Source organism: Faecalicatena orotica (genome assembly GCF_905197545.1).
Lineage (GTDB): Bacteria > Bacillota > Clostridia > Lachnospirales > Lachnospiraceae > Faecalicatena_A > Faecalicatena_A orotica.
This window is the reverse complement of the sequence record NZ_CAJJZH010000008.1, coordinates 115,344-173,014: the sequence shown is the minus strand read 5'-3', so window position 1 is coordinate 173,014 and position 57,671 is coordinate 115,344. Positions and strand designations below refer to the sequence as shown.

Here is a 57,671-nt window from a genome sequence, read left to right as displayed (position 1 = left end):
TGATGAAGCGGCTAAAATAGACGGCTGTAATGTATTTCAGTCCTTTGCAAAAATAGTGGTTCCGCTTTCCAGCTCAGGAATTGCATCTATTATTATTTTTACATTCATCAACTGCTGGAATGAATATATGCTGGCAAATGTTATCCTGAAGAGTCAGGATTTGAGAACACTGCCGTTGGGCCTGCAGACATTTATTATGCAGTTTGACACAGATTGGAGCTCCCTGATGGCGGCCTCCACAATGACAATTATTCCGGTACTGTTTTTCCTGATATTTATGCAGAAGCATATTGTATCCGGGCTGACGGCCGGGGCGGTAAAGGGCTAGAATCTGATAGTGGGATGCACTATTAAGATAGAAGAAAAGTAGAAAAAGGAGAATGTAAGATGAAAAAGAGAACGAAAAAAATTATGAGCCTCCTTCTTGCAGGAGCAATGGTAGTATCTCTCGCTGGATGTGGAAAATCAGGCGGAAGTGACAGTTCAAAAGACAGTGATTCAAAGGGATCAGGGGTTGCCGAGATTACATTTTGGGATATGCCGTGGGGACCGGCGGAATACCAGAATGTAGCAGAAAAACTGGTGGATCAGTTTAATGAGGAACATAAGGATACGATTAAAGTAAAATATCAGTCGATTCCTTGGGACGGATGCTTTAATGCATTCAATGTTGCTATTGAATCGGGTGCAGATCTTGATGTTAGTACCGGTTCTGCATATCAGCCTCATCAGTTCGCGGAGATGGACGAAATCCTGCCGATGGATGATGTGGTGAAGGCGTTTGAAGAGGAAGGAAAGCTGGATGACTTTGTAGACGGAAGCCTGGATCAGTTCCAGATGGATGGCCAGCAGGTTGCAATGCCCTGGAATATTGACCCGAAGGGAATCTACTATAATAAAGAAATGCTGGATGCGGCAGGTCTTACTGCACCGACTACATGGGATGAATTTTACGACTGCTGTAAGGCGCTGACAAAAGACGGCGTATACGGGCTTGCTCTTGCAGGAAATAACCCGTGGCAGTTAGAAGCCCTGATGTTCGATAACGGCGGAAGCTATATTGATGAAGACAAACAGGCGAACTTTGATACTCCGCAGACAAAAGAAGCGCTGGAATTCCTCAGAAAGCTGAAAGATGTATGCGCACCGGGAAGTGCAGGCTATAAGCGTGATGAGGCGGTAAAGCTTTTTATGCAGGAAAAGGCAGCGTTTATAGTAATGAGCGCGGACTTTAGTGTTGAGATTAAGAACCAGAGTGAAGAATTTTATGATAAATGTGAAGTTTTAGAGCCTCTTACCAGCCCGGAAGGAATCCAGAGAGGCATGATGGGAATGAACGGTATTATGGGATACAAGCAGACAAAGCATCCGGAAGAAGTTAAGACATTCATTAAATGGTGGATTGAAAATTCAGATGTGCTTTGGGAAGAAGGACAGATGGGGCCATTCCCGTCCAGAAAATCCCAGATGGAACTTTCCAGTATCGCTGACAACAAATTCAAACAGGTATTTGCAGAATCCATCATTCCTGTAGGTGTTCCGCTGAACTTCCCACATAAGGGAGCATTCCCGGCAGTCAATGTCATTGAGGGAGAGGAACTCGGAGCAGAGGCAAGCAGTACAGTACTGGGAACCGATACACCGATTGACGAAATTACTTCTACAATCAACGATAAGATTCAGACGATTCTGGAGGCAAACGAGTAAATAAATTCGAAGCATATTTAAGACTGGGGGAGTTTCTGATGACCGATTCTTCCCTGGTTTTAAAATAGGAGGATGAAATGAAAGAATTTAAAAATTTTAAGGTGGCAGCATATGTTCATGCGGAATTTCTTCATTTTGCAGATTTGGAACAGATAGAAGCGGGAATCAAGTTTTTTAAGAAATACATTTCCCTGCACAAAGTGTACCTGGAAACACACAGAGGGCTGTATGATATTCCGAATGAGAAAATGGCTCAAATTAAGAAGTTGTTTTTGGAGAATGGAATTGAAGCTTCCGGAGGGATCACCTCAACAATTAAAATAGACGGGCATGAGAAAAACAGTATTTTTGATGTGTTCTGTTTTTCTGATCCAGTATACCGTGAGAAGTATATGGAAATTGTGAAAAATACCGCAGCCCAGTTCGACGAAGTGATTCTGGATGACTTTTTCTTTACGGCATGCCGCTGTGAGATGTGTATCAGGGAAAAAGGAGACAGAACCTGGGCGCAGTTCCGCCTGGATCAGATGGAAGAGATGGCACAGGAGATTGTAAAGCTGGCACATGAGGTCAATCCGAAGTGTAACTTTATCATTAAGTATCCAAACTGGTATGAATCCTATCAGGAATGTGGATACAACCCTGGGAAACAGAGATTTATTTTTGACCATATTTATACAGGAACAGAGAGCAGAAATCCGAAATATGACCAGCAGCATTTGCAGAGATATTTAAGCTACAGCTTAATCCGGCTTCTGGAAAATGCGGCGCCCGGGCGTAATGGGGGCGGCTGGATCGATCAGGGTGCTTCCTGGGATAACCTGAATGTCTGGCTGGAACAGGCTGCACTTACCGTATTTGCAGGCGCAAGAGAACTGATGCTGTTTAACTTCAGCGAACTGCTTGAGACGGCAGCACTGCCGCCTTTGGGCCTTTGCATGGAGCGGGTGGACGCTATCCTGGATAAGACCGGAAATCCGACAGGAACAAGCGTATATGAGCCCTTCGATGCGGACGGCGAGGATCAGCTGATGAACTACATAGGAATGCTGGGAGGCGCTCTGGAGCCGACCCCGGAATTCAAGAAGGAAGAGCCTGTTATCCTGCTGACAGAGAGTGCAGCGTGTGACTCGGAAATCGTGCAGAAGCTGGAGCGGTATATCGCAGAAGGCGGAAATGCGGTTGTGACGACGGGATTTCTCAGGAAGACATATGACAGAGGAATTAAGGAATTGACATCCGTGCGTCTGACTGGCAGAAGAGTCAAGGGGAGAGAATACTGGATTGATTCTTATTATACGAATCACAAATCCTTCTGCAGTGCGAAGGACGATATCAGCATAGAGGCACTGGATTATAAGACGAATGCAACCTGGTGTGAGATTGCAATGATTTCAGGGGACTGTAATTTCCCGTTAGTTTTAGATGATTTTTATGGGAACGGACATCTGTTCGTCTTGAATATCCCGGACAATTTCTCTGATCTGTATCATTTGCCGAAGGATATCATCGGAAGTATCCATAAGATGATGGCAAAGAACCATCCTGTATATCTGGAGGCTGAGGCGAAGTATAATCTCTTCTTATATGATAACGCAACCTTTGGTGTTCAGTCATACCGCCCATATCCGGAGGATTTGGAGATTATCTTAAAGGGTGAGGAATATTGCGGAATACGGGATCTGGAAAGTGGCGAAGAGTTTTATCCATGCGGCGAAAAGATACGCCCGGTTAAACGGTTCGATTCTGCCAAGACAGAAGAAGAACCAGTGGAACATATCATACGCGTACCATTTATGAATGGATTTTTCCGATTCTATGAGCTGATTAAGAAATAAAAGCAGTATCGGCGGTTCTTTGAAAGTGAATAAATTTTTTGCGGCTTCGGGTACAGTGCCTCCTTAACGGTGGCAGCATATCCGAAGCCGCAGTTATTTCTGTGAATCAGGGAAATGTGCAGACTTTCTTCATCTGGACAGCTCAAAATGTGAATAATTTAAATAAAATAGTTCTGGCAGGAAAGTTGTCAACAAATGTGGATGGCTTATGAACAAAAAACACATTGAAATGCCTGCAGGCGCTCACTATAATGGCAGTTACAGAAGATAGTATTCCTGGATAAATAAATGTTTATATGAAAGGAGGAGTAAAGTATTTGGTTTTCTTCTATCAGGATATGAAGGAAATCCTGTCTTTTATGTTAATCAATTCAAATTCAGTTGTCTGTTTCAAAGACAAGATCATCAGAAATTCTTAAGAGGAGTTAACTGCAGATTCATGCTATCTTCCATATTGCGCTTTTATCCGGTGGTACGTCACAATGCCTTCGAGAGGTCATACATAAAAAGCGCCTGTAATATTTATCCGAATCGGCAGGGAAAGGAGCAAGCCATGGAGAACGCTGATACAGCTTACAGCTACAAAGAGTTATACACAGAATTGGAGAATTATGAGAAAAATGGAGTATGTATGTTGATGGACGGCAGCAAGGCCAGCCCGATGCAGATAGTGACCGCGCACATGGTCCGTGAGGAAGGCAGCTATATGCGGGACTATATCCTCGATCCCGAAGGATACATAAAATCACTTATCTTTGTAAATATTAATGAAAATAATGAAAATCATTTTGAGAACTAGGCAGAGAATCCCCCCTGCTGCCGGATAGCCGGCACTTACATGAACGAGAATCATACAAAAAATGAACAGTGGGTAAAAAATATGTTATTCAGGTTGAACTACTCCTGTTTCATAAGGTATAATAGGGTCTAATAGGAGGTGCGGCATGGACGAAAGAGAAAGAAGAGCTGCGAATGCCCAGAGGGCGAGACAGCAGAATGCACAGAGAAGACGCCCAGGCAGCAGCGATGCAAGGACGGGGAATCCCCGGCCGGCAGGCGCAGGCCCGAATGGCCCTAGACCAGGCAGCTCAAGAAGCAGCGGACAGAATCCAAGAAAAAGAAGCAGCCGTGCAAGGAGAAGGAGACGCAATCTGATTATAAGGATATTACTTCTTATTGTACTGATTATCATAGTAATAGGTGGATTAATTGTCTGGAAGAAATACGGCTCATCAAAAGAGAAGGCCGATCTGAAACAATATTATGGAATACAAAGTGATGACGATCTGGCTACAGTTGTGAATAATCAGGTAATCGGCGCGCTGGAAGGCGGAACAGCCGGAGGAAAGGTATTTGACGGTGTGCCTTATATTGAATATTCTGTAGTACGCGATTATATCAATGAGCGTTTCTACTGGGATTCCAATGAAAATGTATTGTTATATACATTACCGAGCGGCAGTGTTTCTGTAAGTGTGGGCAGCAAAGAGTACACAGATATTAAAGAAAAGAAAAGTGAAGATTATGTAATACTGAAGGCAGAAGGAAAGACTGCATATATAGCGCTTGCGTTTATCCAGGAATATACGAACATGGACTATCAGATCTATGAGAGTAAGGATAAAGCAGTGCCTGAGAGAGCGGTTATTGAGTGTGACTGGGGTGAACATTCCTATGCTGTGTTAAAGAGAGATACAGAAGTCAGGTATCAGGGCGGAGTTAAGAGTCCGATTCTGACAGAAGTAAAGAAGTCTGACAAGGTAAGGGTACTGGAAGACGAGAATGACTGGATGAAGGTCCGTACTGATGACGGGTTTATTGGATATGTTAAGACAAGCTCGCTAAAGACCTCTGAAAAGGAAGTAACATCCAGAAAGTTTGATGAACCGGAGTACACGAATATCTCAACAGGCAGTACGATCAACATGGCATGGCATAATGTGGAGAATGACACCGCCAACGGCTATGTACTTGAGACAATCGCAGGTACAAAGGGGCTGACTACAATCGCACCGACATGGTTCAGTATTTCTGACACAGAAGGCAACATATCATCGATTGCCAACTCTGATTATGTAAACTATGCACATCAGTCCAATCTGGATGTATGGGCTGTACTGCGTGATTTTCATGGAGGAATCAACTCCTATGATGAGACATACGAAGTATTGAGTTATACTTCAAAAAGGGAGAATCTGATCAACCAGGTTATTGCGGCGGCGCTGCAGTCACAGGTTGACGGGATCAATCTCGATTTCGAACTGATCTCGGAAGAGTGTGGAGAGCATTATATACAGTTTGTAAGAGAGCTGTCTGTAAAGTGCAGACAGAATGACCTCGTATTTTCTGTGAATGATTATGTTCCAATGCCGTATAATGAGCATTACCATTTGAAGGAACAGGGAATTGTAGCGGATTATGTGATCATCATGGGATATGATGAGCACACAGACGGCTCTTATGAGGCAGGTTCCGTGGCGTCTTATAATTATGTAAAAGATGGCATTGAGAACGCTCTGAAACTGGTTCCGAATACAAAACTCGTGAATGCAATCCCGTTCTATACAAGACTCTGGCTGGAGACACCAAAGACAGCCTCAGAACTGGAGGAAGAAGCGGGAACCGAGGCCGCAGACTATCCGAATAAGGTGAGCAGCACGGCGTTGGGAATGGAAGAGGCAGAGGATATGGTTAAATCTGCCGGTGCAGAGACCACATGGGATGACAAGGCAAAGCAGAATTACGCTGAATGGGAGACTGACGGCGGAACCTACAAGATCTGGCTGGAGGACAGCAAGTCCATTGAGGAAAAGCTGAAGCTCATCAAAGAGAATAATCTTGCCGGAGTTGCCGAATGGCGTCTTGGCTGGGAAAAATCAAATATCTGGGATTTGATTCTTCAATATGTAAATTAGGAAAGAAACATCTCTTTTCCGCATATATTTAGAAATAATATATGGGAAAGGGGATGTTTTTTTGCGCCGGAAATTAGGATTACTGGCACTTATACTGCTGCTCGGGTGTGCAGTGGCAGGCAGCCAGAAGGCGGGGGAATATCTGTATCAGAATTACATGGCGGATGAAAGTGTGCAGACAGCAGCCCAGGCGAAGGCAGAAGGAAAGCAGGTTATCGCTATTGATGCCGGCCATGGTGGAAAAGATCCGGGGAAAGTGGGGATAAATCAGGCATTAGAAAAAGATTTGAACCTGGAGATTGCGAAAAAGGTAAAATCAAATCTGGAGAAACAGGGGTTTGCGGTAGTCATGACCCGTGAAGATGCAGAAGGGCTTGCAGATTCAAAGGCAGAGGACATGAAAGCACGTGTCTCAATTATTAACAAAGCGAAGCCGTCACTGGCTGTCAGTATCCACCAGAACAGTTATCCCGAAGAAAGTATACATGGAGCGCAGGTGTTTTATTATACCCACTCTAAGGAAGGGGAAAACGCTGCGAAGATTATGCAGCAGGCACTGCTAACGGCAGATCCGGACAATAAGAGACAGGCGAAAGCAAATGATACATACTATATGCTGAAGAAAACGGAGGTACCGGTTATCATTGTAGAATGCGGATTTCTGAGTAATTCACAGGAAGCGGAAAAACTTGGAAGTGATGAATACCAGAATGCACTGGCAGAGGCTATTTCTGAGGGGATAAAGGATTGCCTGCCCAAATAAGTGAACAGTAATGTGGATAAGTCTGTAGAAAGCCTGTTCATAAATTTCTGTTTTTTTTTACTATGAATGATGGTATAATGGACCCTATGAAAACAATAATAAAAAAAGTAGATCCTAATCAGATAGACGAAAAAGTGATATTAGAAGCAGGTAACATTCTGAAACAGGGCGGTCTTGTTGCATTTCCTACGGAAACGGTCTATGGACTGGGAGCGAATGCCTTGGATGAGGAGGCGGCAAAGAAGACTTATGCAGCAAAGGGACGTCCTTCAGATAATCCATTGATTGTACACATTGCAGATATGCAGGCTCTGGAAGAGATTGCGGTCAATATACCTCCGGAGACGGAAGAACTGGCCTTTCATTTTTGGCCGGGGCCGCTTACGATGATATTTGAAAAGAGTGGGCAGGTTCCCTATGGCACCACTGGCGGACTGGATACGGTCGCGGTCAGGATGCCGAGCGATGTGATTGCCCGGGAGCTGATTCTGGCAGCAGGTGGTTTTGTTTCTGCGCCCAGCGCTAACACATCGGGACGGCCGAGCCCTACAACTGCGCAGCACGTGCAGGAAGATCTGGACGGCAAGATTGAGATGATTCTGGACGGGGGAAGCGTGGATATCGGTCTGGAATCTACGATTCTGGATATGACAGTCACACCTCCTATGATTCTGCGCCCGGGTGCCGTTACTGTGGATATGCTGGAGAAAGTGATCGGCCCGGTCAGCGTGGATGAGACCATCCTTGGAAGTGAGAGCGATCAGGCCCCAAAAGCGCCGGGAATGAAATACCGCCACTATGCTCCAAAAGCAAAGCTTACGATTGTGGAGGGTACACTCAGGGAAGAAGTGCTCGCTATCCGCCAGCTGGCCTACGCGGCTTTCCGTGAAGGGAAGAAGATTGGAATCATCGCAACGAATGAGACTGAAATTTTTTATACACATGGGCTTGTGAAAAACATAGGTTCCAGAGAGAATGATAAGACGATTGCGAGGAATCTTTATGCCGTTCTACGCGAGTTTGATGAAGAAGATGTCTCAGAGATTTACAGCGAGTCTTTTGCTGTTCAGGGGATTGGCAATGCCATCATGAACAGGCTGGAAAAGGCAGCAGGGCATGTCAGGATTTTTGCTGCGCCGATTGTAAAGCAGCAGAAATACAGGAGAATTATTTTTTTAAGCAATACAGATACAAGCAGGGGGCCTATGGCGGCCGGGCTGTTAAAGCATCAGGATTTAAATCAGGAGTATACGATTGATTCCCGTGGCCTTGTCGTGCTCTTTCCCGAGCCTGCAAATCAAAAGGCGGAGGCAATTATGAAGAGCGGCCAGATGACTCTGGAGGGACATTCTTCCATTGCACTTTCGGCGGATGACCTACAGGAAGATACACTGATCCTTACGATGGAAGACAGCCAGAAGTGGAAAGTAGTTTCAGAGTATGAAAATATTAAAAATGTCTATACTCTAAATGAGTTCACAGAGGACAATACAGAAATACCGAACCCGTATGGGCAGCCATTGACTGCATACGGGGAATGTTATGAGATTATCACGAAGCTGATAGAAAAGTTAACAAATAAATTAAATACATTTACACAAGGAGGAGAATGATGTCAAAAGTACACATTATGGATCATCCATTGATTCAGCACAAAATCAGCTACATCCGCAGAGAAGAGGTAGGGACAAAGGAATTCCGCGAGGTTGTCGGTGAGATTGCCTGCCTGATGTGCTATGAGGCAACACGTGACCTGAAGCTTGGGGATGTAAAGATTAAGACACCAATCTGCGAGACAATCGGAAAAGAACTTGCCGGGAAGAAACTGGCCGTTGTGCCGATTTTAAGGGCCGGACTGGGAATGGTGGACGGAATGCTGACTCTGATACCCGCTGCAAAAGTGGGACATATCGGGCTTTACCGTGATCCGGAGACATTTGAGCCTGTGGAGTATTACTGCAAGCTGCCGGCAGACTGTGATGAAAGACAGGTATTCGTTGTAGATCCTATGCTGGCTACAGGAGGATCAAGCACCGCAGCGATCCAGATGCTGAAGGACAAGGGTGTAAAAAGAATCCGCTTTATGTGTATAATTGCTGCTCCGGAAGGGGTTAAGCGCATGCAGGAGGCACATCCGGATGTTGATATCTATATAGGTGCACTGGATGAACGCCTGAACGAACATAAATATATAGTACCCGGTCTTGGAGATGCAGGAGACCGCATTTTCGGAACGAAATAAATTGAAAGGAGCGATTGGACATGTCAGACAAAAGAGAGGACTATTTGTCCTGGGATGAATATTTCATGGGAGTGGCAATGCTCTCCGGCATGCGTTCCAAAGATCCGAATACTCAGGTAGGATGCTGTATCGTCAGTCAGGACAACAAGATATTATCAATGGGATATAACGGTTTTCCGATCGGCTGTTCAGACGATGAGTTTCCTTGGGCAAGAGAAGGGGATGACCCGCTTGAGACGAAGTATGTTTACTCCACGCACAGCGAGCTGAACGCAATCCTAAACTATAACGGCGGCAGCCTGTCCGGGGCGAAGCTGTATGTTTCCCTGTTCCCCTGCAATGAGTGTGCAAAGGCGATCATTCAGTCTGGGATCAAGGAAGTTATATATGACTGCGACAAATATGCAGACACTGCGGGGGTTATGGCCTCGAAAAGAATGATGGATGCAGCAGGGGTCCGCTATCATCAGTACCACAGGACAAACCGCGAAGTGACAATCAAATTATAAGTAAACGAAACAAGAACTAAAGTGGCAGGTTCCGGAGGCGGAGCCTGCCTTTTTTTGACTTCAAAGGGGTCAGACCCCTTTGAAGCTGGTTGTTAAGAAATTAACGGAATAAATGGAGAACATCCGGAATAAGATATCATATATGCAAGTGGCGGAGGATTTGTGATTATGGAAAATAAACTGGCATCTGCGGTGGTTAATTTTATTGTCAGGGCGATTCTTGGTATGGGACTGATTTTCTTCATCAATCAGTATCTTCTGCCGGGAGATAACACATTAAATGTCGGTTTGAATGCAGTGTCCTTTTTGACAACCGGAAGCCTTGGTATTCCGGGCGTCTGCCTTCTTTACGGAATTTTATTCTATCAAAATTTGTAAGGTTTTCACAAAAACAAACTAATTTAGAAATGGGTCTGGACTTTTAGAAAAACTGTGTTTATAATACGATTCACACAGCAGTTATTCGAGCTGCTGTCACATTCGAACACGGAATCTCCGTGACGAATATATCTTTGGTTAGATTAGCAGGGAAATCTGACCATCACGATCGAGTCAGGCTGCATGAATCGCAGCAGTAAATTCAATTAATTGATGAACAGAGATAACACATTGAAAACAGAACAGGAGGGATACGTTGCATCCGAAGAATTTTGTGATTTGTGATGTGGAGAAAGAGTATGCCAGAAACCTTATGCAGGCAATCAGTGCACGTAAGGAACTGGGATTTCAGATGCATCTGTTTCAGAATCTGGAACATCTTGAGGCATTTTCGAAGAAAAAGGAAATCCACATCCTGCTGCTGGGGGAAGACTACCCGGCCGGTAAAAGGAAAGAGATCTCTGCAAATGTACGCTATGTACTTGTGAAAGGGGAAGAGAAAGGGCTCCTGCCTGATGAAAAAGGGATATACAAGTATCAGTCCGTGGACATGATACTGACCAGAATTCTGGAAGATTCGATGGACGGCGGGGAACTGCTGCGGCACAAGGAAGGACGGGGCGGGCAGCTGATTGGAATTTATTCGCCTGTACACAGGATAGGCAAGACCAGGTTTGCACTGGAACTGGGAAAGGAACTTTCAAAAGAAGGGCCTGTACTGTATCTGAATCTGGAGGAATATTCCGGAATGGATTATTATTTCCCGCAGAATACGGGACAGAATCTGGGGGACCTGCTTTATTATATCCGTCAGGATAAAGGAAATCTGGGACTGAGGATTAGTGCAATGGCAGGGCAGACAGGCGGGCTGGACTATGTGGCGCCCATACCTGTCATTCAGGATTTAAGGGCAGTCGGGGAAGAGGAGTGGCTGCGGCTGTTTGAAGAGATATTCTCAAACTGTATGTATAAACATGTGATTCTGGACCTTGGTGACGGAATCAGAGGGCTGTACCCGATATTGAGGGCATGCAGGACGGTATATACGCTATATACAGATGATCCCGTATCGCAGGCAAAGCTCAGACAGTATTCTGAAAACCTGCGGGTAACCGGATTTGAAGATGTACTGGAGCATACCGTACAGAAAAAAGTGCAGGTAAAGGCAGGTGATCTTTAATGGACCGGCTGGAGCAGATGTACGACAGGGTCCTTCAGAAGATGGACATGGGGCATGAGATGGAAGACGGAGAACTGCTGGAACTCATACATACTGTGCTGAATGAGTCTGGGGAGGAAGAATATATTCCCCTTCAGGAGAAAATCCATTTAAGCAGGGAGTTATTCAATGCGTTTCGAAAGCTCGATATCCTGCAGGAACTAATAGAGGATGAGGAAATCACGGAAATTATGATCAATGGAACAGATAATATATTTCTGGAGAAGAACGGCCGTCTGTTCCAATCGGACAAGCGTTTTGTATCCGGTAATAAACTGGAAGATGTTATCCAGCAGATTGTTGCAGGGACGAACCGGTATGTGAATGAGGCATCGCCGATTGCAGATGCCAGGCTGGAAGACGGGTCCCGTGTAAATGTGGTTCTTAAGCCGGTAGCATTGAATGGCCCTATCATGACGATACGTAAATTCCCGAAGGAAAAGGTAACATTTGATCAGTTGATTTCATGGGGAAGCATCACGGATGAAGTGGTGGAATTTTTGAAAATGCTTGTGGGTGCCAGATATAACATTTTTGTGAGTGGAGGAACCGGGTCAGGAAAAACGACATTCCTGAATGCTATGTCAGACTACCTTCCTAAGGACGAAAGAATTATAACGATTGAGGACAATGCCGAACTGCAGATAAAGGGGGTTCCTAATCTGGTAAGGCTGGAGGCGAGGAATGCAAATCTGGAGGGGGAGGGATCTGTTACGATCCGTGACCTGATCAGGTCGGCACTGCGCATGAGGCCGGACCGGATTATCGTAGGGGAGGTCCGCGGGGACGAGACGGTGGATATGATTTCATCCATGCTCAACGGACACAGCGGCTCAATGTCGACCGGACATGCCAACAACCCGACCGATATGCTGCACCGTCTTGAGACAATGATGATGATGGGGATTGATATGCCCCTGACGGCCATACAAAGGCAGGTAGCATCCGCTATTGATATTATCATCCATTTAGGCAGGCTGAGGGATAAGAGCAGAAAAGTTTTGGAGATTGCCGAGGTTCTCGGTTTTGAAGATGGCATGATACGAATCCACACATTGTATGAATTCAGGGAGGAGGGTATGGAAAATGGGAAAATTAAAGGCAGGCTTATGAAGGTGGAAGAACTCGTTCATTCTGAAAAGCTTCTGGCAGCAGGATATCAGCGGGAAGGAATACCTGCTGGCACTGATGAGGGGGATCCTGCTAACGGGAATAGCGGGATATCTGTTTTATAACTCGTGGCTTTCAGTCATTCTTATGATTCCCGGGACTGCCCTGTATCTTAAGAACTGGCAGAGGGAGCAGTTCCATAAGAAGGAGCAGGAGTTTCGGGAACAGTTCAGGACCGGGATTCAGACGATGGCATCGGCAATGAATGTGGGGTATTCTGTAGAGAATGCAATCAGGGAGGCTTCAAGGGATATGAAAGCGCTGTTCCACAAGAGATGCAGGATACAGAAGGAATTTGACCGCATGATATACCAGATGGACATGAACAGGACCGCCGAACAGGTGATGACGGAATTCGCGGAGAGGGTAAATCAGGAAGACGTTACCAGCTTTACAACGGTATTTGTGACAGCAAAAAGAACGGGCGGGGATAGTATTACGATTATGAGGGATACGGTACGGGATATCAGTGGGAAGATCGAGGTAGAGAAGGAGATACAGACCCTTCTGGCAGCCAGAAAGCTGGAATTTAAAGTAATGTGTATCATACCGGCCGGAATCATCCTGTATATGAGGATTGCTTTTCCTGAATTCATGAATGTTTTGTATGGGAATGTGCTGGGGGTGGTTCTGATGAGCATTTGCATGGGGATATATATTGCGGCTTACCGTATTGGCCAGAAAATAGTGGATATTGAGGTTTAGGAAAAAGACAGGAGAGCAGGAGGAATGGCATGGCAAGGGTAAAATGGAATTCGGTATATGGAAGAATGGGAATGGTATTCCTGTCAGCGAGTGTTCTTTCACTTCTTGTATATGTGGCCGACCATAGCCGGGCCCCGGAAAAAAACAAGTCCGGAAAAAGTATTCTGGAACGGGAAGACCCGGGGGAGGGGAAGCAGGATATTGATCTGGAAGTCAGGATTGGCGGGGATAAGGAATCTCTGACTGTGACTGTGGGGGAACAGCAATATAGCAAAGACAAGCTTCCGGAAGTGTTTGATCAAGCCGGTAAGAAGCTGGAGGAACTGGTGCTTGGAGAGAATACCACTCTGGATGAGGTCAGGGGAGACCTGAACCTGATTGAGCGCATTCCCGATACGGGAATAGAGGTCTCATGGGAACTTGATAATTATGAAGTTATGAATCTCATGGGAGAATTGAATGAGGACAATCTGCGTGAGGAGGGGACTCTGGTGGGGCTGAGGGCCCTGCTGTCCTATGAAGGGGAGGAAGCCGTACATTCCTTCTGTGCAAAAGTATTTCCTCTTGCTATCAGTGCAGAAGAAAAACGGGTCAGGGAATTAGCACAACAGATTCAGAAAGAGGAGGCTGATAGCAGAGAGAAGGCATATCTGACTCTGCCTGATGAGTTGGACGGGAAAAGGCTTTCGTGGAAATACGCGGGTGATTCCCGCGCGGCAGGACTTTTTGTATTAGGGATTGCCGCATCCGGGGCTGTATTTGCCCTTGATAAAGAGAAAAAGAAGCAGCAGATGGAGGCACGGAACCGACAGCTGACAGTCGATTATCCGCAGCTGATCAGTCAGTTTACACTGTTTCTGGCAGCTGGCATGACAGCAAGGAAAGCATGGTTCCAGATTGCACGGGAATATGAAAGAATAAAGCCACACAAAGGAACCAGGCCGGCTTATGAGGAAATGGTATATGCTATGCATGAAATTCAGGGAGGAATACCGGAGGGGGAGTGCTATGAAAGATTCGGCGGCAGATGCGGCCTGCCGGCCTATCGCAAGTTTGGGGCAATGCTTTCCCAGAATTTGAGGAAGGGAACGAAGGGCCTGACAGATCTGCTGAAAAAAGAGGCCAGGGAAGCATTTGAGGACCGTAAAAATGAGGCAAGAAGGCTGGGGGAAGAGGCAGGAACAAAATTGCTGGGCCCCATGTTTATGATGCTGGCAGTTGTCCTGCTGATCATCGTGGTACCGGCATTTCTGACTGTACAGATTTAGAGAAGTAAGATGATAAATGACTGGAGGATTATGTATGAAGGAATTTATGAATAAAGTAACTGGTAAAATCAGGCGGAAATGGCTGCATATTAGAATGGTTATAGAAGATAACTCGGGATTGTCAGTTGTGGAAATGATTCTGATTCTGGTCGTAATCATAGCACTCGTGCTGATATTTAAAAACCAGCTGATCAGCCTGGTGAATTCTATCTTCGATAAGATTACAAGTGAAAGCGCGGGGATTTAAATTGAAAAAAGGAGAAGTAACGGCATTTCTGAGCCTGATCTTTATTCTTATAATTTCGTTTATATCAGCTATGATTGAGAGTACTGTGATACAGACGGAAAAGAATCAGAAACGGCTCGATGTGGACCGGGCTGTATTTTCTATATTTGGTGAGTATCAGAAGCAGCTTCTGGAGGAGTATGAAGTACTGGCGATTGACATAAGTTACGGAACTGCATCGTATCGTGAAGAAAATCTTCTGGACCGCATGAGATATTACGGTTCGGTGGGAATCGAGCATGATATTCAGGGGATTCAGTATCTGTCAGATAAAAACGGAAATGCGTTTCGTGAACAAGTGCTTGATTATATGGAGGATACATACGGAATCTCTATCATACGAGACTTAGCGGGTATGACAGGGCAGTGGCAGGAACAGGAACTGAATGGTGAAGAACTGGGGCGTCAGGATTCAGAATGGAATACACAGCTGGAAGAAACCCTTGAGGAAAACGAGAGTATGCTGCCGGCCGAAGAAAACCCTCTGCCCAATGTAGAGAGCCTGAAGCAGTCCAGCCTCCTTCAGCTTATCCTTCCACGGGAATACCAGCTTTCGGGCAGGCAGATCAACCTGTCAGAGCAGCCGGGAGCCAGAACGTTAAGGAAGGGAAAAGGTAGTTTTTATATGAGACAGGACTTGAATGGGATTGAGGAACGTCTCCTGTTTCACGAATATCTGCTGAAAAAATTCAGTAATGCCGTGGAGACAAAAGGGGAGAATCGTAGTTTGTCTTATGAGATTGAATACATGATAGGGGGTAAGGGCTCCGATTCAGAAAATCTGGAAGCAGTAGCAAAGAAACTGCTTGCGATACGCTTCGGTATGAATTACCTGTACCTGCAGACAGATACAGAGAAGCAGGCAGAAGTGGAGGCACTGGCGCTCACCTTGTCTACGCTGGCAGCCCTGCCGGCCGTAGCAGGAATCGTGAAACAGGTGCTGCTGGCGGCCTGGGCATTCGGTGAAAGTGTCATGGATTTAAGGTCACTGATGTCCGGCAGGAAGGCTGCACTTGTTAAAAACAGCGGAAACTGGCAGCTTTCCCTTTCTTCCCTGATGACACTCGGGACAGGAGAAGATACACAGGAAGGAATGGACGCAGAAGATGGACTTTCCTATACGGATTATCTCAGGATTCTTTTATTTTTACAAAATGAAGATACATTAACAATGAAAGCGCTGGACAGAGTAGAGCAGAATATAAGGTTGGAAAAGAATATAACAAATTTTTGTATTGATTCCTGTGTTGTTAAGCTTAAGCTCCAGAATAAAGCAATCATACGCGAAGGTCTGGAATATCAGTTCCCGGTATATTTTGGTTACGAGACAGCCTGAGACGCTGTTTGAACCCAATGCAGATGCCCTTTCTTCTTAAGCCTGCTGGCCCATCCCTGCCATAAGGAATAAAGATAAAAAATAAAAAAATAAAGAAAGGAAAAGACTGCGATGACACAATCATTCTATAGCCCGACAAGATCAATCAAAGAAAGGGCATCTGTATTGGGTTCAAAAGCAAGCGTGACAGTGGAGGCGGCGTTAGCCATCCCTATTTTTCTATTTGCTGTCCTGTGTTTTATTTATCTGTTTGAGATACAGTCCATCAGGACAAGCATCCGTTTCGCCGCCCAAAGCGCGGCGAAAACCGTGGCTGAGGATGTCGTGACACTGCCGGCTGTCAATGTCATGAAATTAAAAAGTGATATTGTGAAGAATATAGGTTCAGAAAGAATCGAGAGGAGTATTCTGGATGGAGGGAGCTCCGGTATCCGGTGCAGTAAAACATATATGTCCATACTAACGGGCGAGATTTATGTAACGGTTGAATATGCTGTACGGCTCCCTGTTCCGAGATTTACAAATCTGACGGCAAAGTTCAAAGAGAGCATGAGGGTCAAGGGCTGGAATGGCTATACATCACGAAATGGGGACTCCGATGGGAACCAGATTGTCTATATCACAGACACCGGACTGGTGTACCACGAGGATTATAGCTGTACCTATCTTCAATTGTCGGTCCGGTTTGTTTCTTTCTCTGAGCTTTCAGGAATTCGCAATGAGGACGGGGGACGATACCACAAATGTGAGAAGTGTGTTCACGGAGATACGATGGCAGGTGTATATATCACAAAGTCAGGTGGGAAATACCATAATTCACTAAACTGCAGCGGACTAAAGAGAACAGTCCGTGCAGTCAAAAAATCAGAGGCAGGAGTGTTAGGAGGATGCAGCAGATGTTCGAAATAGGTCAGGCATGGTGCGGTATATATTTATGTTTATTATCTGTAATTGATATCTGGATAAAAAGGGTTCCGGTCTGTCTGCTTGCAGCAGGCGGCATTGCAGCGGGAATGTATCAGTCATACCAGCGGGACATGCCGCTGCTTATCGTTCTTGGAGGCGCGGCAGCAGGTGTGGTGTTCCTTGCAGTCAGCAGAGTGACAGAAGAGGGATTCGGGTATGGCGACAGCCTGCTGATTTTGGTGTTGGGAATTTATCTTGGCTTCTGGAACCTGCTGGGAGTCTTGTTTGGTGCGTTTCTATTATCTGCCCTGTTTGCAGTATTCGCGCTGGTTCTTCATAAGTTTGACAGGAGTACAGGATATCCGTTTGTACCGTTTCTTCTAATATCCTATACGATATGGATCTGTACAGGAGGAATCTGATGTGAATGAAAAGATGAGAAGGATAAGAATTAAGGCGCCGGCTACAAATGGGTTAAGAGGAAGTGTTACGGTTGAAATGGCCTATATACTTCCAACCGTCATCATGATATTTCTGCTCATTGTTTATACAGTATTTTATTACCATGATAAAAACATATTAAATGCGGCAGCAGGAGAAACGGCCGTGTTGGGCGCCCAGCTCGAGAGGCAGCGGGGAAAAGAGGGAACAGACCTCCAAAACTTTTACAGGGAGAGGACTGACAGTAAGTTAATTCTATTACATCTGACAGGTGTAAACATAACGAAGAGCAAAAAACAGGTAGAGGTTCAGGCATATGCCCAAAAGGGCCGGATGCGGGTTTCGGTTGTTCAAAGGGCGGTCATCACCAAGGCGGAAGAGAAAATAAGGCTAAAAAGAAAACTGGAAGCCTTAGGCGGAAAGGGAGTGGATAAATGAAGGTAAAATATGAAAAGGAATTAAACAAAGTCTGTCTGCACATTGATCTGCCGCAGGTTTATGAAGAAGATTATCAGATACACATGCTGAAGGAAAACAATATTCCGTGCCTGTTGGATATTACGGGATGTGGGATAGACGGCAGGAGCAGATACAGCTATACAGTGACAGGGATGATATCTATGAAAACCATGTTTGAGGAGTCTCCCATAAAGCGGGATGACATGTTTTTGTTTGTAAATAACCTCATGGAAGCAGTGAAGTCGCTTAGACGGTACATGCTGAATCCGGACGGGCTCCTGCTTTATCCTGAATTTATGTTTTACAGCGCAGACACATGGCATTTCTGTTACCTGCCGGCAAGAAAAAGACCTCTTTGTGAGGCGTTTCATGTGATTACAGAGTATTTTGTTAAAAAACTGGACTATGAGGAAACTGAAGGGATTCTTCTGGCATATGAACTTCATAAAGCTTCCCTGCAGGAAAATTATGATCTTGAAAAAATAATGGATGGATACAGGGAACACGAAGAAAAAAGGAGGGCTAGTATGGAGACAGAAATGAAAGCAAAAACCACATATATACCTGATGAGCCTCTTTTTACAGTAGATGAGGAGGAATATGTACAGACTCCGGACGTAGAGACAATACGGGAGATGGGCGGGCACTTAAGCCCGTGGAAAAAAGCCGCAGATAAAGTGAAAAAAGGACGCTGGGGGAAATGGAAGGATTTGATTCTGGAAACTGATGGACATCAGGAAGAGGAACCTTTATAATATGTATTAAATGAGTAACTGTTCCGAATCATGAACAGTTACTTAAACATTATATAAAGGGGAATCATTTTGGAAAAAAATAAAAACGCCGTGTGTACAACGGCTCTGATTGTTATAAATGTAGGGGTTTTTTTCATTCTTTCACTGATAGGAATGACAGAAGACAGCATGTTTATGCTGGATCACGGAGCAATGTTTGTACCGTATATTGTCAGCGGCCATGAATATTACAGGCTGTTTACCAGTTTGTTCCTGCATTTTGGGATCAGCCACCTGCTAAACAATATGGTTATGCTGGGTGCATTGGGATGGAATCTGGAATTAGAGACAGGCAGGATAAAGTTTCTAATCATCTATTTTGTCTCAGGATTAGGCGGGAATCTGCTGTCTTTGTATTTGGATATAAAGGCAAATGAGATGGTGGTATCAGCTGGGGCATCCGGGGCTGTATTCGGCCTGATGGGAGCCCTGCTGTGTGTTGTTTTGAAAAATCATGGAAGAGTAGGGCGTTTGACGAACCGCGGACTTCTCTTTATGGTTGCCCTGAGCCTGTATTTTGGTCTTACAAGCTCAGGTGTGGACAATGCCGCCCACATAGGAGGCCTTGTCTGTGGATTCATAGCTGCGGCGGTGCTGTACAGGAGACCACGCGTAGTAAGCAGGCATTCAGAATTCTGATCCGGGGACGCCATCAATTAACATCTGTATTTTACTACAGTATAATTAGATAGGCAGTTTGATGGTAAACATTGATCCTTCATCGATTTTAGACTCAACAGAAATCGTACCCCCGTGAGATTCGATAATTCTTTTTGACAGTGACAGCCCAAGCCCTGTACCGCCCTCCTTATAAGTTTTAAAAGGCTCAAAGATATAGTCGATGATTTCTTCAGAAATACCGCATCCTGTATCTTTACATTTGATGGTAAGAGTGTCTTTGGTGCGGCTTGCAAAGAGATTAATACTGCCTTCACCGGAGATAGACTCCTTGGCATTTTTCAGAAGGTTAAGAAAAACTTCTTCTAACTTCACTTTATCGCCTGTGAAGTCGCCCAGGCCGGAGGGAATATCTGAAGTAAATTCTACATCAGAGTCTTCACTGTCTAAAGAGATTGCGAAAGAGACTGCAATGTTTTTTAGAAGCCGTTCAATGGAAAATACCGAGTAATGCAGTGTATCGCCATTGTTGAAGGTTGACAGTTCGCTTAAAAGCTGGCATACGAAGTCCACATCTTCCATTGTCTGTTTCCAGTGCGGGAATTCCTGAACCTCAGGATGCTGTATTTCCATAACCTGAAGCGAAGATGAAATTAATGTCAGCGGGTTCCGGATTTCGTGAGCTATAGTAGATACTGTCTCATGGTGGTTGTCGAGTAACTGTGTGATTATCTGTTTTGCGTCATGATTTTCCTCCATAAGCGCATTCATCTTATTAATGTCAATATTATGTAGCATTATCTTAAGTCCCTCCTTTTTTGGTTATCCTCATTTTTAAGTCTAGCACGATGATTTCCTTGGTTCAACAAAATCCGCCATACAAATTTCGACAGTATCCGGGCGACAAGCGGGTGTGAACAGTAATCAAAAGGGTCTTCTCATTTCGGACAAAATGGGATATACTACTATTAAACAATTATAAAAAGAGAAATGGGGATAAATTATGAAAGATGAAAACTGCATATTTTGTAAGCTGGCATCAGGTGAGATTCCTTCTGCAACGCTTTATGAAGATGAAGACTTCCGCGTGATTTTAGATGCGAGCCCGGCTTCAAAAGGGCATGCGCTTATTATTCCGAAAGATCATTACAGGAATCTGTATGATTTGGATGACAATCTGGCAGCTAAAGCTATGGTACTTGCTAAATCAATGGTACTAAAGCTTAGAGACATGCTTGGATGCGATGGATATAACATTGTACAGAATAATGAAGAGGCAGCAGGGCAGACTGTCTTTCATTTCCACATGCACCTGATACCAAGATATAATGGTGATGGTGTGGGCCTGGGCTGGAAGATGGGCGAACTTTCAGAAACTGATAAAGAAGAAATCTTAAACAAATTACAGTAATAACCGGAGAAGAAATGTTGACTGAAAATCGTGAGTTTGATGAGATTTATGGAAAATATAAGAATCTTGTCTTAAAAGCAGCATATACATATTCAGGCAATTATGATGTAGCAGAAGATATTACTCAAAGTACGTTTCTCCAATTATATATTTATTATCATGATATGAACCACAGCAATATTAAATCGTGGCTGTATACAACTGCAAAAAACAGTGCCTTGAATTACAGGAAGAGAGCCAGACGTGAGATTCTTGAAGAGATGACTGCAGAGGAATCTGTTATTCAGGATACTGTTGAAAGTGCTGAAGATGAATTTTTGCAGGAAATCAGGGATATAGACCGCTCTGATTTGCATGAACGTATATTTGAAGCTTTAATGAATAAGAACCGCAGATGGTACGATGCGATTACGCTGGCATATTACATGGAGATCCCTCAGGCAAAAGTTGCCGCAGAAATGGGAGTACGTATTGAGGTGCTGCATAGTTTATTGCACAGAGCCAAGGACTGGATTAAAAAAGAGTTTGGTGTGGAGTATGACGAATTGAACCGGTTATAATAAAACAGGTGTCTATTCGGCACCTGTTTTTTAAACCATGTGATAGATTGGCACTTATTTAATACTGATTTCTTCGATTAGCCCAATGATTGTATCAATTGAATCTTGCTGCCTGGAATCGCGCATAGCATCCATATATTTACTGCGGTTCTCATAAAGATTCTTTACTGATTCAAGAAGAGACTCCTTAGTGAGGTCTTCTTCCTCGAGTACCATGCTGAAGCCCTGACGTTCAAAAGAACGTGCATTTAATATCTGGTCACCACGGCTGGCATTAGCTGAAAGCGGAATCAGAAGATTTGGCTTTCTCAATGCAAGAAGCTCGCAGATAGCATTAGCGCCTGCACGGGAGATAACAATATCCGCAAGGGAGAAGATGTCGCGGAGTTCATTTTTGATATATTCGAACTGAGCATATCCTTTCAGGCTGTTCAGAGAATCATCAACCTTCCCTTTTCCGCAGAGGTGCACAATCTGGAAACGGTCCAGAAGATCAGGCAGGGCAAGGCGGACAGCGTTATTAACTGCCACAGAGCCAAGACTCCCTCCGATGACGAGGATGACAGGCTTATCAGCGGAAAAACCGCATAGGTCCATAGCAGCAATCTTGTTGCCGGACAACAGCTCCTGACGGATTGGTGAACCTGTCAGTACAGCTTTTTCTTTAGGAAGACTATCCAGGGTCTCAGGAAAATTACAGCAGACCCTGCTGGCGGAAGGAATGGCAATCTTATTAGCCAGACCCGGTGTCATATCTGATTCATGGATAATAGAAGGCACTTTACAGCGCTTTCCAGCCAGGACAACCGGTACAGAAACAAATCCTCCTTTAGAAAAAATAATATCAGGCTTTAATTCTTTAATAATAGAATGGGCCTCGCCAAAACCTTTCATAACACGGAATGGATCTGTAAAATTCTGGACGCTGAAATAACGTCTCAGTTTACCGGAAGAAATTCCATGATAAGGAATCCCAAAAGGTTCGATAAGTTCCTTTTCGATACCATTATAAGATCCTATATATTGGATGTCATAGCCTAGTTCCCTTAACCGGGGAATCAGGGCAATATTGGGGGTGACATGCCCGGCCGTTCCACCGCCGGTAAGTATAATTCGTTTCATAAATGTAAAACCTCCAAATTTGAATTGTTCATATTATATCACTTCAGGTACTATGTGATACAGGCCCTTTTGGGCAGTGGCGGATATAACCTCCACTGACATGAAGTTAATAATATCCGAGTGGCCGGATAAAGCAGCATTATTTATGTGACACACTGAGTTTAGGTTATAGTTCCCGCCCTTCGGGTACACGGTGTAACAAATTAATCTCAGCCGTAAACAAAAATAAAATACTTGCATATAACCGGAAAAACACATATAATTTCATATTAAACTTATTTAATAAAAAGTCAAGAAAAAGTAGTAGCCAAAATAAGGGGAACATGTATGGAACAAAATAAAAAACTATCACTGAAGGAAGAAGTGGAAAGGGAAGCCAGAGAGATAGAGGAAGAAATTGAGAATAACCCTGATCTTGACGATATCAAAGTATCGGACAAGATGGAGGAATCACTTCTGGCAAAAATCCGGGCATATGAAAAGAAATGTGCCTCAGAGCATGAAAACAAAAATGTCAGAATGGAAGGTGCAGCAGAAGAACTTTCGGAGGAACTTGCGCCAAATTTTGCCGCGCGTACAAATGAAGACAATGTAGTGCATCTGTCTGCGGAAGACATGGAGGCACTGCGTCTCGGTAGAGAACTAATGAAAAAGAAAAGCAAGGAGGAAGAGCTATTCGAGGTTCATACCGAGTATCATAAGCACCTTAACAGTGATAATAAAGGAAAGGAGGGAAAAACGGACAAAGGGGAGAAGGCGAAAAGAATCCACATGCCGCGGAGAAGGAAATTTGTTGTTGCATTGGCAGCGGTTATGGTTCTTGTGCTAGCAGTTGGTATGACGAGTGTAGGGAGTAAGTCATATTTGAAAGTGCTGTGGGAAAAGATGCATGGAAGGCAAACAATAGAGTTCACGGATGTGGATGATATGATAACTCAAAATTCAGAGGATGGAGATGAGGTAACTGCTTATAGAGAAATAAGAGAACAATTAAAAATAATGCCAATTAGGTTGGGATATAAACCAGAAAGCATGAAATTGGAAAAAATAAGTATTGATAATGAACAAAGAAGAGCATTTTTATTTTATGATTATAATGGAGAAGTTATAAGATATGGATTATATGAAAATAATTCCGATTCTTCATTAGGACAAAAGGAAGAAGATACTTTAACGGATACCATAGAGATTGAAGCTTTGGATCAGACAATGGTCATAGAAGAATACGCTAAGAAGAATTCAAAACGATATTCAGTGAATTTTACAAAAGAGGGCGTTCATTATCAATTAAAAGGTGTAATGGAAAAGGCGGAATTTATAAAAATAGTAAAAAATTTAATTTATTTAAATTAAATGCATAAGTTTTATAATGTTGAGTTGTTTAATTAAAGAAGGGTGTAAAAGGGAGGATACTAATGATAAAAAGAATTATGTCTATATTTTGTGCACTGTTAGTAATTTGCGGTATGTTTGTAGTATCACTGACAGATGTAAATGCTAAAGAGAGCGATAGTATTCAAATAGATGGTTCTTATCTTACTTTACAGGATACATCCACAGGTTATACGAACGGCGGTGTGGTTACCAGAGGAGAACATTTAATGGATGGTGAATGTTCAATAACAAAAGCTGGTAGGGGCCGGATTTATGTGTATGCTTCAACTACAGCAGATCATACAGTAGATTATATAGCAACAGTTATATATGTAGATCGGTATAATCAAGAAACAGAAACATGGGGACAGATTGATTATTGGCAGGTTGAAGATCATAATACATATTTTGTAAGTACAAGTAAGTCATTTGCAGTAGACAGAGGGTATTTTTATAGAGTACATGCAGATCATGTTGCAGGTATGGAAGGAGAATATCCTTATGAAGAAGCTACATCCTTAACCAACGGAATCTGGATAGACTAACACCTCTCCATCCGCAGCCTCACCCCTCTTTGAGGAATTGAAGCAGTTGTCAGGTTTTTTACATAACAGGAGAAACTATTAACAAAAATTTTGATTATAGAAAAGACCTGTACCGAGAAAACACCACAAATTTTTTTATATGTATTTCACCTGACAACTGCTTCAATTTCTCAAAGAGGGGCACTCAAGAATGAGTAGGCACATGGAGATTGATATTACAAAAAGAAAGCAATCGGATTATTTTCCGGTTGCTTTTTTTAATGCTTTTGCTAACTGGTCGGGGCAGGATGTTTTTTTGAAACCGCACTGAATCCCTTCTATCTTTGAAATTGCTTCGTCTACGTCCATGCCTTCGATGAGACGTGAGATTCCTTGAAGATTTCCATTGCACCCTCCGGTGAAGGCTACGTTTTTGACTTTGTTGTCTTCTATATCGAAGTTTATCATCTGTGAACAGACGCCCTGTGTTTTGTACTGCATTGTAATTACCTCCTTTTTCGGAATATTTCAGCTGATTAATCTGGTGTCAGCGCACTGGCAGATTCATTTCCCGTCTGTGAGACAGTGCAATCATAAGCCAGAAACACCTATAGTAATAAGCTATTGGTATTATAGCAAAATGAAAATAAAAATACCAGACCTATTTCGTGTGTCAATTTTCGAGCCATTTTCCGATAAAATGACAGGAGTTTTCTTAAGGGGAAAAGGAAGATGTGATTTGAATTATTTTGTTAAATTGAAGGATCGATGCTATTATTTTATTCTATGTTTCTTAAGTCTGAGATATTCCTGTTTTAAGCTGAAATTATGCTGCTGTGGCGAATTATGTAGAACGCTTTTTAAGGCAAGTCCCGAAAAGTTGAGATATAATAGGCTCACACCAAACAAATGGTAGTTGTGTCACAACCATATAAAACAGGAGGTCTTATTATGTTTAAAAACGTAGCAGCCGACACAAACATTATTTTCTATTTAATGATTGCGGTAGGCATCATCGGGGTACTGGCAAAAATAGTGAACCAGCTAACCCTTCGCCGAATGGTAAAAGCGGCAGGCAATATGCAGAAGAGCACACACAAACTGATGAAACTGGTGCGCGCCAAGTATGAGCACGCATGCATGATACACGATGCAGTAGATAATGTAGGGGCATTTGTGGAGAAGTACATATATGAATACAGAGGATTTATTTTACGGGTACATACATGGAGGCAGATAGAGGCACAGGCGATCTGGTTTTCAGGAATTTTAGCTATATTAGGAGCAGGAGGACATTATCTGGCACACGGGTTCTGCGAGGGAATGTTCCAGTATCTGGCTGCAGGGGCAGCGGAAATGATCGCATTGTTTGTGATAAGACAGTTATCAGACGAACCTTATAAAATTAGTGCAGCAAAGAATTATATGGTAGATTACCTTGAAAATGTCTGTGCACACCGCTACAAGAAGGTGAAACAGACGGAAAAGGAAAACATAGATGTAATCAGTCCGGAGAGCGTTGGGGCAACAAGGGCAGCCGTCCAGCGTGAGGAACAGGAATTGCCCATTAATATAGAGGGTGAGCCGCGCAGGGCAGAAAAAGGCGAGGCCGCAAGACAGGTGATCAGACGTACAGTAAAGGAAAAAATGGAGGAGGATGAGCAGCCTGCACTAAAAGAGGAGGCAATTCGTCAAATATTAGAGGAGTTTTTAGCTTGATAAAGCATAGCATATTTGATAGAATTAGCTTGTAAAAACGATTAGAGAGGAAGGATGAACAATGGCTAATAAAGTTACATTTGATTATTCGAAAGCAAGTAGTTTTATTCAGGAACATGAGATGGAATATATGAGCGAACTGGTTGCACAGGCGAAGGACAAGCTGGTTGCAAAGACAGGAGCGGGAAATGATTTCCTTGGATGGATCGACCTTCCGGTTGATTATGATAAAGAAGAATTCGCGCGTATCCAGAAGGCAGCAGAGCAGATCCGCGAGGATTCGGAAGTATTGTTGGTTATCGGAATCGGCGGCTCTTATCTGGGAGCAAGAGCTGCAATTGAATTCCTTGGACATTCATTTGCCAATGTCGTTTCCAAAGATGTCAGAAAGTCCCCAGAAGTTTATTATGTGGGGAACAGCATCAGCAGCAAGTACATAAAAGACCTGATGGATGTAGTAGGCGACAGAGATTTTTCCATTAACATGATTTCCAAATCTGGTACGACAACAGAGCCAGCCATTGCCTTCCGTGTATTTAAAGAAATCTTGGAAAAGAAATATGGAAAAGAGGGAGCAGCAAAGAGAATCTATGCTACGACCGATAAATCCAGAGGAGCTTTGAAGAACCTTGCCACAGAAGAAGGATACGAGACTTTCGTAGTACCGGATGATGTTGGCGGACGTTTTTCCGTACTTACGGCAGTAGGGCTTCTTCCGATTGCAGTCGGCGGTGCAGACATCACGAAGCTGATGGAAGGTGCAGCGGCAGGAAGAAAAGAAGCGCTGGAGAATGATTTTGCAGAGAACGGAGCACTGCAATATGCGGCAGCCCGCAATATCCTGCTTAGAAAAGGCAAGGCGGTTGAGATTGTAGCCAATTATGAGCCAAGCCTGCATTATGTATCTGAATGGTGGAAACAGTTGTATGGAGAGAGCGAAGGTAAAGACCAGCGGGGTATCCTCCCGGCATCAGTAGATTTGACGACCGATCTGCACTCTATGGGACAGTTCATTCAGGACGGGAGCAGAATTATGTTTGAGACGGTTCTGAATGTAGAGGAATCGCCGGCAGAGATTATGATCAATGAAGAACCGGTTGACCTTGACGGATTGAATTACCTGAAAGGCAAGACCGTAGATTTTATAAATAAGAGTGCAATGAACGGAACAATTCTTGCCCATACAGACGGTAATGTACCGAACCTGATGGTGACGATTCCGGAGCAGAATGAATTCTATCTGGGACAGTTGTTCTACTTCTTTGAGTTCGCATGCGGCGTTAGTGGATATTTACTCGGCGTGAATCCATTTAATCAGCCAGGCGTGGAGAGCTATAAGAAGAACATGTTTGCACTTCTGGGTAAACCAGGATTTGAAGAAGAAAGAGAAAAGTTATTAAAGAGATTATAATTGAATAAAAGTGTAGAATAAATGTTAACTGGAAAAAATAAATGTAGGAAGTTCTAGCAGGACAGAGGCCTTAGAATCAGAGGTCTCTGTTCTTTTTTGCACCGTTTATATTTCAGTCAGTCCCCCGGCGGCATTTTCCATGTTAATATGTTGAAAAGTATGCTACAATGTGGATAAATAATTAATAGGAGGCGCAAGGGGATGAAAAAACCGAGGAACAACAGGAATCTGAAGATTGTAATTATTGTGATTATCTGCCTGACCTTTATTGTGGGTATCGGAGCCGGAATAGGGGCCGGCACTTATATTTCAAATAAAAAGGCGCAGACGACGGAAGAGACGAAATTGAAAGATACGGCTTTGAATGACAGCAGTCAGGTCAAGGGGGACGGTGCAGAGAAAGAGGATGATAAGAAGCCGGAAGCGGATAAGCCGGAAACGAATGATTCCAAGGATGATAAGGATTCCGGCAACGGGGATAACAGTCAGGACTCCTCCCAGAATAAAGACAATGCAGATAACAGCAGTCAGTCCCAAAATCAGGGAAGTACATACGACGCTTCTGTACCGGCAGACGACACAGGCATACACAGATATGAGTATATTATCAGTGACTGTACATGGCAGGAGGCGTTTCAGGACTGCCTGAACAGGGGCGGCTACCTTGTCCGTATCAACAGTTCGAAAGAGTATGAGACGATCAGAAAGGAAATCAGCCGGCAGAAGATGACGGATATTTATTTTAAACTCGGCGGAAGGCGTGATAACCAGTCTCAGGACTACTACTGGGTGAATCAGGATAATAAGCTGTTTGGTGAAAAATTAAATTCAGACGACAGCTGGTGCTCTGATGAATGGATGGGCGGCGAACCAAGTTTTCAGGACGGAAATCTGGAAGAGAAGTATATGGACCTGTTTTTCTATGACGGAGAGAAACGGTTTGTCTGGAATGACGTCCCGGATGATATGCTTGCGGCAGAGCCGGCGTATTCAGGGAAACTGGGATATATATGTGAGTATGAGGATTAAAAAAGTCTAGATTTACTTGCCTGAACAGCAAAAATATAGTACTATAAACTCTTGAAGGAGTTGATTGACAAATGATGTACTGGATTATTCTGATAGTCCTGGCAGTTTTAATTTTAGTCACCATCATTGCCACGATTGTGACGATTGTTAAGGAACGAAAAGTATATAAGAGTTATGAGCTTGATGAAGAGATAGATGATGAAGATGAGGATGAAGAGGATTACGACGAGCGCCCTGCAAAGAAACGCAGGAAGAAGGCTGTGGAAGAGGAACCGGCTCCTGCTCCTAAGAAGAAACGCTGGAAACTCATCCTTGAGAACGTAGATACACAGGAACGCTACGATTTCATTTTCTATGACAGCTTTGGAATCGGAAGAACTACGAAGGAAGTGGCGTTCGAGGAGTTCCTTCCGCTGCCTGATGACAAGAAGATTTCCAAGGTCCACTGTTCTATCGTGAGAAGTAAAGACAAGCTGTACTTAAGGGATGAGGGATCAAAGAACCACACATATCTGAACGGTAAGAAGATTCAGAAGCCGATCCTGATCCAGAAGGAAGATATCATATCCATCGGTGAGACAGATCTGGAAGTAGTTAGAATTTTAAGAGAAGCATAGTCAGGTACGGAATGTATCTGGCGGGGCCCGGAACTTTTTGTTTCCGGGCTTTTCTGCTGTTTCCAGTACTTTTTACCTCACCTTTTTGCACAGTCGCTTATTTACATCCCTCCTTTATCATGCTAAAATGATAAACAGTAACGATTTAACACAGAAAAGTTTTAGGAGGGTATTTCATGATAAAACTATATGAGAATGGTGTCTATCTGTTAAACGGAGCCGAGATCGTTGAAGATACCGGCAATGTACAGGTTCCTTCCACGAAGGAAGAGGCAGCGAAACATACAATTGCGTACGGAATCCTTAATGCTCACAACACATCACCGGATATGGAGCATCTTCAGATTAAATTTGACAAGCTGACATCCCACGATATTACATTTGTCGGGATCATCCAGACGGCAAGGGCTTCAGGACTCGAGAAGTTCCCAGTTCCTTACGTGCTGACGAACTGCCACAATAGTTTATGCGCGGTAGGTGGTACGATCAATGAGGATGACCATATGTTTGGACTGACCTGTGCGAAAAAGTACGGCGGCGTCTATGTTCCGCCTCATCAGGCAGTTATCCACCAGTTTGCACGCGAGATGCTTGCAGGCGGCGGAAAGATGATCCTTGGTTCAGACAGCCACACACGTTATGGTGCACTTGGAACGATGGCTATGGGAGAAGGCGGTCCGGAGCTTGTGAAGCAGCTGCTGAATAAGACTTACGATATCAAAATGCCGGGCGTGATCGGTATTTACCTTGATGGAGAACCGATGAAGGGCGTCGGCCCTCAGGATGTGGCTCTTGCGATTATCGGTGCTACATTTGGAAACGGCTATGTTAATAATAAAGTAATGGAATTTGTAGGACCGGGCGTCAGCAAGCTGAGTGCTGATTTCAGAATTGGCATTGATGTTATGACGACAGAGACAACCTGTCTTTCTTCCATCTGGAGGACAGATGAGAAGATTCAGGAGTTCTACGATATCCACGGCAGAAGTGAAGAATACAAAGAACTCAACCCGGGAGCAGTTACCTATTATGATGGAATGGTTTATGTAAATATGAGCGAGATCAAGCCTATGATCGCAATGCCATTCCACCCGAGTAATGTTTATACAATTGACGAGCTGAATGAAAACCTCGAAGATATTTTGCATGATGTTGAGAAGAAGGCACTTGTGAGTCTCGACGGGGCAGTGGATTATTCTCTGCAGGATAAGATTGTGAACGGAAAGTTCTACGTGGAACAGGGAATCATTGCAGGATGTGCGGGCGGCGGATTTGAAAATATCTGTGCTGCGGCAGACATTATCAAGGGTAAAAATATCGGACACGATGAATTTACATTCAGTGTTTACCCGGCAAGTACGCCGATTTATATGGAACTTGTAAAGAACGGCGCGGTTGCTGACCTGATGGCAGCAGGAACGATTGTGAAGACTGCTTTCTGTGGACCTTGCTTCGGAGCGGGAGACACTCCGGCCAACAATGCATTCTCTATCCGCCATTCAACGAGAAACTTCCCGAACCGTGAAGGTTCCAAGCTCCAGAACGGACAGATTTCTTCTGTTGCATTGATGGATGCACGTTCGATTGCGGCTACGGCAGCGAACAAGGGATTCCTGACACCTGCAACGGCAGTGGATGTGGAATATACAGGACAGAAGTATCATTTTGATAAGAGTATCTACGAGAACCGTGTATTTGACAGCAAGGGTGTTGCTGATCCGAGTGTTGAGATCAAATTCGGACCGAATATCAAGGACTGGCCTGCTATGGCTGCCCTGCCTGAGAACCTGATCTTAAAGGTGGTATCAGAGATTCATGACCCGGTTACGACGACAGACGAACTGATCCCGTCCGGTGAGACTTCCTCTTACCGCTCCAACCCGCTTGGGCTCGCTGAATTTGCACTTTCCAGAAAAGACCCGGCTTATGTCGGACGTGCGAAAGAAGTACAGGCTGCACAGAAAGCAATTGAGGCAGATACATGCCCTCTGGATGCGCTTGAAGAACTGAAGCCGGTAATGGCGAAGATCCAGGAGGTTTATCCGGAAGTCGGAAGAGGCAATATCGGAGTCGGCAGCACTATTTTTGCAGTGAAGCCGGGAGACGGTTCTGCACGTGAGCAGGCGGCATCCTGCCAGAAGGTACTCGGGGGCTGGGCGAATATCGCAAATGAATATGCAACGAAACGTTATCGCTCCAACCTGATTAACTGGGGCATGCTTCCATTCCTTACAGATGAGGATCATGAACATCTTTCATTTAGCAACGGAGATTACATCTTCGTTCCGGATGTGAGAAAAGCGGTGGAAGAGAAAGCGGATACGATCAAGGCATATGTGGTCGGTGACGGCCTGAAGGAGATTAGTTTCCATCTCGGGGAACTGACAGATGTGGAACGTGAGATCATCTTAAAGGGATGTCTGATTAACTATTACAGGGGATAATAAGAACGCATCGGGTAACCGGTGCGTTTCTTTTCTGCCTGAAAAATATTTTTTGTTTTTGTGCAACAAAACGACTTGCTTTTTACTCTTATATACAGGAACGAAGCGTGAGATGCTGTTTCGTTTTCATTCATGAATGTAAAGGTTTCGCGAAACGAGAGAGGAGGGGTGCAGATGTATGATTATGAGCAGGGCTCAGAGCTGGAACTGATCAGGCGTTCCCGAAAAGGGGATGTGAAGGCGTTTTCAGAACTGTATGCCAGAATCCATGTGGAATTATACAAGTTTGCATTGTACACGTTAAAGCATCCTCAGGATGCTGAGGATGCAGTCAGTGAGGCTGTCATGGCGGCCTATGAGAACATTGGCGGCCTGAAGAAGGAGGAATCCTTCCGGGGATGGATTTTTAAGATTTTAAGCAACCAGTGCAGGAAAAAGTTCCGGGATACAAAGCAGACAGCGGAGCTGGAGACAGATATACCGGACGAAGAAAAGGATTATGCGAAAGCTCATGATGTACGGGAAGCATTTCTGCTTTTGAGTGAAGAGGAACGTATGATAGTGGCGTTTTCTGTGTTCGGGGGCTACCAGAGTGATGAGATAGGCGGCATGCTGGACCAGAAGGCGGCCACCGTCCGATCGAAGAAGACCCGTGCACTGGAAAAGATGCGGCGGGTTCTGGAGTAGAAAGGGGTGTTATAAATGAGTTTTGAACAGGAACAATTTGAAGAAGAATTAAAGGCGAAGACAAACGAGGTAGAGGTACCGGATTCCCTGAAGCCTGAGAATATTGAAAAAATGCTGGAACAAAAGACAGTGAAGAAGAAAAAATGGAAACCACTTTATACCGTCTGTGCGGCGGCAGCCTGCTGTGTCCTCGTGATTGGCATTGCAGTTGCAGGAAACGGAATGCTGACAAAGAACAACGGGGACCTGGCGGAAACGGCAGATTCTGTCGGCAGGAAATCTTCCGCTGACAGCGGTGGGGCATCCGTGGACAAAACCATTGCATCGGCAGAAGATTATGACCAGATATATAAGTATATTAAGGCGGAGAAAAAGAATCAGGATAAACTGTACGGGGGCTACGGAAACACCGGTTCTGCCATGCCCGAGAGCAGGGTAGATGACGGCGCGATGGAAGACTCTGCCAATACGGCGGCCGGGTCGGCGGAGAAGAGTGTTTCTGCGGCAGACCAGGCATCAGCCTATTCCGATACGAATGTGAGGCAGGAAGGTGTCGGTGAAGGAGATATTGTCAAGACCGATGGCAGCCGACTCTATATTCTGAACGGACAGAAGATTCAGATTGTAGATATAGAGGGCGAAGAGATGGAAGATCTCGGAGCCATCAGGATGGAAGATGACTGTTTTGTTTCTGAACTCTATGTGAAGGATGATAAGCTGGTCGTTGTCTATACGCGGTCGGAGTATGAAGACGGTGAGAACGGGTATGGGGGTATGTATAAACAATATACGGTTGCGGAGACTTATGATGTAAGCAATCCTAAGGAACCGAAGTCCGCCGGAATGATTACGCAGAGTGGTAATTTTTATACGATGCGTGTGATCGGTGATTATGTATATATGCTCAGTAATTTTCAAGCAGATGTACAGGCGGCGAGGGATGATATTTCCTCCTATATTCCTGAAATAAACGGGAAAGCAGTAGATAGCGCCAACATCCTGCTTCCCCAGTATATACGCGGCAGCCAGTATACAGTAGTGGCTTCATTTTCTCTGAAAGACCCTGATAAAAAGGTCGACAGCAAAGCTATTTTTGGAAGTGCAGGCCTTGTTTATGTGAGCAATGAGAATATCTATGTCTGTGAAGGATATTATAATTCTGAGGACTCGATTGTGACGCAGACCTGCATCAGAAAGGTAGCCTACAAGGACGGCAGCCTGAACGCAGCCGGGCAGACAAGAATTGACGGGACTCTGAATGATTCTTTCAGTATTGATGAATATGAAGGCAATTTAAGGCTGGTTACAACGGTCAGCGCAACCGGCAGGAGCGTGTCTCCTCTTGTACTTTTCGGAACGGTCAGTGATACGGCAGAGAAGGACAGCAATGCACTGTATATTCTGGATGAGAATCTGGAGGAACTCAGCAGGATAGACGGGCTCGCAAAAGACGAGATGGTATATTCTGCGAGGTTTATGGGGGATACAGGGTATTTTGTAACTTATAAACAGGTGGACCCGTTGTTTTCCGTGGATTTGTCTGACCCGAAGAAACCTAAGATACTGGGAGAACTTAAGATACCGGGATTCTCAGATTACCTGCATCCTTATGGGGACGGGCTGCTGCTCGGAATCGGGATGGACGTGGATGAAACGGGAACGGTGACTAATGGTGTGAAGCTGTCCATGTTTGATATATCAGATCCGTCCAATGTGAAGGAAGTAGAGAAGTATGTGCTGGAAGATATTTATTCCAGTGCGGTATCCTACAATTACAAGGCAGCGCTCATCAGCACGGACCGGAACCTGATTGGGTTTACCGCATATGGGCAGGGTCCACATTATTATCTTTTCTCCTATGATGGTAAAGATGGTTTCAAGTGTCTGTTTGACAGGGAACTGGGCAGTTCCTCCGAAGGACGGGGCGTGTATTCCGGGGATAAAATTTATATTGTGGCGGGAAATACTGTGGAATCCTATGCGATAGATAGTTTTAAGAAGGTGGATGATATCGTTTTGTAGTGTGTTAAAATTAAAATCCGTTCTGCATAAATGTGCAGGGCGGATTTTGGTTTTTATCACGCTTAGTAAGATATATACCTAAATACTTAATGAGGTGTTTTACGAGTTTAGTATTTATGGTATAATGCTCGCAGTTAAGTGTGGATTAAGACAGAATGAAGTGATACAGGAGGCATAACAGATGATATTTGATACGCATGCTCATTATGATGATGAACAGTTTCATGAGGACAGGGACGAACTGCTGGGGGCGGTACATGACGGCGGCGTAGGAACGATTGTGAATGTCGGTTCGGATGTAGCGTCATGGGAGGATATCCGGACACTTGTTGGGAAGTACCCCTTCATATACGGGGCGGCCGGCGTACATCCGGACGATGTGGGGGAATTGGATGAAGAAAAGTTTTCACGTCTGAAAGAGATTTTGCAGGAAGAAAAGTTTGTGGCAGTTGGGGAGATCGGTCTGGATTATTACTGGGATAATGAAAGCCATGAAATTCAGAAAGCATGGTTTATACGCCAGCTTGATCTGGCAAGAGAACTTGGAATGCCGGTCATTATACACAGCAGAGATGCGGCCGCCGATACGTTTGAGATTATGAAGGAACACGCAGAGGGGCTGGACGGAGTGATCCATTGCTTTTCCTATTCGGTGGAACTGGCAAGGGAGTATGTGAAAAGAGGGTTTTACATTGGCATCGGAGGCGTGGTTACGTTTAAAAATTCCAGAAAGTTAAAAGAAGTGGTCGTGGATACGCCGTTGGAATCCCTTGTACTTGAAACGGACTGTCCGTATCTGGCGCCTGTACCGAACAGGGGCAAAAGGAATTCTTCGCTGAATCTGACGTATGTGGCGGAGGAGATTGCCTCCTTAAAGGGTGTGACTTATGAGGAGGTTGTGAAAACGACAGAGGAAAACGCGAGACGGCTGTACCATATGGAACCATAAACCTGATCCGGCATATACTAAAAAGAATATGACCGGGATGTGTGAGATTATGTTTTATGTGAATTCTACGGATGGGGTAAAAATAGCTGTTTATGATTATAACTGCGGCGGGAAGGAGACCGTGCTGCTGGTTCACGGATGGCCGCTGTCCCATAAGATTTATGAGTATCAGATTCCGCTTCTGGTGCGCAGGGGCTACCGGGTTGTGGCACTGGATTTAAGGGGCTTCGGCCAGTCGGATGCACCGGGGTGCGGCTACAGTTATGACCAGATGGCCACGGATATTTTTCAGGTAGTGAAGCGGCTGCGCCTATGGTCCTTCAATCTGGCCGGCTTCTCGATGGGCGGGGCAATTGTACTTAGATACATGCGTTTATTCAGAGGATATGGGGTGAAGAAGCTGTTCCTCTTTGCCGCGGCCGCGCCATGCTGGACACAGCGGCCGGGATTCCCTTACGGTCTGACAAAAGAATACGTTGACGGACTCATCTGCCAGATAGAGACAGACAGGGCGAAGTTCGCGGAGTCGTTCAGCAACCAGCTCTTTGCGAGTCCGCAGAGTAAATGTATTTTGCTCTGGTTCTGGGAGATTGCTATGTCGGCATCTGCGGTCGGGACTATCGGGACGGCGGTTTCCCTGCGGGATGAGGACGGCCGGGATGACCTGTGTTATGTAAAGGTTCCGACAGTAATTATCCACGGGGCAAAGGACGAGGTGGTGTCAAACGACCTGGCACAGATCCAGCACGAGACAATCTGCGGAAGCCGGCTGTTTACACTGGAGAACAGCGGACACGGAATTATGTATGACCAGCTGCAGGATTTTAATGAAATTTTTATAAGTGAGCTGGAGTGCTGACTGTCTGCATGATTGTGTGCGGCCGTTTGAGAAGCATATTTTACGTTGTGCGGATAGGTAAAATATATTATACTGGTTAGGAAGAAATAAAATGCTTAAAAGCAGGGAGGAACTTATGAAGGAGCCGACATTAGGCAATCCGCAGAACACAATTGCAGTTTTGCAGAAGTATAATTTTATGTTTCAGAAAAAATTCGGACAGAATTTTTTGATAGATACACATGTGCTGGATAAGATCATCCGCTCGGCGGAGATTACATCAGATGATATGGTTCTGGAAATCGGACCGGGAATCGGGACAATGACCCAGTATCTTGCACAGGCAGCCGGGAAGGTCATAGCAGTAGAGATCGATAAGGCACTGATCCCTATACTGGAGGACACACTGGAGGGATTTGAGAACGTAACAGTGCTCAATGAGGATATCTTGAAAGTTGATGTAGCTGGACTCGCCCAGCGTGAAAACGGGGGCAGGCCAATCAAGGTGGTTGCAAACCTGCCGTACTACATTACGACCCCCATCATCATGGGACTTTTCGAGAACCATGTTCCTGTAAAAAGCATTACAGTCATGGTACAGAAAGAAGTAGCAGAGCGTATGCAGGTAGGGCCGGGGACCAAGGATTACGGCGCACTGTCCCTTGCCGTTCAGTATTACGCAAAGCCCTATATCGTGGCAAATGTACCCCCGAACTGCTTCATGCCCAGACCGAAAGTGGGCTCAGCGGTCATTCGTCTGGAGAGATACGAGAACCCGCCGGTACAGGTCGATGATGAAAAACTGATGTTTAAAATAATACGTGCATCATTCAATCAGAGGAGAAAGACACTGGCAAACGGATTAAAAAACTCGCCGGAGCTGGATTACACAAAAGAACAGGTAGAGGCAGCGATAGACAGCCTGGGGAAAGGAGCAAGCGTGCGGGGGGAGGCACTGACACTAGAAGAATTCGCCACATTAAGCAATTATTTGGGACGTAGTAAAGTGTAAAAAGGCTACGTCCCAAATTGGGTTTTGTGGTGTCCCAAAACGAGAAATGCCCTGTACCTTTTTGGAGATTTCTTTCTTTTTAGGCAGTTCATAAATATTTAATACTCATTTCATTGTATAAAACCCGCTTTTTTAGTATAATAAAGAAATGACACAAGTGATTATGATAAGAGGAAGGGAGAGGTTTTATGGCAAGAGTACCTAAAGACATTGACAACATCTTTTTTGAAAACACTCCAAAGATTGAGGAATTAGCCCGGATATGTGAGGAGAACAATGCAATTGAAAAAGAGCTTTACACGAAGTATGAGGTAAAAAGAGGCCTGCGTGATTTAAATGGTAAGGGTGTACTGGCAGGACTGACGAATATCTCAGATGTGTGTGCGACAAAGATCGTAGATGGAAAAGAAGTTCCTTGTGCAGGAAATCTCTATTATCGCGGTTATAATATCAAAGATCTGGTAAAAGGATTTCTGGAGGCGAAGCATCCGGGATTCGAAGAGACGGCATATCTGCTTTTATTCGGCAGTCTTCCGAATAAGCAGCAGCTGGATGAGTTCCAGGGAATGATTGCGGAGCGCAGGATGCTTCCTCCTAATTTTGTACGGGATGTTATCATGAAGGCTCCGAGCAAAGATATGATGAATATGATTTCCCGCTGTATATTGAATCTTTATACCTACGACGAAAAGGCGGATGATACTTCTATAGCGAATGTGCTCCGTCAGTCTCTGAATCTGATCAGCCAGTTTCCAATGTTAATGGTTTATGGATATCATGCATATAATTACAGAAGGGGTGAAGACCTGTATATTTATGCGCCTTATCCGGAGTTATCCACAGCAGAGAATATTCTGATGATGCTTCGTGAGGACCGGAAATATACGGAACTGGAAGCTAGAATTCTGGATATGGCCCTTGTGCTCCATATGGATCACGGCGGTGGTAACAACTCTACGTTTACAACCCATGTTGTAACATCTTCTGGAACAGATACATATTCAACGATTGCCGCGGCGATGGCGTCCCTGAAAGGACCTAAGCACGGTGGTGCGAATGTGAAAGTAACCCAGATGTTTGATGATATGAAGCAGAGACTGACTGACTGGAAAGATGAAGACCAGATTCGCCAGTATCTGACTGACCTGCTGGATAAGAAAGCATTTGACCAGAAGGGTCTTATTTATGGTATGGGCCATGCTATTTACTCAGTATCCGACCCGAGAGCTGATATATTCAAGAAGTTTGTAAAGCAGCTTGCAACAGAGAAGGGTTACGAGGAAGAATATGCGCTTTATGAAAAGGTAGAGCATATGGCACCTGAGATCATCAGCGAAAAACGCAAGATGTACAAGGGCGTTAATGCCAATGTGGATTTCTACAGCGGTCTTGTTTACAGCATGCTGGATCTTCCCCCGGCACTGTATACTCCAATTTTTGCAGCAGCGCGTATTGTTGGCTGGAGTGCACACAGACTGGAAGAGCTTAAGAATGTGGATAAGATCATCCGTCCGGCATATAAGCCGCTCGCACCTTACCGTGATTACATAAAATTAGAGGACAGGTAGAGGATAACGATGAAAGATGAGTTTTACTTCCCATCAAAGGATGGTAATACAGAGATTCATACAATTGAATGGAAGCCAGAAGGCGAAGTAAAAGCGGTTCTGCAGCTTAGTCATGGAATGGTTGAATATATTAACCGTTACGATGAATTTGCGGATTTTCTGTGCCGGCAGGGATATTATGTGGTTGGCAACGACCATCTGGGGCATGGGAAGTCTGTCCAGAGTAAAACGGAATATGGATTCTTTAATGAAAAATATGGTAATGCCTGCGTGCTTGGTGACATGCACACACTTCGTCAGAAGACTTTGAAAAAGTATCCTGATGTTCCATATTTTATGCTGGGACACAGCATGGGATCTTCTCTGCTGCGGCAGTATATACAGATGTATGGAAACGGATTAAGTGGAGCTATTGTGATTGGCGTTGTGGCCGATCAGAAGCGGGCGACGCTCCGTTTTGGAAAGCGACTCTGCCGGATTGTGGCGGCATTCAAAGGATGGCATTATCGTAGCAAGTTTATTGACGGCATGGCAATCGGAAGCTACAATAAAAGTTTTAAGCCAGCCAGAACGAGGGCTGACTGGGTGACCAGTGATTCCGAGAAGCTGGATGCGTATGTGGCCGACCCGCTTTGTTCATTTGTGTTTACAGTGAATGCCTATTACCATATGTTTAATGGAATGCTCCAGATGCAGAAAAAAGAGAGTGTCTATATGATTCCAAAGACGCTTCCGATTTTGATTGCAGCTGGTTCTGAGGATCCGGTCGGGAATTTTGGAAAGGGCGTAAGAAAGATATATGAGCAGTATAGGGCAGCAGGAATCAAGGATGTGACACTGCGGCTGTACTCAGGCGACAGGCATGAACTTCTGAATGAGACAGACAGAAAGCAGGTCTATCAGGATCTGTATGAATGGCTGGAAAGTAAAATATCATCTTAATTCTGTAATATTAAAAAGAGATATAATTGAGATATGTGAGAGAGGACAGACTGAAAGGTTTGTTCTCTTTTTATATTATTAAAATAAGGATAGAATCCGGAGCCATGTGTATACTAAATATGCGTAGATTTTTTACAGCAAGTATCTTGAGGGTATTTGAACAGCGTTTAAAATATACAGTTTAAGAGGTGAACAGGCAGATGAATAAGAAACAGCAGGAAGAGCAGAACCGTCAGGAAAACAGAAATGAATTTAACAGCATTACGGAAAAGAAAAAGCCGGAAAATCAGAATCAGGATCATAATGCACGGAAAGAAGCATTTGACGTGAAAATGAGACAGGTTTAGTAAATAATCCTGAAGCTATAGCAAAGAGGATCTGGCGGCGGAATACGGTCCGGAGATGCCCAAATATGCAAGTCGTCTCGAGGAGGGGATGGCTTGCATATTTACTTTACGCAATTTTAAAGGAATATGTTTCCAGGTACTGAGTGACATTCATATTAGCCAATGATATAATGCGTACAGGATAACAAATGAAGGTTCATGGAGGCTTATGAGATATGCTGTGTATATATGACTGGTTCGGATATAATGTTTCTGCAAAAGAGAGATACATACTTATAAAAAAAGCAGGATTTGATGGAGTTTTATTGTGGTGGAGTGACGGCTTCGGACGTGGTGCCGATTATCAGGAGGGGGTGGAACTTGCAAGGAAGGCAGGGCTGTTTATAGAAAATATCCACACACCTGTCCAGAATCAGGATAAACTTTCACTTGATAATTTAGACGGGATAGATTTGTTACACTGCTATTTGCAATGCATCAAAGACTGTGCGGAATTCGAAATTCCTACGATGGTTGTTCATCTGCCCGATAACAAATTCCCTGTAAACGAATTGGGGATGGACAGAATTAAGAGGATTGCTGAAAAAGCGGAAAAGTATGATATTAATGTCGCTATGGAAAATCTAAACAATGTTGAAAATGTGGGACGCGTACTGAATTCCATTAAGTCCACTAAAATAGGATTCTGCTATGACAGCTGCCATCATGCTAATTATGAGCACGAAGTTAATTTGCCGGGAATATATGGGGATCGTTTGATGGCACTGCATTTACATGACAATGGTGGAGAGATAGGACAGCATCAGCTGCCGTTTGATGGGAAGATTGATTGGCCGGATGTTATGGGAAAAATAGCTTCGACCGGATATAAGGGAGCGACTGCCTTAGAACCAATGAACTGGGGATATGAAAACCTATCAATAGAAGAATTTCTCGGTAAGGCATATGAAAGTGCAACGTTATTGGATAATATGAGATCTGTGGGAAAATAAAATCGTAATGACCACGAAAACCCCCGCAGTATCGGCTGCGAGGGCTTCGTTGTTATTATAGTTATCTAAAGGAATGAGAGTAAAGTGCGACATCTTGGGTCTCCCCAAGATGTCTTTACTTTATGAGGGGGGAGATAGTTGTTTATCAACTATCTGAGTACTAGTATAAAAGTAAAATGTGACGAAAGTATGTTATAACTATTAAAGAAATCGAAAGATTATTATGAAATTCTTAAAATCAAATTATAATGCCGTCAGATAAAGTGAAAACATATGGATCAGCTGGCTGATTTGTTTTTGCAGCGCCGATTCTTCCTTTGCATAATCTTCTGCACTTAACAGCCCGATATAATTAAGCATGGACAGATTCATACGGGAAATGAACTGTATGGCCTCATCTATATCAAGACCGGGCTTTACACTTCCATCTTCTACGGCCCTGCCTAGCATATCCCTCATCTTATCTTCAAATTTATCAAATAAAGTCTGAAAAGAACTGTCCTGCTTTTCAGCGGATGGATTGCTGCGCATATGGACATTAAACAATAGGAGCAGTGTGACATCATCTCTCTGGCTGAGTGCTTTCGCATAAAAATTACGAAGCAGCAGAAGAAATGAATCCAGACCGCTCGTATCTGAAATGGATGAAGGAAGAAAATCTGCCTGATTCATATTATTATGTACGATCTGCTCTTTAATTGCGATCATGATATCGTCACTGTTTTTGAAATATTTGTAGAGTGTTACAGTGGAGATATCCAGATTACGTGCCAGCTGCTGAATATTGAAATCGGAAATTCCCTGATTCAGGATCATTTCACGCGCTTCATACAGGATTTCTGTTCTGCGTTTCCGGCGCATTTGTTCGAAATATGCTGCTTTATCCATAATATACTGCTCCTTTTAACGGAAAGCTTTTGCTTATTAAAAAGCTGTTCTTAATCTTTAATCATTATAACAGCTTCAAATTGGATTAGCAAATGTGTATAATTTAGAAAAATATATTTGTATAATATGCCTACTTGTATATTCTGAAAAATAGAGTTAACATAGTGTTAATTCAATTAACTGACAGATAATGGTTGCGATAAAGGAGGAAAATGATGTTACAGGCAGCAGTGATTTTTCAGAGTGGTATGATTCTGCAGAGAGGGAAATGTCTCGCGGTATGGGGAACCGGAAACCCGGGAGAGACAATAGGCGTACAGATTCAGGGAAGAACAGGACAGACAGTAACAGAAGCAGATGGAACCTGGAGTGTTGATCTCCCGCCGTTGGATGCTTCGGTAAGTGAAGAACTTATCATAAAGTCTGACAGTCATAAAATTATATTCGAACAGGTAGCAGTTGGTGAGGTGTGGGTGGCAGGAGGGCAATCCAACATGGAGTTCCTGATGCGCTATGAAAAGCATAAGAAGGAAGAAGTGAAAGACTGCACAGACCCGGATATTCGCTTTTATGATGTACCCGAGGTATGCTATGACGGGCAATTGGAAGAGTTTGACTACAGCAGGCAGGGAATCTGGAGAAAGGCCAATCCGGAGAATCTGGATTATTTTAGTGCAGTCGGATATTATTTTCAGAAGGCATTGAAGGAAAAATTGAATGTGCCTGTAGGAATCATCGGCTGTAATTGGGGTGGTACAGCCTCCTGCTCGTGGATGAATCCGGAAACAGTAAGAAAGGTCGGAGAACCGTGGATGCAGGAGTATGAAACTAGAACAGCATCTATGGACATGGAGGTATATTGGGAGAATCAGCATGGGAACCAAATGAACGATAAGGGAAATCCTTTTGCAGATGTATTTGGGGAGTTTATGATGCCGAGAACCCCAACAGAAGAAGAACTGGTGGAGTTTTTCAGTCATATCAAAGATAATTTTGAAGAATATGCAAATATATTACAGCCGCAGGCGATACCGGGCAGTCTCTATGAGCATATGCTGAAGTCAATTGTGCCATATACCATCAAAGGCTTCTTATGGTACCAGGGCGAAAGTGATGATGTTCCAGGACTCAATGTACTGTATAAAGATATGCTGTCGGGCTTAATTTCAGACTGGCGCAGGCTGTGGGGGGATGAGGCGCTTCCGTTCCTGATCGTTCAGCTTCCGGGTTATGACTGCTGGCTGATGAACACAGAAGAAAATCATTACCCAATTATTCGCAGATGTCAGGAGGCTGTGGCAGATTCTGTAGAGCATACATATTTGTGTTCGATTTCCGATGTGGGGGAAGAAAAAGATATCCATCCAAAAGATAAAAAAACGGTGGGACAAAGGCTTGCACTGCTTGCCCGTGGACATGTATATGGTGAAGAAATTTTATGCGATGCACCGAGGGCAGTATCAATTAAACGAAATCCAGATGGCGTGGCAGTCACATTTGAACATGCAGAGGGAGGATTGGAAATTAAAGGCGGTCACCTGAATGCGCTGCAGATTATTTCTGAAGGGACAGAACAGGAATATTCTGTTTATACAGAGGGAGATCAACTGATCATACGGATGGGGAATCCTTTAGAAGAGGGGGTGAGCGTAAAATTTGCGCAAACACCCTGGTATCAGGTAAACTTATATAATAAGGCCGGAATACCGGCAGTTCCGTTTGAATTCAGCCTGTAAGAGGGGAATGCGGAATCATTAAAAATAACTGCCCTTGTTTTTGACCGAACTGGGCAGTCATACATAAAGTGCCAAGAAGCAAATAACAGACAGTATTAAGGCAGATTTTACAAAGGGGCATGGACAGCGAAAACCCGCTAACCTTCCGGCTAACGGGTTTCGGTGTTTTTATAGTTATCTAAAGGAATGAGAGTAAAGTGCGACATCCGGGTCACCCCAAGATGTCTACTTTATGAGGGGGGAGATAGTTGTTTATCAACTATCTGAGTATTAGTATATAAGATAAATGTGCATAAAGTGTGTCATATTTATAAAAAGAAATAGAAAAATATTATGAAAGTCTAAAATATTATTAATTAGCGTATAAAGTATACGCAAAAACATATTCGTATTGGTTTACATATCTAACATTTATCTGCATAATTATCATGTAGTCTTTTACCCGCAGCTGGATAGGATATAAAATGCCGTGAAGCCCGGTTTCCGGGCTTCCTCTAATTTAACTTGTTTATAAAGTGTTATATTTATTTGTCCCGATTTGAAAGGAGAAACGTATACAAGGAAGATAACATTACTCTTAACGCATGGTTTGAATAAAATGGACTTTGAGCCGACACGCCATTTTATACTATCAGGGGACCGCGAAAACCCCCGCAGTATCGGCTGCGAGGGCTTCGTTGTTTTTATAGTTATCTAAAGGAATGAGAGTAAAGTGCGACATCCGGGTTACCCCAAGATGTCTACTTTATGAGGGGGGAGATAGTTGTTTATCAACTATCTAGGTATTAGTATATAAGGTAAATGTGCATAAAGTGTGTCGGTTCTATAAAAGAAATCGAAAAATTATTATGAAATTATAAAATCATGAAATCCGGATTGTATTTCCGGCATAAATCAGGTTCGGATTGCTTATGCCGTTCAGCCGCTGCAGTGCGCTGACGGTTGTTCCGAATTTCAGGGCGATTCCGCTCAGTGTATCTCCGGGCTGGATTGTATAATAGCGAGCAGCAGGGGCTCCATCCTCTGGAACGCGGATTGTCTGGCCGGCATAGATCAGATTCGGATTCGTGATGCCGTTGAGTGTTGCGAGTGTTTGGTAGGTTGTTCCGTAACGCTGTGCAATGCCGCTTAAAGTATCGCCCGGCTGGATTACGTAAGTGATATAGTTTTGTGCAGGAGGCGTTGGTGTGGGCGCTGGCTTACTGCCGTCCAGATGATTCAGGCCGGCTTTCTGAATCACAGAAGAATAATCCACAAACGATGTATCCAGATCAACGTTCCCTCCGATTCCAGGGACACTCCCCTGATCCGTATACTGCCACATCCCGCATCCGGTGCTGTCAAACTGGCTGTTGTAATAAGCATACCAGAGTGCATACCGGCTGGAAAGATCTTCAGATACATAATTATTTAAAAAGTTGCGGTTACTGTAGAACATGGCGAAATATCCAAGTTCTTCTACTCTGTTGCAAAAGCTCCGGATAAATTGTGTTGCAAGATTTTTTGTCAGTGTGACTCCATTTTCGGCAGCATAATTAACGGTTGCCTGTTCTATATCGTAGCAGACCGGATAATCCAGCCTGTATGAAGAAATTGCGTTAATACAGCCGTCTGCTTCCTGACGGGCTGTTTCCGGACTTACTGCGTAGCAGAACCAGTATACACCGATCGGGAGACCGATCCTGTTGCATTCAGCGGCATTTCTTTTAAACTGTTGGTCCAGAGTGCCAAAGCCGTAGCCGGCGCGGAGCATGGCAAACTGATAACCGGCGGCTTTCACCTGTTCCCAGTCGATAGTCCCCTGAAATTCACTGACGTCGAGGCCTTTTATATTCATAAAAACTCCTTTGCCATATTAGATATGGGAATATTATCATTTCATTATATGTAAGAAACAGTAAAATCGTTCATATAAGCAATGATGCTGTAAGGATAATAACCATGCAGGGATTGATCTGGGGGATAGATTTTTTAATTGAATAATAGAGCAGAGACAGATATAATGTTCTTATTGAGTATGCATTAGAATATAATATGTGAAAATCCCGGGGGAATTATGGTATGGAAAAAACAAGTGAGAAGAAAAAAGAACAGTTTGCATCGGATACTTCGAAACGAGATGCGAAGGGATGGGCAAAGGCGCTGGTGATTCTGCTGACAGGACTGATTATAGCACATCTGGGCGTCACTCTTTTTCTGCTCTCAGAATTGGGGACAGATACGTTTACTGTTTTTATTCAGGGGCTGTCAAGGACGGTGCATCTGACAGTCGGAACAGTGCATGTCATTATATTGTGCATCCTGATGGTGGTTATGTTGTTGACAACAAAGGGATATGTAAAGCCGGGTACGGTAGTGTGTGCGTTCTGCGGCGGTCCTATTATCGATCTGTTCACATGGATGTTCCACCCTTATATTAATGCAGACGCGTCAATGGTAATCCGTGCAGTAAGTATGATAGCAGGCTGCGTGATTTTATCCGCAGGCATGTCTATTGTAATTAACAGCAATGCAGGGACCGGGCCGAATGACCTGGTGGCTATCATACTATCGGATAAGATCCAGTCGGTAGAGTTTCGGTGGGTCAGGGTTGGCTGTGATCTGTTTTTCGTAGTGCTTGGATTTGTGTTGGGAGGTACGGTAGGTGTAGGAACGATTGTTGCGGTTTTCCTGACGGGACCGCTCGTACAGTTCTGGCTTCCAAAGACGAAGGCCGTTGTACAGAAGATATTAAAAGAAGAATAGGGTAAAAAAGGAGTGGCTGGAATTGCTTCCAGCCTTGAAAAAGTTATGAAAAAGAAAATCTATATTTAAAAAGGTTATTGTCCTTTGATAGTTAATACTTTACAGGATAAATGTGTTAGTTATGTGAGAGATAAATTAACAATTTATGTATGAAATTTGAATGAATTATGAAGAACGTTAAGGTATTGTTTATATTATACTTAAAAAGAGAGCCGATGACTATAATACACCTAGCCGTCGGTAAAGATCAGAATAGTGTCCACAAATGGCTTATCTTTATTCTTCCAAAGAAGTTCCATCTGCTTCTTCTTTTTCCTTATCATATAGTTGAACATAATGTTTCACGAGTTCTTGTGAAATTTTATTGGCAGTATTCACAGAAGTAACTTCCACTCCATCTTTTGTAGTAGTGTGGCTAACATCAGGAGGGCCTTTTAAATCTTCTGGAAAAACAAATAAACTCTTACATAACCTACAAAGAATAAGCTGCACCTGAAATATAGGATAGGTGAGGTGGAGTATTTCCGGAGGAATTGGAAGAGCGAGGTCGAGATGGATGCGCTTTATGGGCATCTGTGACACTAATAAAATACTAATAGCATTTTATAATCTCATAATTATAAAAGGTCAAAACATAAGGAATCCTTTAAAACCGCCCCTTATGGTTTCTGCTGTCATATCTCTATTTTGCAAGCATCCCTTTAATTTAAGAATTTCATAAGATTTTCCCCAATGGGTCTTAAAAAATCTCAGATATCATGTATACTGTAAGGGAGGTGATGAAAAATGTATAATATTTTAGTTTGTGATGATGATAAGGAAATCGTAGAAGCAATCGAGATATATTTAAGTCAGGAAGGCTATCATGTGATGAAGGCATATGACGGTGCAGAGGCGCTTAAGCTTCTGGAGACGGAGAACGTCCATCTGCTTGTGCTGGACGTCATGATGCCGAAACTGGACGGTATCAGAGCCACCCTTAAAATACGTGAAAACAACAGTATCCCAATTATTATCCTGTCTGCAAAATCAGAAGATGCGGATAAGATTCTGGGACTGAATGTCGGTGCTGATGATTATGTAACGAAACCATTCAATCCACTGGAACTTGTAGCGAGGGTCAAATCTCAGCTGCGCAGATATACCCAGCTCGGAGGAACCGTGAAGGAGAAGTCTGAGAAGGTATATGAGGTTGGCGGCCTTGCTATTAATGATGATTTGAAGGAAGTTACCGTGGATGGGGAAGTTGTGAAGCTGACGCCGATTGAGTACAACATTTTATTATTATTAATGAAAAATCAGGGGAGAGTTTTTTCTATTGACCAGATCTATGAGTCTATCTGGAATGAGGATGCGATCGGGGCAGATAATACGGTCGCCGTGCATATCCGCCATATTCGTGAGAAAATTGAGATCAACCCCAAGGAACCCAGATATCTGAAGGTGGTCTGGGGCGTGGGATATAAGATAGAAAAACTCTAGAAAGGAGTATTATGAAGAACTGGTATAAAAAGCCGGTGACGAAAGGTATTCTTCTTCTGCTTGCACATATCACGGCTGTTTTTGCTGTCCTGAGTATGGTTATCATACTGTCTTTTTCGGGGAGCCTGGGGAGTGAGAACTTCCTGAAAACTTCCGGCAGGCCTTATGAAGAATCTTCAAGTTTTAAGAATATGGTTTATGATGCCACGTGGGAGGTCATGGAAGGCATCGCCATGAAGAACAATTTTGAGTCGGACGGAAAGTATAACCCTAATAAGCTGGTTGACATCGTGGATCTGGCCAAGAACGGAAGGATTACCGGGGAGGGGGAGAACGGTCTTGTCTATGAGCTGGAGGACCTCGTAAACTGGAGCAACGAATATATAGATGATGGTTCGGATTATGATGATGCGAATGTTGTTGTCTGTGAAAAGCCCGATGGGACCTATCATTATTATTATATGAGTGAGTTTAAATCGCTGCTGGAGGATGGAAAGCTTAAGATTGAACTTGAAAATTCGACTCAGGACCAGTTTTTAAGTGAGCTGGAACGGGGCAATTATACTTCCGGTTATTATGATACCATTGATATAAAGAGTGAAAATGGTGACACGGAGTATACGGACTGCTGGACGTTTAATAATGCCCTGAAAGAGAAATATACCCCTGTAGGGGCCGCGAATATACTGGAGGCGGTGAATAACACACCGGAGCTGAACGGCAAGCTTTCCAGAGTATATGGATACCTTCAGAACATTCTCAACTCCCTGTCATATCAGGTGGACCGGTATCTTTATTCCGGGGATACATGGGAAGAGGGCAATACGAATTTCACATATATGTTTGTGGATGAAAATGAAAAGAAGGTTTATACAAATAACAGTAAGTTTAAGAACTATGATGATGTAAAAGATTATCTGGAAACGATGAAGTCCGGGACGGATCACAAGTACCTGATCGTCAAGCCAAAACTGGCGGAGTTTGAGTCTAACATGGATATTTCGGCAAATGAATGGCGTTCTATGGTGAAGTCTTATAACTATAGTAAAAAGGCGGACTGTATATTTGCAGCGTCAATTGATACCAATTTCCCGATTCAGGATGCATTTTACACAGACGCACAGGATTACAATACGTATGCGCCATATATGAAACTGGCGTCTGTTGGAAGTATTCTTTGTTCGATCCTGTTCTTTGTCATATTAATCTGGATGACACTGATTGCCGGAAGATGCGGGGAGGACGGGGAAGTCCGGCTGAATGCTTTTGACAAGTGGCCGACAGAGATTGGTGCGGGTGCAGTAATAGTCCTCTGGATTGTGCCTGCCATGCTTATCGGCAGTTCAATGGGCGGATTTTACGCATCTACAGTACACGAAACCACATCAGATATCTATGCTACGGGGGTAATAACCAAAAGTTACCAGACATACGGGGATTACCTGGGGGCTTCTGATTTAATACTCGCAGGGATTCTGGCGGCATTTACTACATTCTGGTTTTTGTTCGGGTTCCTGAGTCTGGTGCGAAGGATTAAGGCGAAGACACTTTGGTCAAACAGCCTGCTTAGGCGTGTCTGCCGGTTCCTGAAGGAAATGTGGCGTAACCGGAGCGTGACTTTCAAGGCAGTACTGCTTCTTGCGGTATTTATTCTCTTACACTGGTTTGCAATGGCCATGAATGACGGCGGCTGGTTCTTTATGATGATGCTTGCTTCTGAAGCAGTGGCACTCTATTTTGTCGTGAAAAGTTCGATTGCCAAGAGCCAGATTAAGAAGGGTATAAAGGAAATCGCGTCTGGAAATGTAGATTACCAGATCCCGCTCGACCGGTTAAGAGGCGAGAACCTGGATATAGCCGAGAGGGTAAACGATATTGGAAACGGTCTTCAGAGAGCCGTGGAAGAGGGCATGAAGAGCGAACGCCTGAAAACAGACCTGATTACGAATGTATCGCATGATATTAAGACACCGTTAACATCTATTATAAATTATGTTGACCTGCTCAAAAGGGAAAACTTTAATGATCCGAAGATACAGGGATATCTGGATATACTGGAGACTAAGGCACAGCGTCTGAAGACACTGACGGAAGATGTTGTGGAGGCATCCAAGGTAAGCAGCGGCAATATCACGCTGGAGCTTATGGATGTAAACCTTGTGGAAATGATCAACCAGACAGAAGGGGAGTTTGCTGAGAAGTTTGAGGCCAAGAACCTTCAGGTTGTTCAGAATCTGCCTGACGGGCCGGCCATGATTCATGTCGATGGGCGGCGCATGTGGAGAGTATTGGAGAATATATACAACAATGCAGCAAAGTATGCGATGCCGGGAACAAGGGTATATGCGGACCTGTGGGTGGACGAGGAGCATGTCAGATTCTCCCTGAAGAACATATCCGAACAGCCGCTCAACATCTCGGCGGATGAGCTGACAGAAAGATTTATCCGCGGTGACATATCAAGAAGTACAGAAGGCAGCGGGCTCGGATTATCCATCGCAAAGAGCCTGACACAGATGCAGGGTGGAGAATTCAGACTATATCTGGACGGAGATTTGTTTAAAGCAACAATAGAATTCCCAAGAGTGAGATAATGCTAGAAAAAAATGCGAAGGGGTCAGACACTTTTTCAAAGGGGTCTGACCCCTTTGCCCGTCATTTACAGAATATTCTGATTCTTGCGCTATTTCTGGTTTTGCTTTACAATAGGGGGGAAGCCGGAAGGGATTTCGAAGAGGAGTTTTGTATGGATACGATTAAAGCATTGTTGAATGATATTTTGGATATAGATTTTATACAGGGGACGGTGAGTAATCCCCGTACAAAGGACGGGGTTCTGAAGATTAAGGTACGTCCGGTTGAGATGAAGGACGGGCTTTATTTTCAGTGTGAGTCTTTTACTAAGACGCAGGCATTTCATGAGAATCTGAAGGCTGTGGATGCCGCGGAGCGGCTGACGAATGCGATGTCTGAATTCAGGCAGATGCAGTTATCTACAAGAGATATGAGTTATACGGTCCTTGTGAGCAAGAAGGGGAAGGTTACGATCCAAAAGAAGAAACAGTCAGGCGAGGTAAAGGCGGCGGAGCTTTCGCATAACCGCAGTAAGCGGTATATTCTTACGGAAGGGATTGTGGTTCCGTTTCTGAAGGACCTGGGCGTTATGACGGAAGAAGGCAGGGTGGTCAAGTCACGGACTGACAAGTTCAGGCAGATGAACCGTTTTCTGGAGTTTATTGAGGATATCCTGCCCCAGCTGGAGAAGGGGAGAGAGCTGACGATTCTGGATTTCGGGTGCGGGAAGTCTTACCTTACGTTTGCTATGTATTATTATCTTCATGAGCTGAAGAAGTATGATATCCGGGTGATCGGACTGGATTTGAAAAAAGATGTGATAGAGCGATGCAGCAGGCTCGCGGAAAAGTATGGGTATGAGAAGCTGTCATTTCTTGTGGGGGATATCGCAGATTATGACGGTGTTCAGGATGTGGACATGGTCGTCACCCTCCATGCCTGTGATACGGCTACAGATTACGCACTGGCGAAGGCTGTCGGCTGGAATGCCAGAGTGATCCTGTCGGTACCGTGCTGCCAGCATGAATTAAACGGGCAGATTCAGTCAGAGACGCTGGCGCCTGTCATGGACTACGGACTTTTGAAGGAGCGGTTTGCCGCACTTGTGACAGACGGCCTCAGGGCCAAGTATCTGGAGGCAGCGGGATATGATACGCAGGTGCTGGAATTCATAGATATGGAGCATACTCCTAAAAATATCCTGATCAGGGCAGTTAAGACAGGGAAAATAAACCCGGATGCACAAAAAGAAATTGCAGAGTGTGAGGCATTTTTAAATGCAGCCCCCGCAATCGGGAAATTATTGTGTTCAGATCACGAATGATAATGGATGCTATGGATGTATACTATATAGGTCTGTGTATAATTACTCACTGGATGGAATACTAGGGTGTATTTAAATATAAAGGGGACAAACGATGAATAAGAAGAGGTTGATAAAAGCAGGCGTTCTGACTGCCGTATTTTTTCTGGCGGTACTGGTCAGCAGCCTGATTACAAATAGAGGGACTGACGATCTGACGGTCGATCTCGGTGATCCCACACTTCCAAGAGTATCATTTACAGTAGAGGGGAAAAATGTAAACACACTGGCGGGATTTGTAAATGATATGGACATCACGGCGATACGCGATACGATCACACCCCTGGAGAATAATGGCACGTTAAAGATGACGCTGGAAGATGACGGGAATGATATAAAGGAAGTACATTATGAAGTTTATTCACTTGACGGCGATGATGTTTATGAGAAGGCAGAGGTAAAAGACCTGTCGGACGGCACGGTCACTTTAGACTTAAGCAGTAGCTTAAAAGAAAACGTATCAGAGGCAGTGCTGAAAGTTATTTTAAAACTGGATAAGAAAGAGGTACATTACTATACAAGAATCGTTAAACCAGACGAACTGGAGGTAGGGCAGTGTCTCAAATTTGCTGAGGATTTCCACACTAAAACATTTAACAAAAAAAATGCCGCGGACCTCTCCGTCTATCTGGAACCGAATGAGGAGGGAGACAACACGACCTTCCAGACAGTTACGATACATTCGGATGCAGCACATGTCACTTGGGGGAATCTGGGACCAGAAGTTTCCAGTGACGTTGAATGGAGCATCAAAGAGAGCAATACTGTCTATACTTCCCTGCTGGCCGTGTACCAGGTTACATGCGTCGGGGATGCGGAGGAAGTAGAAACCTTTAATATCAAGGAGTTTTTCCGTGTAAGGTACAGCGGCGATGAAGTGTATCTGCTGGATTACAACCGGAGCATGGAACAGGTCTTTAACGGGAATAAAAAAGTATTGAATGAAAACGGTATCCTTCTCGGTATCGCACCACCTGATATTTCATATGAGACGAATAAAGACGGCACGATTGTATCGTTTGTACAGGGAAGGGACCTGTGGACCTACAACAAGGACGAAGATGAACTTTCACTTGTGTTCAGCTTTGCCAACAGGGAAGGGCACGACGTCAGGAGCCGTTATGACCAGCATGCGGTCAGGATCATCAGCATGGATGAAAATGGAAGTACTGCGTTTGCTGTATATGGCTATATGAACAGGGGCGACCACGAGGGTGAGGTAGGTGTGGATGTCTATTACTTCGACATTGAGAAAAATGCGGTAGAAGAAAAGGCATTTATCCCGAGCAATAAATCCTTTGCCATTGCAGAGGATGAACTTGGCAAAATGGTTTATTACAGCCACGACAGGCAGATGCTGTATGTACTTGCCGGTGGAAAGCTGTATCAGGTAAATCTGGAGAGGAATAAGCAGGAGATTCTGGCAGAGAACCTTGAGGAAGGGCAGTATGTGGCTTCCGATGACGGACATCTGCTTGCCTATCAGACGGACGGCACACTCGAGGATGCGAAAGAGATTATAATTCTCAACTTAAAGACGGGGAAAGAACGAAGTGTTAAGGCGGCGGAAGGGGAATCCATCAGACCGCTTGGATTTGTCGTCAATGATTTTATATATGGAAGACAGCGTCCTTCAGATAAGGGGAAAACCGTTGCGGGAGAAGAGGTCCTTCCAATGTATGAACTGGAGATCATTAACAGCAAGGATAAGGTTCTCAAAACGTATGCAGTTGAGGGGACTTATATCACAGATGTGTTCATCGAGACAAATCTGGTGACACTGAACCGGGTAACGAAGTCAGGGGATGCCTATACAGGTACGGCGCAGGATTATATCAGCAACAACGAGGAACGCAAAGAGAGTAATATAACGCTCGAATCCTACTCATCCGACCTAAAGGGAAGGCAGATGAGGCTGACCTATGCGGACGGAATTGCGGACCAGTCGCCGAAGCTCCTCAGGCCAAAACAGGTCATGCTGGATGAACCAATTACCATCGCATTTGACGGAAAGACCAAATCCGATAAGTATTATGTATATGGAATGGGTGAGCTGGTAGAGATATATGACAAGGCATCCTATGCAATCCAGAAAGCGGAACAGGTTTCCGGCGTCGTAATCTCGGCCCAGCAGTCCTATATTTGGGAAAAAGGAAACCGGGACCTGGTATATTATACGGACACAGAGAGCTTCAAGAAGGCTGATGGCGAGAGTTCCTTCGAGGCGTGTGTTAAGCAGATGGAAAAATACAAGGCCACAAAAGTGAACCTTACAGGCTGTACGCTGGATCAGGTACTCTATGTCATCAACAAGGGAATCCCCGTGATTGCAATGACAGACCAGAGCCATGCGATCCTCCTGACAGGGTACAGCACGACCGATGTCACTTATATCGACCCGGATAACGGGGAGGAACATACAGTTAGTGTAAATGATATGGAAACGATGGTAAACGGAAGTGGGAATACGTTTATCGGGTATGTGAAATAAGAGAAAAACAATATAGAAAAAAATCAGGGAACCTGATCCGGGGGAGACTCCGGAGCGGGTTCCTTTTTTGCGGTATAATCAATCACAAAAAAATATTACACATATTCTTTTGTTTTCCTTCCATTACAAAAAAATAATGCACAAATGAAAAAGAAATCGTGTGGCTGTAAGATTTTATTTGTATTAAAGTTACAGTAAACATGAAACAGGAGCACAGAGCAAGGCGTGTGCGGGATATGAACGGGAGGAGAAAATGATATGAAAACAGCTGTATGTTTCAGTGACAGGCATTATCCGATTGGCAAGATTGATGATAAGATGTACTCTTCATTTACAGAACATCTGGGAAGATGTATTTATTCGGGCATTTATGAGCCGGGGCACCCAAAGGCAGATGAGGATGGATACCGCATGGATGTTATGGAACTGGTGCGGGAACTGAATGTCCCGGTAATCCGATATCCGGGCGGGAACTTTGTATCATGCTATGACTGGCATGATGGAATCGGGCCGAAGGAAAACAGGCCGAAGCGCATGGACTATGCGTGGTCCAGTATCGAAACGAATGAATTCGGGATTGATGAGTTCTGCCGCTGGGCAAAAAAGACGGGGGTCGAGCCGATGATCGCGGTAAACTTAGGGACAGGAAGTATCAAGGACGCCGGGGATCTGGTGGAATACTGCAACCATCCGGGCGGCACCTACTGGAGCGACCTGCGGATAAAGAACGGAAGCCGGGAGCCATACGGGATAAAATACTGGTGTCTGGGAAACGAGATGGAGGGAAGCTGGCAGGCAGGGCACCTCTCTGCGGAAGACTACACGAAGAAGGCATTGGAGGCCGCGAAGATCATGAAGTGGGCAGACCCTTCCATAAAGCTGGTTGCCTGTGGAAGCAGCTACGAAATGCTTCCTACATATCTGGAGTGGGACCGCACTATGCTGACGGAACTATTTGAACAGGTGGATTATCTTTCCACCCACAACTATACGATGAACTCGGGGCAGGGGCTGACAAATTATCTGGCATCCTACAAACAGCTTGATACGCATATTAAAAACAGCGCCACAGTAATCAACTATGTAAAGGCGAAAAATCATTTCCAGAAAGATGTGAAGATTTGTCTGGATGAATGGAATGTATGGAACTTTCAGGATATTAAGCTGGATTCTCTGGATGACCTGATGGGGCTGACGACATTTGAGATGACTTCGGCCGAAAAGTGGGAAACCGCGCCCTCAATACTGGAGGAAAAATACAGCCTTCTGGATGCAGTCGTACTTGGGGGGCTGGGGATTACACTGCTCAATAATGCGGATGTGGTGGAAATCGCGTGTCTGGCACAGCTGATTAATGTTATAGCGCCAATCTCCACCCTGCGAAACGGAGGGATTTACACGCAGACGACTTATCAGACATTCCATACGCTGAGCACATATGGCAGGGGAACTGCGATGAGGGCAGCAGTAGAGGCACCGGAATATGAATGTGAATTCGGAAAGCTTTCAATCGTGGAGCCGGCAGTCGTATACAACGAGGAAGCGGATGAAGTCAGGATATTCGTATTGAACTGTAGTCAGGATGAAGCGGTAAAATTCGATATCCGGCTTCAGGGCTACGGGGACAAGGAACTGAAACGCCACCTTGTATTAAGCGGTGGGGACCTGGAGCTTCGCAATACCCCTGAGAAGCCAGACCAGGTTGTCATGAAGGAGATAAAACCAGAGGAGAAAATGAGCGCAGTACTTCCTGAACTGTCTTGGAATGTCCTTATTTTAGGCTAATTTACGACTGCATAAGAGGAGGTATATATGAGTGCAGAAATCATTTTAAAAGCAAATCATATCTCAAAGAATTTTGGACTGACCCATGCACTGAAAGACATTTCCATTCAGATTGAGAGGGGCGAGATCATAGGACTGATCGGTGAAAACGGTTCCGGAAAATCAACATTTTCATCCATCATTTCAGGCGTCTACCCTGCCACATCCGGCACGCTGGAATTAAAGGGACAGCCATATAAACCCTCTGACACGATGGATGCCCAGCGCTGCGGGATCAGTATGGTGGCGCAGGAGATGGGCACTTTGCCGGGGATCGGCGTGGCAGACAATATTTTTCTGGGCAGGGAAGAAAAATTCACGAAATATGGGATTGTAAATAGGAAAGAAATGTATCAGGAGGCGGCAAAGGCTATGGAAGTGGTCGGGGTGGCCGGAATCAATCCGGCGGACCCGATCAGCCGGTACAGCCTGGAGGAGCGGAAACTGATCGAAGTGGTCAGGGCATTATATTCCGAACCTGAAATCTTTATCGTTGATGAGACGACAACGGCACTTTCACAGAAAGGGCGCGACATCATCTACAAGATACTGAGGAGGCTTCAGGAACAGGACAAATCGGTGCTGTTTATCTCCCATGATCTGGAGGAACTGATGACCGTGTGCAGCAAACTAATAATACTAAGGGACGGTGTTTTTATTGAAGAGCTGGAACAGAAAGATTTTGAAGAAGAGCGTATTAAAGAACTGATGGTAGGAAGAAAACTGACAGGGGACTATTACCGGAGCGATTATGACGGGAACTTCGGGGAAGAAGTCGTTCTGAAGGCGGAAAACGTCCATATCAAACAGGTTCTGGAAGGCGTCTCGCTGGAGCTGCACAAGGGTGAAATTCTTGGGATCGGCGGGCTCACCGACTGCGGGATGCATGAGCTCGGAAGAGTCTTGTTCGGGATCGAAAAACCGGTGTATGGCGAGGCGGTTCTGGGAAATGGTGAAGTGATACATTCCCCGAAGCAGGCGATTAAAAATAAGATCGGATATGTTTCCAAAAACCGGGATCAGGAGGCCTTGATCCTGTCCGCCAGCATTATGGACAACATGGTTCTTCCTTCCCTGTCTAAAATCAGCAGCGCAGGCCTGATCTTCAAGGGAGCGGAAAAGAAATTTACGGCCCGTCAGGTGGATGGGCTGAGTATTAAGTGCAGAGAGATCACGCAGGATGTCAAGGATTTAAGCGGCGGGAACAAACAGAAGGTCGTGTTTGGAAAATGGCTGGCAAATGAATCGGAAATCTTCATTCTGGACTGTCCTACCCGCGGAATCGATATCGGTGTAAAGGCCTTCATGTACCAGTTGATGTACCAGCTTAAGAAAGAAAACAAATCGATTATCATGATTTCCGAAGAACTTCCCGAACTGATTGGGATGAGTGACAGGATTATGATATTGAGAAAAGGCAGGGTGCAGAAAATATTCGAGCGCTCC

At 44.4% G+C, this 57,671-nt stretch carries 52 protein-coding genes (2 of these 52 cut by a window edge); 47 read left to right on the top strand and 5 right to left on the bottom strand.

Annotated elements, in window-relative coordinates; all coding sequences use genetic code 11:
• The 21 genes from ABIN22_RS17205 to ABIN22_RS17105 all read left to right on the top strand — a co-directional run.
• Window positions 1–328 carry the end of a carbohydrate ABC transporter permease gene (locus tag ABIN22_RS17205; RefSeq protein ID WP_109733322.1) on the top strand. It extends 509 nt beyond the left edge of the window, so the window shows 328 of its 837 coding nt (coding positions 510–837); the start codon falls outside the window, past its left edge; the stop codon is at window positions 326–328.
• Window positions 329–387: 59 nt separating this feature from the next.
• A complete protein-coding gene (locus ABIN22_RS17200) occupies window positions 388–1,707 on the top strand; it encodes an ABC transporter substrate-binding protein (RefSeq protein ID WP_118622569.1) in 1,320 nt (439 codons plus the stop codon).
• A 77-nt stretch (window positions 1,708–1,784) separates the two neighbouring features.
• Window positions 1,785–3,545, top strand: coding sequence for a putative glycosyl hydrolase (locus tag ABIN22_RS17195; RefSeq protein WP_118622567.1), 1,761 nt, complete (start codon window positions 1,785–1,787; stop codon window positions 3,543–3,545).
• Window positions 3,546–4,098: 553 nt separating this feature from the next.
• Window positions 4,099–4,344: a hypothetical protein gene (locus ABIN22_RS17190; protein ID WP_109733325.1), complete on the top strand. Its 246-nt coding sequence runs from the start codon at window positions 4,099–4,101 to the stop codon at window positions 4,342–4,344.
• A 145-nt stretch (window positions 4,345–4,489) separates the two neighbouring features.
• Window positions 4,490–6,460 carry a glycosyl hydrolase family 18 protein gene (locus tag ABIN22_RS17185; RefSeq protein WP_346910159.1) on the top strand — a complete coding sequence of 657 codons (1,971 nt, stop codon included), beginning with the start codon at window positions 4,490–4,492 and terminating at the stop codon, window positions 6,458–6,460.
• A gap of 61 nt (window positions 6,461–6,521) precedes the next feature.
• A complete protein-coding gene (locus ABIN22_RS17180) occupies window positions 6,522–7,223 on the top strand; it encodes an N-acetylmuramoyl-L-alanine amidase (protein WP_242996227.1) in 702 nt (233 codons plus the stop codon).
• An 86-nt stretch (window positions 7,224–7,309) separates the two neighbouring features.
• Entirely contained in the window at window positions 7,310–8,836 is a 1,527-nt protein-coding gene (locus ABIN22_RS17175; protein ID WP_109733360.1) for an L-threonylcarbamoyladenylate synthase, read from the top strand.
• Window positions 8,836–9,465: a uracil phosphoribosyltransferase gene (gene upp, locus ABIN22_RS17170; protein WP_109733327.1), complete on the top strand. Its 630-nt coding sequence runs from the start codon at window positions 8,836–8,838 to the stop codon at window positions 9,463–9,465. The genes ABIN22_RS17175 and upp overlap by 1 nt, the downstream gene beginning before the upstream one ends.
• A 20-nt stretch (window positions 9,466–9,485) precedes the next feature.
• On the top strand, window positions 9,486–9,974 hold the full coding sequence (locus ABIN22_RS17165; RefSeq protein ID WP_109733328.1) for a deoxycytidylate deaminase: 489 nt from the start codon (window positions 9,486–9,488) through the stop codon (window positions 9,972–9,974).
• 168 nt (window positions 9,975–10,142) lie between these two features.
• Complete coding sequence (locus tag ABIN22_RS17160; RefSeq protein ID WP_109733329.1) at window positions 10,143–10,352, top strand: pro-sigmaK processing inhibitor BofA family protein; 210 nt, start codon at window positions 10,143–10,145, stop codon at window positions 10,350–10,352.
• A gap of 256 nt (window positions 10,353–10,608) precedes the next feature.
• The gene (locus ABIN22_RS17155) at window positions 10,609–11,532 is read left to right on the top strand and encodes a P-loop NTPase family protein (protein ID WP_346910156.1); all 924 of its coding nucleotides are present in this window, start codon (window positions 10,609–10,611) and stop codon (window positions 11,530–11,532) included.
• Complete coding sequence (locus ABIN22_RS17150) at window positions 11,532–12,806, top strand: TadA family conjugal transfer-associated ATPase (RefSeq protein ID WP_346910154.1); 1,275 nt, start codon at window positions 11,532–11,534, stop codon at window positions 12,804–12,806. The genes ABIN22_RS17155 and ABIN22_RS17150 overlap by 1 nt, the downstream gene beginning before the upstream one ends.
• Complete coding sequence (locus tag ABIN22_RS17145) at window positions 12,760–13,446, top strand: type II secretion system F family protein (protein WP_346910152.1); 687 nt, start codon at window positions 12,760–12,762, stop codon at window positions 13,444–13,446. The genes ABIN22_RS17150 and ABIN22_RS17145 overlap by 47 nt, the downstream gene beginning before the upstream one ends.
• Window positions 13,447–13,475: 29 nt before the next feature.
• Window positions 13,476–14,714, top strand: a complete 1,239-nt coding sequence (locus tag ABIN22_RS17140; RefSeq protein WP_346910150.1) for a type II secretion system F family protein — start codon at window positions 13,476–13,478, stop codon at window positions 14,712–14,714.
• Window positions 14,715–14,808: 94 nt separating this feature from the next.
• Complete coding sequence (locus ABIN22_RS17135; RefSeq protein ID WP_242996229.1) at window positions 14,809–14,961, top strand: Flp1 family type IVb pilin; 153 nt, start codon at window positions 14,809–14,811, stop codon at window positions 14,959–14,961.
• A gap of 1 nt (window position 14,962) precedes the next feature.
• A complete protein-coding gene (locus tag ABIN22_RS17130; protein WP_346910148.1) occupies window positions 14,963–16,336 on the top strand; it encodes a DUF5702 domain-containing protein in 1,374 nt (457 codons plus the stop codon).
• Between the two features lie 111 nt (window positions 16,337–16,447).
• A complete protein-coding gene (locus ABIN22_RS17125; protein ID WP_346910146.1) occupies window positions 16,448–17,245 on the top strand; it encodes a TadE/TadG family type IV pilus assembly protein in 798 nt (265 codons plus the stop codon).
• Window positions 17,233–17,664 carry a prepilin peptidase gene (locus ABIN22_RS17120; RefSeq protein WP_118622557.1) on the top strand — a complete coding sequence of 144 codons (432 nt, stop codon included), beginning with the start codon at window positions 17,233–17,235 and terminating at the stop codon, window positions 17,662–17,664. Before ABIN22_RS17125 ends, ABIN22_RS17120 begins: the two co-directional genes overlap by 13 nt.
• 1 nt (window position 17,665) lies before the next feature.
• Entirely contained in the window at window positions 17,666–18,121 is a 456-nt protein-coding gene (locus ABIN22_RS17115; protein WP_118622555.1) for a TadE family protein, read from the top strand.
• A complete protein-coding gene (locus ABIN22_RS17110) occupies window positions 18,118–18,897 on the top strand; it encodes a DUF6382 domain-containing protein (protein ID WP_346910144.1) in 780 nt (259 codons plus the stop codon). The genes ABIN22_RS17115 and ABIN22_RS17110 overlap by 4 nt, the downstream gene beginning before the upstream one ends.
• Window positions 18,898–18,966: 69 nt before the next feature.
• On the top strand, window positions 18,967–19,575 hold the full coding sequence (locus tag ABIN22_RS17105) for a rhomboid family intramembrane serine protease (RefSeq protein ID WP_346910142.1): 609 nt from the start codon (window positions 18,967–18,969) through the stop codon (window positions 19,573–19,575).
• Window positions 19,576–19,620: 45 nt separating this feature from the next.
• Here the strand turns inward: ABIN22_RS17105 and ABIN22_RS17100 are convergent, their stop codons facing one another.
• Entirely contained in the window at window positions 19,621–20,352 is a 732-nt protein-coding gene (locus ABIN22_RS17100) for a sensor histidine kinase (protein ID WP_109733340.1), read from the bottom strand.
• Between the two features lie 205 nt (window positions 20,353–20,557).
• Here ABIN22_RS17100 and ABIN22_RS17095 point away from each other — a divergent pair, with 205 nt between their 5' ends.
• Both ABIN22_RS17095 and ABIN22_RS17090 read left to right on the top strand, forming a co-directional pair.
• A complete protein-coding gene (locus tag ABIN22_RS17095; RefSeq protein WP_109733341.1) occupies window positions 20,558–20,965 on the top strand; it encodes an HIT family protein in 408 nt (135 codons plus the stop codon).
• Between the two features lie 14 nt (window positions 20,966–20,979).
• On the top strand, window positions 20,980–21,525 hold the full coding sequence (locus ABIN22_RS17090) for an RNA polymerase sigma factor (protein WP_346910140.1): 546 nt from the start codon (window positions 20,980–20,982) through the stop codon (window positions 21,523–21,525).
• A 54-nt stretch (window positions 21,526–21,579) separates the two neighbouring features.
• Here ABIN22_RS17090 and murG read toward each other — a convergent pair whose 3' ends face one another.
• Window positions 21,580–22,647, bottom strand: a complete 1,068-nt coding sequence (murG, locus tag ABIN22_RS17085; RefSeq protein ID WP_118622549.1) for an undecaprenyldiphospho-muramoylpentapeptide beta-N-acetylglucosaminyltransferase — start codon at window positions 22,645–22,647, stop codon at window positions 21,580–21,582.
• Between the two features lie 327 nt (window positions 22,648–22,974).
• Here murG and ABIN22_RS17080 point away from each other — a divergent pair, with 327 nt between their 5' ends.
• Complete coding sequence (locus tag ABIN22_RS17080) at window positions 22,975–24,000, top strand: DUF4367 domain-containing protein (RefSeq protein ID WP_346910138.1); 1,026 nt, start codon at window positions 22,975–22,977, stop codon at window positions 23,998–24,000.
• Between the two features lie 62 nt (window positions 24,001–24,062).
• The gene (locus tag ABIN22_RS17075; RefSeq protein WP_346910136.1) at window positions 24,063–24,566 is read left to right on the top strand and encodes a DUF6147 family protein; all 504 of its coding nucleotides are present in this window, start codon (window positions 24,063–24,065) and stop codon (window positions 24,564–24,566) included.
• Between the two features lie 237 nt (window positions 24,567–24,803).
• Here the strand turns inward: ABIN22_RS17075 and ABIN22_RS17070 are convergent, their stop codons facing one another.
• Window positions 24,804–25,046: a TIGR03905 family TSCPD domain-containing protein gene (locus tag ABIN22_RS17070; RefSeq protein ID WP_109733346.1), complete on the bottom strand. Its 243-nt coding sequence runs from the start codon at window positions 25,044–25,046 to the stop codon at window positions 24,804–24,806.
• A gap of 450 nt (window positions 25,047–25,496) precedes the next feature.
• On the opposite strand from ABIN22_RS17070, the gene ABIN22_RS17065 reads away from it, so the two are divergent.
• The 14 genes from ABIN22_RS17065 (at window position 25,497) to ABIN22_RS17000 (ending at window position 41,122) form a co-directional block, all read left to right on the top strand.
• Window positions 25,497–26,264: a hypothetical protein gene (locus ABIN22_RS17065; protein WP_109733347.1), complete on the top strand. Its 768-nt coding sequence runs from the start codon at window positions 25,497–25,499 to the stop codon at window positions 26,262–26,264.
• A 61-nt stretch (window positions 26,265–26,325) separates the two neighbouring features.
• Entirely contained in the window at window positions 26,326–27,675 is a 1,350-nt protein-coding gene (locus ABIN22_RS17060) for a glucose-6-phosphate isomerase (RefSeq protein ID WP_346910133.1), read from the top strand.
• Between the two features lie 201 nt (window positions 27,676–27,876).
• The gene (locus ABIN22_RS17055; RefSeq protein ID WP_346910131.1) at window positions 27,877–28,704 is read left to right on the top strand and encodes a C-type lectin domain-containing protein; all 828 of its coding nucleotides are present in this window, start codon (window positions 27,877–27,879) and stop codon (window positions 28,702–28,704) included.
• A gap of 71 nt (window positions 28,705–28,775) precedes the next feature.
• Entirely contained in the window at window positions 28,776–29,321 is a 546-nt protein-coding gene (locus tag ABIN22_RS17050) for an FHA domain-containing protein (RefSeq protein WP_109733350.1), read from the top strand.
• Between the two features lie 176 nt (window positions 29,322–29,497).
• The gene (locus ABIN22_RS17045) at window positions 29,498–31,765 is read left to right on the top strand and encodes a hydratase (protein WP_346910129.1); all 2,268 of its coding nucleotides are present in this window, start codon (window positions 29,498–29,500) and stop codon (window positions 31,763–31,765) included.
• A 174-nt stretch (window positions 31,766–31,939) separates the two neighbouring features.
• The gene (locus tag ABIN22_RS17040) at window positions 31,940–32,452 is read left to right on the top strand and encodes an RNA polymerase sigma factor (RefSeq protein ID WP_109730839.1); all 513 of its coding nucleotides are present in this window, start codon (window positions 31,940–31,942) and stop codon (window positions 32,450–32,452) included.
• Window positions 32,453–32,467: 15 nt separating this feature from the next.
• On the top strand, window positions 32,468–34,474 hold the full coding sequence (locus tag ABIN22_RS17035; RefSeq protein WP_346910127.1) for a beta-propeller domain-containing protein: 2,007 nt from the start codon (window positions 32,468–32,470) through the stop codon (window positions 34,472–34,474).
• A gap of 181 nt (window positions 34,475–34,655) precedes the next feature.
• Window positions 34,656–35,423 carry a TatD family hydrolase gene (locus ABIN22_RS17030; RefSeq protein WP_346910125.1) on the top strand — a complete coding sequence of 256 codons (768 nt, stop codon included), beginning with the start codon at window positions 34,656–34,658 and terminating at the stop codon, window positions 35,421–35,423.
• Window positions 35,424–35,472: 49 nt separating this feature from the next.
• Window positions 35,473–36,282 (top strand): alpha/beta fold hydrolase, encoded by an 810-nt coding sequence (locus tag ABIN22_RS17025; protein WP_109730836.1) that lies wholly within the window; start codon window positions 35,473–35,475, stop codon window positions 36,280–36,282.
• Window positions 36,283–36,397: 115 nt separating this feature from the next.
• On the top strand, window positions 36,398–37,273 hold the full coding sequence (rsmA, locus tag ABIN22_RS17020; RefSeq protein ID WP_118622571.1) for a 16S rRNA (adenine(1518)-N(6)/adenine(1519)-N(6))-dimethyltransferase RsmA: 876 nt from the start codon (window positions 36,398–36,400) through the stop codon (window positions 37,271–37,273).
• Window positions 37,274–37,461: 188 nt separating this feature from the next.
• Window positions 37,462–38,841 carry a citrate/2-methylcitrate synthase gene (locus ABIN22_RS17015; RefSeq protein WP_118622520.1) on the top strand — a complete coding sequence of 460 codons (1,380 nt, stop codon included), beginning with the start codon at window positions 37,462–37,464 and terminating at the stop codon, window positions 38,839–38,841.
• Between the two features lie 9 nt (window positions 38,842–38,850).
• Entirely contained in the window at window positions 38,851–39,783 is a 933-nt protein-coding gene (locus tag ABIN22_RS17010) for an alpha/beta fold hydrolase (protein WP_109730834.1), read from the top strand.
• A 200-nt stretch (window positions 39,784–39,983) separates the two neighbouring features.
• A complete protein-coding gene (locus ABIN22_RS17005) occupies window positions 39,984–40,130 on the top strand; it encodes a hypothetical protein (RefSeq protein ID WP_182440815.1) in 147 nt (48 codons plus the stop codon).
• 215 nt (window positions 40,131–40,345) lie between these two features.
• Window positions 40,346–41,122 (top strand): sugar phosphate isomerase/epimerase family protein, encoded by a 777-nt coding sequence (locus ABIN22_RS17000; protein ID WP_346910122.1) that lies wholly within the window; start codon window positions 40,346–40,348, stop codon window positions 41,120–41,122.
• Window positions 41,123–41,365: 243 nt separating this feature from the next.
• Here ABIN22_RS17000 and ABIN22_RS16995 read toward each other — a convergent pair whose 3' ends face one another.
• On the bottom strand, window positions 41,366–42,010 hold the full coding sequence (locus tag ABIN22_RS16995) for a TetR/AcrR family transcriptional regulator (RefSeq protein ID WP_346910120.1): 645 nt from the start codon (window positions 42,008–42,010) through the stop codon (window positions 41,366–41,368).
• A 212-nt stretch (window positions 42,011–42,222) separates the two neighbouring features.
• On the opposite strand from ABIN22_RS16995, the gene ABIN22_RS16990 reads away from it, so the two are divergent.
• On the top strand, window positions 42,223–43,746 hold the full coding sequence (locus ABIN22_RS16990) for a sialate O-acetylesterase (RefSeq protein ID WP_346910118.1): 1,524 nt from the start codon (window positions 42,223–42,225) through the stop codon (window positions 43,744–43,746).
• Window positions 43,747–44,608: 862 nt separating this feature from the next.
• Here the strand turns inward: ABIN22_RS16990 and ABIN22_RS16985 are convergent.
• Window positions 44,609–45,583 carry a LysM peptidoglycan-binding domain-containing protein gene (locus ABIN22_RS16985; protein ID WP_346910116.1) on the bottom strand — a complete coding sequence of 325 codons (975 nt, stop codon included), beginning with the start codon at window positions 45,581–45,583 and terminating at the stop codon, window positions 44,609–44,611.
• Window positions 45,584–45,807: 224 nt separating this feature from the next.
• On the opposite strand from ABIN22_RS16985, the gene ABIN22_RS16980 reads away from it, so the two are divergent.
• The 7 genes from ABIN22_RS16980 to ABIN22_RS16950 all read left to right on the top strand — a co-directional run.
• A complete protein-coding gene (locus tag ABIN22_RS16980; protein WP_118622510.1) occupies window positions 45,808–46,491 on the top strand; it encodes a YczE/YyaS/YitT family protein in 684 nt (227 codons plus the stop codon).
• 786 nt (window positions 46,492–47,277) lie between these two features.
• Window positions 47,278–47,973, top strand: coding sequence for a response regulator transcription factor (locus ABIN22_RS16975; protein WP_109730829.1), 696 nt, complete (start codon window positions 47,278–47,280; stop codon window positions 47,971–47,973).
• 11 nt (window positions 47,974–47,984) lie between these two features.
• Window positions 47,985–50,567 carry a sensor histidine kinase gene (locus ABIN22_RS16970; protein ID WP_346910113.1) on the top strand — a complete coding sequence of 861 codons (2,583 nt, stop codon included), beginning with the start codon at window positions 47,985–47,987 and terminating at the stop codon, window positions 50,565–50,567.
• Between the two features lie 152 nt (window positions 50,568–50,719).
• Window positions 50,720–51,871 (top strand): class I SAM-dependent methyltransferase, encoded by a 1,152-nt coding sequence (locus ABIN22_RS16965; RefSeq protein WP_346910111.1) that lies wholly within the window; start codon window positions 50,720–50,722, stop codon window positions 51,869–51,871.
• A gap of 94 nt (window positions 51,872–51,965) precedes the next feature.
• Complete coding sequence (locus ABIN22_RS16960) at window positions 51,966–54,401, top strand: C39 family peptidase (RefSeq protein ID WP_346910109.1); 2,436 nt, start codon at window positions 51,966–51,968, stop codon at window positions 54,399–54,401.
• Between the two features lie 258 nt (window positions 54,402–54,659).
• Window positions 54,660–56,186, top strand: a complete 1,527-nt coding sequence (arfA, locus tag ABIN22_RS16955; protein ID WP_346910107.1) for an arabinosylfuranosidase ArfA — start codon at window positions 54,660–54,662, stop codon at window positions 56,184–56,186.
• A 27-nt stretch (window positions 56,187–56,213) separates the two neighbouring features.
• Window positions 56,214–57,671 carry the 5' portion of a sugar ABC transporter ATP-binding protein gene (locus ABIN22_RS16950; protein WP_109730824.1) on the top strand. The gene runs 42 nt beyond the window's last position, so 1,458 of the gene's 1,500 nt are visible here — the first part of the coding sequence; its start codon is at window positions 56,214–56,216; its stop codon lies beyond the right edge, outside the window.

What these genes read in the sequence shown, in the direction of transcription:
- ABIN22_RS17200 (WP_118622569.1), top strand. Translation starts at nt 388, where the DNA reads ATGAAAAAGAGAACGAAAAAAATTATGAGCCTCCTTCTTGCAGGAGCA.
- ABIN22_RS17195 (WP_118622567.1), top strand. Translation starts at nt 1,785, where the DNA reads ATGAAAGAATTTAAAAATTTTAAGGTGGCAGCATATGTTCATGCGGAA.
- ABIN22_RS17190 (WP_109733325.1), top strand. Translation starts at nt 4,099, where the DNA reads ATGGAGAACGCTGATACAGCTTACAGCTACAAAGAGTTATACACAGAA.
- ABIN22_RS17185 (WP_346910159.1), top strand. Translation starts at nt 4,490, where the DNA reads ATGGACGAAAGAGAAAGAAGAGCTGCGAATGCCCAGAGGGCGAGACAG.
- ABIN22_RS17175 (WP_109733360.1), top strand. Translation starts at nt 7,310, where the DNA reads ATGAAAACAATAATAAAAAAAGTAGATCCTAATCAGATAGACGAAAAA.
- upp (WP_109733327.1), top strand. Translation starts at nt 8,836, where the DNA reads ATGTCAAAAGTACACATTATGGATCATCCATTGATTCAGCACAAAATC.
- ABIN22_RS17165 (WP_109733328.1), top strand. Translation starts at nt 9,486, where the DNA reads ATGTCAGACAAAAGAGAGGACTATTTGTCCTGGGATGAATATTTCATG.
- ABIN22_RS17160 (WP_109733329.1), top strand. Translation starts at nt 10,143, where the DNA reads ATGGAAAATAAACTGGCATCTGCGGTGGTTAATTTTATTGTCAGGGCG.
- ABIN22_RS17150 (WP_346910154.1), top strand. Translation starts at nt 11,532, where the DNA reads ATGGACCGGCTGGAGCAGATGTACGACAGGGTCCTTCAGAAGATGGAC.
- ABIN22_RS17145 (WP_346910152.1), top strand. Translation starts at nt 12,760, where the DNA reads ATGAGGGGGATCCTGCTAACGGGAATAGCGGGATATCTGTTTTATAAC.
- ABIN22_RS17140 (WP_346910150.1), top strand. Translation starts at nt 13,476, where the DNA reads ATGGCAAGGGTAAAATGGAATTCGGTATATGGAAGAATGGGAATGGTA.
- ABIN22_RS17135 (WP_242996229.1), top strand. Translation starts at nt 14,809, where the DNA reads ATGGTTATAGAAGATAACTCGGGATTGTCAGTTGTGGAAATGATTCTG.
- ABIN22_RS17125 (WP_346910146.1), top strand. Translation starts at nt 16,448, where the DNA reads ATGACACAATCATTCTATAGCCCGACAAGATCAATCAAAGAAAGGGCA.
- ABIN22_RS17120 (WP_118622557.1), top strand. Translation starts at nt 17,233, where the DNA reads ATGTTCGAAATAGGTCAGGCATGGTGCGGTATATATTTATGTTTATTA.
- ABIN22_RS17110 (WP_346910144.1), top strand. Translation starts at nt 18,118, where the DNA reads ATGAAGGTAAAATATGAAAAGGAATTAAACAAAGTCTGTCTGCACATT.
- ABIN22_RS17100 (WP_109733340.1), bottom strand. Translation starts at nt 20,352, where the DNA reads ATGCTACATAATATTGACATTAATAAGATGAATGCGCTTATGGAGGAA.
- ABIN22_RS17095 (WP_109733341.1), top strand. Translation starts at nt 20,558, where the DNA reads ATGAAAGATGAAAACTGCATATTTTGTAAGCTGGCATCAGGTGAGATT.
- ABIN22_RS17090 (WP_346910140.1), top strand. Translation starts at nt 20,980, where the DNA reads ATGTTGACTGAAAATCGTGAGTTTGATGAGATTTATGGAAAATATAAG.
- murG (WP_118622549.1), bottom strand. Translation starts at nt 22,647, where the DNA reads ATGAAACGAATTATACTTACCGGCGGTGGAACGGCCGGGCATGTCACC.
- ABIN22_RS17080 (WP_346910138.1), top strand. Translation starts at nt 22,975, where the DNA reads ATGGAACAAAATAAAAAACTATCACTGAAGGAAGAAGTGGAAAGGGAA.
- ABIN22_RS17075 (WP_346910136.1), top strand. Translation starts at nt 24,063, where the DNA reads ATGATAAAAAGAATTATGTCTATATTTTGTGCACTGTTAGTAATTTGC.
- ABIN22_RS17070 (WP_109733346.1), bottom strand. Translation starts at nt 25,046, where the DNA reads ATGCAGTACAAAACACAGGGCGTCTGTTCACAGATGATAAACTTCGAT.
- ABIN22_RS17065 (WP_109733347.1), top strand. Translation starts at nt 25,497, where the DNA reads ATGTTTAAAAACGTAGCAGCCGACACAAACATTATTTTCTATTTAATG.
- ABIN22_RS17060 (WP_346910133.1), top strand. Translation starts at nt 26,326, where the DNA reads ATGGCTAATAAAGTTACATTTGATTATTCGAAAGCAAGTAGTTTTATT.
- ABIN22_RS17055 (WP_346910131.1), top strand. Translation starts at nt 27,877, where the DNA reads ATGAAAAAACCGAGGAACAACAGGAATCTGAAGATTGTAATTATTGTG.
- ABIN22_RS17050 (WP_109733350.1), top strand. Translation starts at nt 28,776, where the DNA reads ATGATGTACTGGATTATTCTGATAGTCCTGGCAGTTTTAATTTTAGTC.
- ABIN22_RS17045 (WP_346910129.1), top strand. Translation starts at nt 29,498, where the DNA reads ATGATAAAACTATATGAGAATGGTGTCTATCTGTTAAACGGAGCCGAG.
- ABIN22_RS17040 (WP_109730839.1), top strand. Translation starts at nt 31,940, where the DNA reads ATGTATGATTATGAGCAGGGCTCAGAGCTGGAACTGATCAGGCGTTCC.
- ABIN22_RS17035 (WP_346910127.1), top strand. Translation starts at nt 32,468, where the DNA reads ATGAGTTTTGAACAGGAACAATTTGAAGAAGAATTAAAGGCGAAGACA.
- ABIN22_RS17030 (WP_346910125.1), top strand. Translation starts at nt 34,656, where the DNA reads ATGATATTTGATACGCATGCTCATTATGATGATGAACAGTTTCATGAG.
- ABIN22_RS17025 (WP_109730836.1), top strand. Translation starts at nt 35,473, where the DNA reads ATGTTTTATGTGAATTCTACGGATGGGGTAAAAATAGCTGTTTATGAT.
- rsmA (WP_118622571.1), top strand. Translation starts at nt 36,398, where the DNA reads ATGAAGGAGCCGACATTAGGCAATCCGCAGAACACAATTGCAGTTTTG.
- ABIN22_RS17015 (WP_118622520.1), top strand. Translation starts at nt 37,462, where the DNA reads ATGGCAAGAGTACCTAAAGACATTGACAACATCTTTTTTGAAAACACT.
- ABIN22_RS17010 (WP_109730834.1), top strand. Translation starts at nt 38,851, where the DNA reads ATGAAAGATGAGTTTTACTTCCCATCAAAGGATGGTAATACAGAGATT.
- ABIN22_RS17005 (WP_182440815.1), top strand. Translation starts at nt 39,984, where the DNA reads ATGAATAAGAAACAGCAGGAAGAGCAGAACCGTCAGGAAAACAGAAAT.
- ABIN22_RS17000 (WP_346910122.1), top strand. Translation starts at nt 40,346, where the DNA reads ATGCTGTGTATATATGACTGGTTCGGATATAATGTTTCTGCAAAAGAG.
- ABIN22_RS16995 (WP_346910120.1), bottom strand. Translation starts at nt 42,010, where the DNA reads ATGGATAAAGCAGCATATTTCGAACAAATGCGCCGGAAACGCAGAACA.
- ABIN22_RS16990 (WP_346910118.1), top strand. Translation starts at nt 42,223, where the DNA reads ATGATGTTACAGGCAGCAGTGATTTTTCAGAGTGGTATGATTCTGCAG.
- ABIN22_RS16985 (WP_346910116.1), bottom strand. Translation starts at nt 45,583, where the DNA reads ATGAATATAAAAGGCCTCGACGTCAGTGAATTTCAGGGGACTATCGAC.
- ABIN22_RS16980 (WP_118622510.1), top strand. Translation starts at nt 45,808, where the DNA reads ATGGAAAAAACAAGTGAGAAGAAAAAAGAACAGTTTGCATCGGATACT.
- ABIN22_RS16975 (WP_109730829.1), top strand. Translation starts at nt 47,278, where the DNA reads ATGTATAATATTTTAGTTTGTGATGATGATAAGGAAATCGTAGAAGCA.
- ABIN22_RS16970 (WP_346910113.1), top strand. Translation starts at nt 47,985, where the DNA reads ATGAAGAACTGGTATAAAAAGCCGGTGACGAAAGGTATTCTTCTTCTG.
- ABIN22_RS16965 (WP_346910111.1), top strand. Translation starts at nt 50,720, where the DNA reads ATGGATACGATTAAAGCATTGTTGAATGATATTTTGGATATAGATTTT.
- ABIN22_RS16960 (WP_346910109.1), top strand. Translation starts at nt 51,966, where the DNA reads ATGAATAAGAAGAGGTTGATAAAAGCAGGCGTTCTGACTGCCGTATTT.
- arfA (WP_346910107.1), top strand. Translation starts at nt 54,660, where the DNA reads ATGAAAACAGCTGTATGTTTCAGTGACAGGCATTATCCGATTGGCAAG.